At 71.1% G+C, this 55,925-nt stretch carries 53 protein-coding genes and 2 pseudogenes (2 of these 55 only partly in view); 26 read left to right on the forward strand and 29 right to left on the reverse strand.

Annotated elements, in window-relative coordinates; all coding sequences use genetic code 11:
* A protein-coding gene (locus OG385_RS18145) for a Uma2 family endonuclease (RefSeq protein WP_266855688.1) crosses the window boundary here: on the reverse strand, positions 1–227 show its beginning. It extends 355 nt beyond the left edge of the window; 227 of the gene's 582 nt are visible here — the first part of the coding sequence; it begins with the start codon at positions 225–227; its stop codon lies beyond the left edge, outside the window.
* 112 nt (positions 228–339) lie between these two features.
* Positions 340–909, reverse strand: a complete 570-nt coding sequence (locus OG385_RS18150; protein WP_266855689.1) for a Uma2 family endonuclease — start codon at positions 907–909, stop codon at positions 340–342.
* 121 nt (positions 910–1,030) lie between these two features.
* Between OG385_RS18150 and thpR the strand changes: the two genes are divergently transcribed.
* Positions 1,031–1,576: an RNA 2',3'-cyclic phosphodiesterase gene (gene thpR / locus OG385_RS18155; protein ID WP_266855690.1), complete on the forward strand. Its 546-nt coding sequence runs from the start codon at positions 1,031–1,033 to the stop codon at positions 1,574–1,576.
* 148 nt (positions 1,577–1,724) lie between these two features.
* On the opposite strand, the gene OG385_RS18160 is transcribed toward thpR, so the two are convergent.
* The 3 genes and pseudogenes from OG385_RS18160 to OG385_RS18170 form a co-directional block, all read right to left on the reverse strand.
* Positions 1,725–2,720: an aldo/keto reductase gene (locus tag OG385_RS18160; RefSeq protein WP_266855691.1), complete on the reverse strand. Its 996-nt coding sequence runs from the start codon at positions 2,718–2,720 to the stop codon at positions 1,725–1,727.
* A 269-nt stretch (positions 2,721–2,989) separates the two neighbouring features.
* A pseudogene (locus tag OG385_RS18165) lies at positions 2,990–3,472 on the reverse strand (DUF4157 domain-containing protein); the annotation flags it as partial.
* A gap of 293 nt (positions 3,473–3,765) precedes the next feature.
* The gene (locus OG385_RS18170) at positions 3,766–4,047 is read right to left on the reverse strand and encodes a hypothetical protein (protein WP_266855692.1); all 282 of its coding nucleotides are present in this window, start codon (positions 4,045–4,047) and stop codon (positions 3,766–3,768) included.
* A gap of 423 nt (positions 4,048–4,470) precedes the next feature.
* Between OG385_RS18170 and OG385_RS18175 the strand changes: the two genes are divergently transcribed.
* The 4 genes from OG385_RS18175 (at position 4,471) to OG385_RS18190 (ending at position 7,973) form a co-directional block, all read left to right on the forward strand.
* Positions 4,471–5,826 (forward strand): TcdA/TcdB catalytic glycosyltransferase domain-containing protein, encoded by a 1,356-nt coding sequence (locus OG385_RS18175; protein WP_266855693.1) that lies wholly within the window; start codon positions 4,471–4,473, stop codon positions 5,824–5,826.
* A 146-nt stretch (positions 5,827–5,972) separates the two neighbouring features.
* Positions 5,973–6,806 carry an alpha/beta fold hydrolase gene (locus tag OG385_RS18180; protein ID WP_266855694.1) on the forward strand — a complete coding sequence of 278 codons (834 nt, stop codon included), beginning with the start codon at positions 5,973–5,975 and terminating at the stop codon, positions 6,804–6,806.
* Between the two features lie 66 nt (positions 6,807–6,872).
* Positions 6,873–7,349 (forward strand): nuclear transport factor 2 family protein, encoded by a 477-nt coding sequence (locus OG385_RS18185; RefSeq protein ID WP_266855695.1) that lies wholly within the window; start codon positions 6,873–6,875, stop codon positions 7,347–7,349.
* A 123-nt stretch (positions 7,350–7,472) separates the two neighbouring features.
* Positions 7,473–7,973, forward strand: coding sequence for a pyridoxamine 5'-phosphate oxidase family protein (locus OG385_RS18190; protein ID WP_266855696.1), 501 nt, complete (start codon positions 7,473–7,475; stop codon positions 7,971–7,973).
* A gap of 125 nt (positions 7,974–8,098) precedes the next feature.
* On the opposite strand, the gene OG385_RS18195 is transcribed toward OG385_RS18190, so the two are convergent.
* Positions 8,099–8,782, reverse strand: coding sequence for a hypothetical protein (locus OG385_RS18195; RefSeq protein ID WP_266855697.1), 684 nt, complete (start codon positions 8,780–8,782; stop codon positions 8,099–8,101).
* Between the two features lie 317 nt (positions 8,783–9,099).
* Between OG385_RS18195 and OG385_RS18200 the strand changes: the two genes are divergently transcribed.
* From OG385_RS18200 to OG385_RS18210, 3 genes are all read left to right on the forward strand, one after another.
* Positions 9,100–9,720 (forward strand): TlpA disulfide reductase family protein, encoded by a 621-nt coding sequence (locus OG385_RS18200; RefSeq protein WP_266855698.1) that lies wholly within the window; start codon positions 9,100–9,102, stop codon positions 9,718–9,720.
* Between the two features lie 207 nt (positions 9,721–9,927).
* On the forward strand, positions 9,928–10,893 hold the full coding sequence (locus tag OG385_RS18205; RefSeq protein WP_266860959.1) for an aldo/keto reductase: 966 nt from the start codon (positions 9,928–9,930) through the stop codon (positions 10,891–10,893).
* Between the two features lie 104 nt (positions 10,894–10,997).
* The gene (locus tag OG385_RS18210; RefSeq protein WP_266855699.1) at positions 10,998–11,516 is read left to right on the forward strand and encodes a DinB family protein; all 519 of its coding nucleotides are present in this window, start codon (positions 10,998–11,000) and stop codon (positions 11,514–11,516) included.
* A 250-nt stretch (positions 11,517–11,766) separates the two neighbouring features.
* Here the strand turns inward: OG385_RS18210 and OG385_RS18215 are convergent, their stop codons facing one another.
* The 4 genes from OG385_RS18215 to OG385_RS18230 all read right to left on the reverse strand — a co-directional run bounded on the left by OG385_RS18215 (position 11,767) and on the right by OG385_RS18230 (position 15,181).
* Positions 11,767–13,050 carry a hypothetical protein gene (locus OG385_RS18215; protein ID WP_266855700.1) on the reverse strand — a complete coding sequence of 428 codons (1,284 nt, stop codon included), beginning with the start codon at positions 13,048–13,050 and terminating at the stop codon, positions 11,767–11,769.
* Between the two features lie 231 nt (positions 13,051–13,281).
* Entirely contained in the window at positions 13,282–13,917 is a 636-nt protein-coding gene (locus OG385_RS18220) for a Dabb family protein (protein ID WP_266855701.1), read from the reverse strand.
* Complete coding sequence (locus tag OG385_RS18225) at positions 13,914–14,267, reverse strand: NIPSNAP family protein (RefSeq protein ID WP_266855702.1); 354 nt, start codon at positions 14,265–14,267, stop codon at positions 13,914–13,916. Before OG385_RS18225 ends, OG385_RS18220 begins: the two co-directional genes overlap by 4 nt.
* Complete coding sequence (locus tag OG385_RS18230; RefSeq protein WP_266855703.1) at positions 14,264–15,181, reverse strand: LLM class F420-dependent oxidoreductase; 918 nt, start codon at positions 15,179–15,181, stop codon at positions 14,264–14,266. Before OG385_RS18230 ends, OG385_RS18225 begins: the two co-directional genes overlap by 4 nt.
* A 69-nt stretch (positions 15,182–15,250) precedes the next feature.
* Here OG385_RS18230 and OG385_RS18235 point away from each other — a divergent pair, with 69 nt between their 5' ends.
* Positions 15,251–15,937, forward strand: coding sequence for a TetR/AcrR family transcriptional regulator (locus OG385_RS18235; protein WP_266855704.1), 687 nt, complete (start codon positions 15,251–15,253; stop codon positions 15,935–15,937).
* Here the strand turns inward: OG385_RS18235 and OG385_RS18240 are convergent.
* Positions 15,894–16,589 (reverse strand): GDSL-type esterase/lipase family protein, encoded by a 696-nt coding sequence (locus OG385_RS18240; protein WP_266855705.1) that lies wholly within the window; start codon positions 16,587–16,589, stop codon positions 15,894–15,896. The two genes, OG385_RS18235 and OG385_RS18240, sit on opposite strands and share 44 nt — an antisense overlap.
* A 44-nt stretch (positions 16,590–16,633) precedes the next feature.
* On the opposite strand from OG385_RS18240, the gene OG385_RS18245 reads away from it, so the two are divergent.
* Positions 16,634–17,635: a WD40 repeat domain-containing protein gene (locus tag OG385_RS18245; protein ID WP_266855706.1), complete on the forward strand. Its 1,002-nt coding sequence runs from the start codon at positions 16,634–16,636 to the stop codon at positions 17,633–17,635.
* Between the two features lie 42 nt (positions 17,636–17,677).
* On the opposite strand, the gene OG385_RS18250 is transcribed toward OG385_RS18245, so the two are convergent.
* Together OG385_RS18250 and OG385_RS18255 are read right to left on the reverse strand one after the other, a co-directional pair.
* On the reverse strand, positions 17,678–18,298 hold the full coding sequence (locus tag OG385_RS18250; protein ID WP_266855707.1) for a Uma2 family endonuclease: 621 nt from the start codon (positions 18,296–18,298) through the stop codon (positions 17,678–17,680).
* 122 nt (positions 18,299–18,420) lie between these two features.
* Positions 18,421–19,335 carry a pentapeptide repeat-containing protein gene (locus OG385_RS18255; RefSeq protein WP_323183793.1) on the reverse strand — a complete coding sequence of 305 codons (915 nt, stop codon included), beginning with the start codon at positions 19,333–19,335 and terminating at the stop codon, positions 18,421–18,423.
* 181 nt (positions 19,336–19,516) lie between these two features.
* Here OG385_RS18255 and OG385_RS18260 point away from each other — a divergent pair, with 181 nt between their 5' ends.
* From OG385_RS18260 to OG385_RS18280, 5 genes are all read left to right on the forward strand, one after another.
* On the forward strand, positions 19,517–19,783 hold the full coding sequence (locus OG385_RS18260; protein ID WP_266855708.1) for a hypothetical protein: 267 nt from the start codon (positions 19,517–19,519) through the stop codon (positions 19,781–19,783).
* A complete protein-coding gene (locus OG385_RS18265; RefSeq protein WP_266855709.1) occupies positions 19,780–20,190 on the forward strand; it encodes a type II toxin-antitoxin system VapC family toxin in 411 nt (136 codons plus the stop codon). Before OG385_RS18260 ends, OG385_RS18265 begins: the two co-directional genes overlap by 4 nt.
* Positions 20,191–20,225: 35 nt before the next feature.
* The gene (locus OG385_RS18270) at positions 20,226–20,786 is read left to right on the forward strand and encodes a GNAT family N-acetyltransferase (RefSeq protein WP_266860963.1); all 561 of its coding nucleotides are present in this window, start codon (positions 20,226–20,228) and stop codon (positions 20,784–20,786) included.
* Between the two features lie 156 nt (positions 20,787–20,942).
* Positions 20,943–22,433 (forward strand): MFS transporter, encoded by a 1,491-nt coding sequence (locus OG385_RS18275; RefSeq protein ID WP_266855710.1) that lies wholly within the window; start codon positions 20,943–20,945, stop codon positions 22,431–22,433.
* On the forward strand, positions 22,430–23,056 hold the full coding sequence (locus OG385_RS18280; RefSeq protein WP_266855711.1) for a TetR/AcrR family transcriptional regulator: 627 nt from the start codon (positions 22,430–22,432) through the stop codon (positions 23,054–23,056). Before OG385_RS18275 ends, OG385_RS18280 begins: the two co-directional genes overlap by 4 nt.
* Positions 23,057–23,114: 58 nt before the next feature.
* On the opposite strand, the gene OG385_RS18285 is transcribed toward OG385_RS18280, so the two are convergent.
* The 3 genes from OG385_RS18285 to OG385_RS18295 all read right to left on the reverse strand — a co-directional run bounded on the left by OG385_RS18285 (position 23,115) and on the right by OG385_RS18295 (position 25,774).
* Complete coding sequence (locus tag OG385_RS18285) at positions 23,115–24,209, reverse strand: winged helix DNA-binding domain-containing protein (protein WP_266855712.1); 1,095 nt, start codon at positions 24,207–24,209, stop codon at positions 23,115–23,117.
* A 7-nt stretch (positions 24,210–24,216) separates the two neighbouring features.
* Positions 24,217–25,248: an aldo/keto reductase gene (locus tag OG385_RS18290; protein ID WP_266855713.1), complete on the reverse strand. Its 1,032-nt coding sequence runs from the start codon at positions 25,246–25,248 to the stop codon at positions 24,217–24,219.
* A gap of 103 nt (positions 25,249–25,351) precedes the next feature.
* Positions 25,352–25,774, reverse strand: coding sequence for a VOC family protein (locus OG385_RS18295; protein ID WP_266855714.1), 423 nt, complete (start codon positions 25,772–25,774; stop codon positions 25,352–25,354).
* Positions 25,775–25,956: 182 nt separating this feature from the next.
* Here OG385_RS18295 and OG385_RS18300 point away from each other — a divergent pair, with 182 nt between their 5' ends.
* Positions 25,957–26,937 (forward strand): YafY family protein, encoded by a 981-nt coding sequence (locus OG385_RS18300; protein WP_266855715.1) that lies wholly within the window; start codon positions 25,957–25,959, stop codon positions 26,935–26,937.
* A gap of 99 nt (positions 26,938–27,036) precedes the next feature.
* Here the strand turns inward: OG385_RS18300 and serC are convergent, their stop codons facing one another.
* From serC to OG385_RS18335, 7 genes are all read right to left on the reverse strand, one after another.
* Positions 27,037–28,155 (reverse strand): phosphoserine transaminase, encoded by a 1,119-nt coding sequence (serC, locus tag OG385_RS18305; protein WP_266855716.1) that lies wholly within the window; start codon positions 28,153–28,155, stop codon positions 27,037–27,039.
* Between the two features lie 142 nt (positions 28,156–28,297).
* A complete protein-coding gene (locus OG385_RS18310) occupies positions 28,298–29,542 on the reverse strand; it encodes a cytochrome P450 (RefSeq protein ID WP_266855717.1) in 1,245 nt (414 codons plus the stop codon).
* Between the two features lie 46 nt (positions 29,543–29,588).
* Positions 29,589–30,812 carry a cytochrome P450 gene (locus tag OG385_RS18315; RefSeq protein ID WP_266855718.1) on the reverse strand — a complete coding sequence of 408 codons (1,224 nt, stop codon included), beginning with the start codon at positions 30,810–30,812 and terminating at the stop codon, positions 29,589–29,591.
* Positions 30,809–31,456, reverse strand: a complete 648-nt coding sequence (locus OG385_RS18320; protein WP_266855719.1) for an ATP/GTP-binding protein — start codon at positions 31,454–31,456, stop codon at positions 30,809–30,811. The genes OG385_RS18315 and OG385_RS18320 overlap by 4 nt, the downstream gene beginning before the upstream one ends.
* Positions 31,437–31,811, reverse strand: coding sequence for a DUF742 domain-containing protein (locus OG385_RS18325; protein WP_266855720.1), 375 nt, complete (start codon positions 31,809–31,811; stop codon positions 31,437–31,439). The genes OG385_RS18320 and OG385_RS18325 overlap by 20 nt, the downstream gene beginning before the upstream one ends.
* Positions 31,808–32,209: a roadblock/LC7 domain-containing protein gene (locus OG385_RS18330; RefSeq protein ID WP_266855721.1), complete on the reverse strand. Its 402-nt coding sequence runs from the start codon at positions 32,207–32,209 to the stop codon at positions 31,808–31,810. The genes OG385_RS18325 and OG385_RS18330 overlap by 4 nt, the downstream gene beginning before the upstream one ends.
* Positions 32,206–33,804 carry a sensor histidine kinase KdpD gene (locus OG385_RS18335; protein ID WP_266855722.1) on the reverse strand — a complete coding sequence of 533 codons (1,599 nt, stop codon included), beginning with the start codon at positions 33,802–33,804 and terminating at the stop codon, positions 32,206–32,208. Before OG385_RS18335 ends, OG385_RS18330 begins: the two co-directional genes overlap by 4 nt.
* A 432-nt stretch (positions 33,805–34,236) precedes the next feature.
* Here OG385_RS18335 and OG385_RS18340 point away from each other — a divergent pair, with 432 nt between their 5' ends.
* The 9 genes from OG385_RS18340 (at position 34,237) to OG385_RS18380 (ending at position 46,323) form a co-directional block, all read left to right on the forward strand.
* On the forward strand, positions 34,237–36,963 hold the full coding sequence (locus OG385_RS18340; RefSeq protein ID WP_266860965.1) for an FAD-binding and (Fe-S)-binding domain-containing protein: 2,727 nt from the start codon (positions 34,237–34,239) through the stop codon (positions 36,961–36,963).
* Positions 36,964–37,053: 90 nt separating this feature from the next.
* Positions 37,054–38,031, forward strand: a complete 978-nt coding sequence (locus OG385_RS18345) for a DMT family transporter (RefSeq protein ID WP_266855723.1) — start codon at positions 37,054–37,056, stop codon at positions 38,029–38,031.
* Positions 38,032–38,346: 315 nt separating this feature from the next.
* Positions 38,347–38,598, forward strand: a complete 252-nt coding sequence (locus OG385_RS18350) for a DUF6400 family protein (protein WP_266860967.1) — start codon at positions 38,347–38,349, stop codon at positions 38,596–38,598.
* Positions 38,582–38,827, forward strand: a complete 246-nt coding sequence (locus OG385_RS18355; RefSeq protein WP_266855724.1) for a hypothetical protein — start codon at positions 38,582–38,584, stop codon at positions 38,825–38,827. The genes OG385_RS18350 and OG385_RS18355 overlap by 17 nt, the downstream gene beginning before the upstream one ends.
* 253 nt (positions 38,828–39,080) lie before the next feature.
* Positions 39,081–40,238: an acyl-CoA dehydrogenase family protein gene (locus tag OG385_RS18360; protein ID WP_266855725.1), complete on the forward strand. Its 1,158-nt coding sequence runs from the start codon at positions 39,081–39,083 to the stop codon at positions 40,236–40,238.
* A gap of 1 nt (position 40,239) precedes the next feature.
* Positions 40,240–42,090 (forward strand): thiamine pyrophosphate-binding protein, encoded by a 1,851-nt coding sequence (locus tag OG385_RS18365; RefSeq protein ID WP_266855726.1) that lies wholly within the window; start codon positions 40,240–40,242, stop codon positions 42,088–42,090.
* The gene (locus tag OG385_RS18370; RefSeq protein ID WP_266855727.1) at positions 42,087–43,325 is read left to right on the forward strand and encodes a Glu/Leu/Phe/Val dehydrogenase dimerization domain-containing protein; all 1,239 of its coding nucleotides are present in this window, start codon (positions 42,087–42,089) and stop codon (positions 43,323–43,325) included. The genes OG385_RS18365 and OG385_RS18370 overlap by 4 nt, the downstream gene beginning before the upstream one ends.
* On the forward strand, positions 43,322–45,466 hold the full coding sequence (locus OG385_RS18375; RefSeq protein ID WP_266855728.1) for an acetate--CoA ligase family protein: 2,145 nt from the start codon (positions 43,322–43,324) through the stop codon (positions 45,464–45,466). The genes OG385_RS18370 and OG385_RS18375 overlap by 4 nt, the downstream gene beginning before the upstream one ends.
* A complete protein-coding gene (locus OG385_RS18380; protein ID WP_266855729.1) occupies positions 45,463–46,323 on the forward strand; it encodes an SDR family oxidoreductase in 861 nt (286 codons plus the stop codon). The genes OG385_RS18375 and OG385_RS18380 overlap by 4 nt, the downstream gene beginning before the upstream one ends.
* Before the next feature lie 79 nt (positions 46,324–46,402).
* Here the strand turns inward: OG385_RS18380 and OG385_RS18385 are convergent, their stop codons facing one another.
* The 5 genes and pseudogenes from OG385_RS18385 to hutI form a co-directional block, all read right to left on the reverse strand.
* Positions 46,403–47,629, reverse strand: coding sequence for a PP2C family protein-serine/threonine phosphatase (locus OG385_RS18385; protein ID WP_266855730.1), 1,227 nt, complete (start codon positions 47,627–47,629; stop codon positions 46,403–46,405).
* A gap of 198 nt (positions 47,630–47,827) precedes the next feature.
* Positions 47,828–48,598, reverse strand: a pseudogene (locus OG385_RS18390) (MurR/RpiR family transcriptional regulator); the annotation flags it as partial.
* 49 nt (positions 48,599–48,647) lie between these two features.
* Positions 48,648–49,334: a HutD family protein gene (locus tag OG385_RS18395; protein ID WP_266855731.1), complete on the reverse strand. Its 687-nt coding sequence runs from the start codon at positions 49,332–49,334 to the stop codon at positions 48,648–48,650.
* A 14-nt stretch (positions 49,335–49,348) separates the two neighbouring features.
* Entirely contained in the window at positions 49,349–52,366 is a 3,018-nt protein-coding gene (locus OG385_RS18400) for an aminotransferase class I/II-fold pyridoxal phosphate-dependent enzyme (protein ID WP_266855732.1), read from the reverse strand.
* A 50-nt stretch (positions 52,367–52,416) separates the two neighbouring features.
* A complete protein-coding gene (gene hutI, locus OG385_RS18405; RefSeq protein WP_266855733.1) occupies positions 52,417–53,604 on the reverse strand; it encodes an imidazolonepropionase in 1,188 nt (395 codons plus the stop codon).
* 123 nt (positions 53,605–53,727) lie between these two features.
* On the opposite strand from hutI, the gene OG385_RS18410 reads away from it, so the two are divergent.
* On the forward strand, positions 53,728–54,531 hold the full coding sequence (locus OG385_RS18410; protein WP_266855734.1) for an IclR family transcriptional regulator: 804 nt from the start codon (positions 53,728–53,730) through the stop codon (positions 54,529–54,531).
* A 90-nt stretch (positions 54,532–54,621) separates the two neighbouring features.
* On the opposite strand, the gene hutH is transcribed toward OG385_RS18410, so the two are convergent.
* On the reverse strand, positions 54,622–55,925 hold the 3' portion of the coding sequence (gene hutH / locus OG385_RS18415; protein ID WP_266855735.1) for a histidine ammonia-lyase. Its footprint extends 241 nt past the window's final position; only the last 1,304 of its 1,545 coding nucleotides appear in the window; its start codon lies off the right edge, out of view — the gene reads right to left on this strand; the stop codon is at positions 54,622–54,624.

Genomic DNA, 55,925 nt, shown 5'->3' on the forward strand with positions numbered 1-55,925 from the left:
CGCACATCGGACTTCACCCGCTGACGGGGGTACACGGCGCGGAGCTGCTCGACGATGTCCAGGATGATGTCCCAGTGCGTGTCCCGCTGCGGTGACATGAAAATGTTCCCCCCGACGATCTCGACCTTGAATCCCTCGGGGGTCGGCTCAAGCCACTCGAACATCGAGTCCAGAGTGCGCTCGTCGCTGGTGTCGGCCATCTCGATCCTGTCGTCGACGACGGTCATCGTGGCGCTCCTCCCCACTGCCGCAGGGTGCGGGCAGTCGCGCGGTACAACGATACGCACGGTGACCGGGGTACGCCGGGAACGGGCCAGGAGTGCGGCCGGTCTCAGTCGCTCAGTCGCGGGGGAAGTCGCCGGTCTCCAGGGTGAGGCCGACGGCCGTTCCGGTCAGGTCGATGGGGTAGCCGAAGTCGAGTGTCACCGTGCCGTGGTACTCGTCGTCCTTCGGGTACGTGAAGACATGGCAGACGCCGGTGTACGGGTCGGCGATCAGATATACGGGGACTTCGGCGGCGGCGTACGCGGCCTTCTTGGGCCCGTAGTCGTTGGCGGCCGTGCCCTCCGAGATCACCTCGGCGATCAGCTCGACGTCCTGGTACCGCCAGCGGCCCCGGGCGTCCTTCGTCGCGTCGGCCCGCAGTTTGGCCACGTCGGGGGCGAAGCCGTTCAGATGGCCCGGGAAGTCGATCCGGACGTCGGACGTGACCTTGACGTCCATCCCGAACGCGTCCTCCAGCGCCCGCACGATCCTGCGGATGATCTGCCAGTGCGCGTCCCGCTGCGGCGACATGTGAATGGTTCCCCCGACAATCTCGACGTGGTAGCCCTCGGGGACGGACTCCACCTGCTCGAAGAGCAGGTCCAGGCTGTCGGCCATCTCGATCCTGTCGTCGACGACGGTCATCGTGGCGCTCCTCCCCACTGCCGCGGGGTGCGGGCAGTCGCGCGGTACAACGATACGCACGGTGACCGGGGTACGCCGGGAACGGGCCAGGCCGGTTCCGTCACCCGGGACACTGGGCCGCATGAGGCTTTTCGTGGCACTGCTGCCGCCGCAGGAGGCGGCCCTTCAGCTCGGGGCGCGGGTCGACCGGGCGCGGGCGCTGCCCGGCGCCCGGCGGCTGCGCTGGACCGAACGGCCCGGCTGGCACTTCACGCTCGCCTTCCTGGGCGAGGTGGACGACGACCTCGTCCCCGCCCTGGAAACACGGCTCGCGCTGACCGCCCGGGACCACGCGCCCTTCGCGCTGCGCATCGCCGGTGGCGGCCGGTTCGGGGACCGGGCGCTGTGGGCGGGTGCCGCCGGGGGCGTGGACGCGATGGGGCGGCTGGCCGCCGGGGTGGAGGCGGCGGTGCGGGAGGCGGGCGCGCCCATGGAGCGTGAGCACCCGTACGTGCCCCATCTCACCCTGGCCCGCGGCGACGGCCTCACCGGCCTCGGACCGTACGCGGAGACCCTGGCCGGCTTCGAGAGCAGCCCGTGGACCGTGCGGGAGCTGGCCCTCGTACGCAGCGGGCGGCAGCCCCGGTACGAGGTGGTCGCCGCCCGGCCGCTCGGGCCCGGCAAGTAACCTCGGAGCGTGGACCCGAAAACCAGGAACCGGATCATGGCCGGTGCGCTTGTGCTGCTGTTCGTCGTCGTCGCCGTGGCGGCCGCCGTCGGACACTGACGGCGGCCGCCACCGGCTGCTGATGTGCGCCCACCCGAAGGGTGTGCGTTTACCAGGCGAACGCCTCCGGTGACGGGCCAGGCCCCGGGAAGATCTCCTCGACCCCGGACACCACGGCCTCCGGCAGCTCCAGCTCGACCGCGCGCAGCGCCGATTCCAGCTGCTCCGCCGTGCGCGGGCCGACGATCGGGCCCGTCACACCCGGCCGGGTCAGCAGCCAGGCCAGACCCACCTCCCCGGGCTCCAGACCGTGCTTGTCGAGCAGGTCCTCGTACGCCTGGATCTTCGCCCGTACGGCCTGGTCGGCGAGCGCGTCCGCCGAGCGGCCCGATGCGCTGCGCCCGGTGCCGCCGTCCCGCTCCTTGCGGATCACTCCGCCGAGCAGCCCGCCGTGCAGCGGCGACCACGGGATGACACCCAGGCCGTACTCCTGCGCGGCCGGGATGACCTCCATCTCGGCGCGGCGCTCCATCAGGTTGTAGATGCACTGCTCGCTGACGAGGCCGACCGAGCCGCGGCGGGCGGCCAGTTCGTTCGCCTGCGCGATCTTGTAGCCGGGGAAGTTCGACGAGCCCGCGTAGAGGATCTTGCCCTGCTGGATCAGTACGTCGATCGCCTGCCAGATCTCCTCGAACGGGGTGTTCCGGTCGACGTGGTGGAACTGGTACAGGTCGATGTGATCCGTCTGGAGCCGCTTGAGCGAAGCCTCGACGGAACGGCGGATGTTGACCGCGGAGAGCTTGTCGTGGTTGGGCCAAGCCTCACCGTCGGCACCCATGTTCGCGTACATCTTGGTGGCGAGCACGACCTTGTCGCGCCGCTCGCCCCCCTTGGCGAACCAGGTCCCGAGGATCTCCTCGGTGCGGCCCTTGTTCTCACCCCAGCCGTAGACATTGGCGGTGTCGAAGAAGTTGACGCCCGCGGCCAGCGCGGAATCCATGATCGTGTGGCTGTCGGCCTCAGTGGTCTGCGGCCCGAAGTTCATCGTGCCGAGGACCAGTCGGCTGACCTTGAGTCCGGTGCGTCCAAGCTGCGTGTACTTCATGAGCCTCAGCCAACCGCTTGGAGCGCGCTCGAATCAAGGATGTGCGGGCCATTTGAGGGGGGGCAGGAGGAGGGCAGGGGGGGGCAGACCGCCCGGCCCGGGGCCGAAGGCGTACGGGAACGCGGTCAGTTGGCGGCGACTGCACAGCCCACTGGCATCAGCCAGTGGGCACCGGACCCCGCTGAGCCGGCCGGGGGCTTGCGGCGTTACGCCGTGTGCCCGTGCTCCGTCTCGTCGTCCACCGTCTGCTCGGCCGCCGGGGCGTCCATGGACATGACGCGCCGGGCGTTCTCCTCCGCGGCGACCTCGTAACGGTCGGACGGGTCGGAGACCTTCAGCCCGTTCCCGTTGTCCGTACCCGCGACAGGACCCTGCCGCTGCTGGACGACATGCGTGAGTTCATGGGCCAGGGTGTGACTGTCGCTGCCGCCCTCACCGATGACGATGTGGCTGCCGGACGTATAGGCGCGGGCGCCCATCTCCTGCGCCGACTTCTTCGCGACCGCGTTGTCATGAATCCGTACGTCGCTGAAGTCGACGCCGCCGAACCGCGCCTCCATGTCCTGCAGCTGCGCGCCGGGAAGGGGCTGGCCGGGCATGCCCAGCACATCGTGCGCGGCCATCCGGCGCTGCACCGGAGCCTCTTCCTCCGGCAGGGCCTCCTGATGTCCGCAGGACGCCCCGTGAGCGTGCCGCTGGACCTCCAGCATGTGGGCGACCGCGGCATTTCCCACGGAACGCTGCAACGCCATGACGGCCTCCGGCGACTGCCGGCCCGGCAGCTGCCCGGCCAGGGCGGCCGCCGCCGCGTGGTGCTCCGGATGCGGCAACGCAGCGGGCTTGCGCAGCTCGTTCCCCTGCCGCTGCGCAGCGTTCACATCCTGCTTCCGCTCCTGCACCCACCCACTCCTTCGGTACTTCGTGCCGCATGTCGGTTACCTGTCTAGGCGACATCGGTGTCGGGGGGCAAGAGGTGGAAGGGCATACCGCACGTTCTTGCGGGTACGTCAGGTGGCCCCGCCGGGCAATCCGCGCGCCGGCCGCCTCAGCGCTGGGGCTGCAGGGGTGCGTTCCGCAGCACTTCCCGCGCGTGGGTGTTCCACTCGCGGAGGGTGTCGGACATGGGTATGGAGCCGGGCATGAGGAGGGAGTTGCGGCGGTAGAGGACCGTCTTCCCCTCCGGCTCGCGGTACCGGTTCTGCCAGCGCACCAGTTCGTCCTGGTCAAGGGCGGTCTGCGCCGGGTCGGTGTTCAGAAGCCGCTCGATCTGCCCCGCGAGTTGGAGGAACTCGTGGTACAGGGTGCTGCGCTCTGCGGCCTTCCCCATGTTTTCCTCACAGTTAAGTCAGCGAACTCGCATTCTATTCACAGTATCCGCACACGGGTTCGGCGCCTTCGGGCGGCCCGTCCCGGGCCGGCCGGGTGTGGCACCGCAGGGGCGCAGGAGGGAAGGCGACGACACCGTCGTCACCGGCTGTTGGTGTCGCGAACCTGCCGGACACCGGGCGGGGGCTGTCGCTGAACTGGCTTTCACCGAGCAGGTGTTGCCCGGCCGGTCGCGGCTCCGTCGTCATGCTGGGGCCGATATCGGGGCCCGTCGGGGCCCGCCGAAGCCGGGGCATCTCGGGCGGGCAGCGAACTCTGCCCTCACGGTTGTCCTCCCCGGCCTGGAAGTCGCAGCGCCGGAGCGGCCACACTGGGTGTCCCAACACCTCACGCCCGGGGCGTGTCGGACACGAGGAGACCATCGATGCCGGAGCACATCGCAGACCAGGCCAGGGCTGCGAGCGACAAGCGCGGAGCGACGCCGGTACGGCGCCGGCCGGCCTCGCCGTCCGCTGCGTCCACGGCGGAACTCCCGGCCCCCGGGCTCCCGCTCGGCCCGGCCGCCGTCACGGCGCTGCAACGCTCCGCGGGCAACGCGGCGGTCTCCCGGACGGTGGGCAAGCACACCCCCGGCCACGCGCACGGCGACACCCACGCCCACGCCCATGGCGCCGGTCACGCCCCCGGTCGCGCCGCCGGTTCCGGCCGCGCCGCCCCGGCTGTGCAGCGTGCTCCCCTGGGCATCTCCCACGCAGGGCCCTCCGGAGGAGCCCGGCAGCCGCTGGACTCCGAGGACGTGGACAACGTACGGGACTACGTCTTCACCTCGCTCGGCAAGGGCAACCACGAAGCCGTCGACCTGCTCCTCGACCGCCTGAAGGGCCTGAACCCACCGCCGGACTACCTCGACGACCTGCGGAAGCAGGTCGAGGCGCTGCGTCCCGGCGACGGCCCCGAGATTCCGTCCCAGGTCCATTTCATCTGGATCGGCGGAGCCATCCCGCCTGCCGCGCTCAACAACATCCTCGCGTGGGCCGGCCGGGCCACCAACACGGGCTGGACCATCAACCTCTGGACGGACCACAACTCGTCCCTGGGCACCATGAACCAGGCGCGGATCCGGACCACGAAGGGCCTGCAGCGCAAGTTCATCGAGGACGCCATCGACCCCCGCCTCGCCGAGGCCTACACCAAGGCGACCACCGGCAAGCAGAAGGCGTATCCGTTCGCATCCGACATCGCCCGGTACAGCATCCTCAAGAAGCACGGCGGGGTGTACGCCGACGTGGACCTGGGCTCCGGAACGGTCAACCTCAAGGAGAACACCCCCAAGCTCGCGGAGAAGGACGTCCCCGTGCTCGGTCCGCTCATCCGCGACAAGCAGAGCCTGAACGCGACGTTGAGCCAGGCGGGTGCCGAGCGGGCGACCGGAAAGCCGACCGCGGCCCAGATCCGCGCCGCGGTGACTCATCTGCTCGAAACCGGGGGCTACGGAAACCACTTCATCGCCGCACAGAAGGATTCCGCGGTCATGGAGAAGATGATTGTGAAGATCGCCGCGAAGATCAAGGGGATGGACGCCGACGAACTGCACATGGCCGGTCCGGCGGCGTCCGGACCGTTCCCGCTCCTCCAGGTGGTGGAACATCACTTGCAGGAGGAGTTCGGCATCGAGGGCGGTCTCAACAGGGGCGAGTACGGCAGGTTCCAGGGCCAGGGACGCCACTTCCACGACAACATGGAGTGGCTGACCCCGGAGAGCGAGAACCAGAACTACTGACCGGGCGGCTCGTTGGCCGACTGGCTGACGCCGTCGGAATCAGTCCGTCCCGGCCCGGCGGGCGCCGGTCGGGCGGACGGGTGGCCGTACCGCCACCCCCGCACCGCCACCCCTGAGACGCCGGCCCACCCGAGAGGAACGACACCGTGCGCGAATGGCAGCTGACGGAGACATTCCGCAGCACCTCCGGCGACGTCCGCTGGAACCGCCTCGGGTCGCCCGGCCACGATCCGGTCGTCCTCCTCCACGGCACGCCCTTCTCCTCGTACGTCTGGCGCGCCGTCGCCCGCGCGCTCGCCCACAGCCACGAGGTGTTCGTATGGGACATGCCCGGTTACGGTGCATCCGAGATGTCGGACGGTCAGGATGTATCCCTCGCCGCCCAGGGCCGGGTCTTCACCGAACTGCTGGCGCACTGGCGGCTTGACGAACCCCGCGTGGTGGCCCACGACTTCGGCGGTGCGGTCGCCCTGCGGGCACATCTGCTGCACGGCGCCCGCTACCGCGCGCTCGCCCTGGTCGACCCGGTCGCGCTGGCTCCGTGGGGCTCCCCGTTCTTCCGGCTGGTCGGCGAGCACTCCGGGGTCTTCGAGCAGCTGCCGCCCGCGCTCCATCAGGCCTTGGTACGCGAGTACGTGAGCTCCGCGAGCAGCCCCGGGCTGCACCCGGCCGTCCTCGACCGGCTGGTGGAACCCTGGCTCGGCGACCTCGGACAGGCCGCCTTCTACCGGCAGATCGCTCAGGCCGACGAGCGCTACACCGACGAAGTGCAGGACCAGTACGGAGAGATCGGCATCCCGGCACTGGTGTGCTGGGGCCAGGACGACACCTGGATCCCCGCGGCGAAGGGCCGGGAGCTCGCCGCCCGCATCCCGGGCGCACGGCTTGAGCCGATCCCCGGTGCCGGCCACCTCGTACAGGAGGACGCCCCCGCCGAACTCACGGCCGCGCTCCTCGCCTTCCTGCGACAGCCGAGCTGACAGGCGGAGCGCCGCCGTCCGGCACGGCGTTGACCCCAAGCGCGGTTGAGGCGCCAGGATCGGCCCATGACGAGCCGGCCGGACCACTTCGACATCAGCACTCTCATCAGCCTCTACTTCCGCACCTTGGACGAGCGGGAGTTCCCGGAGAACTGGGCCTGCGCCTACTTCACGGACGACGTATGGACGGTGACCCCGATCGGCACCTCCCAGGGCATCGACGCCATGTGGCACACGCGGGAAGCAATCGAGCGCTACGCCCGTACGCAGCACATGTCGTCCGATGTGCTGGTCCACACCGACGCCGCCTCGGGCAGGACCACAGCGTCGTGGAACGCGCTCATGAGGCATGTGCACCACGGATCCACCCTGCAAGCCCTCGGCCCGGACACCCAGCCCGTCTTCACCGTGGGCGGGGTCTACCGGGCCGAACTGCGCCGGACGCCGGACGGCTGGCGCATGGCGCACATGGAGGTCACCGCGATCTGGACCACGGGCACGCCACCTCACCTTCCGTCAGCCCCTCAGCCGCCGACGTCGTAAGGAGACGGATACTGCTGGGGCCAACCAGCCGTCCCGAGTTGGGCTCGTTCGGGCCCGCCGTCCTCTCGACGTAGGCCAAAGGTGGGGGTGTTCGGTCACGGGCCGGGGAACGAGCATGGAGGGATGGCGCCTCCCCCCTTCGACATCGATGCTTTCCTCAGCCGACCGCTCACCGCGCGCGTGGCGACGGACGGGCCGACCGTGCGGCCGGTGTGGTTCCTGTGGGAGGACGGCGCCTTCTGGATACTGACCGGGCCGTGGACCAGGCTCTTTCACCGGGTGAGTGCCGATCCGCGGATCGCTCTTGTGGTGGACGAGTGCGACATCGCCACGGGCCTCGTCCGCCAGGTCGTCGCCCGTGGACGTGGAGAGCTTGTTCCCTTCGATGTGACACGTGGGAGCCGGAAGTTGGCCCGGTACCTGGGCCCGGACGAGTCCCGGTGGGACACACGCTTCGTCCACTACCTGCGCGATGACCCAGAGGCGCGCGGCACGGTGTGGCTACGGCTGACGCCCTCGTCACTGACAGCTCGTGATCTGAGCTATGCGGTCCTGGACGATGAGGAGCCCACATCCACATCCACACCCACATCCGTACCCACATCCACGCGACGCCATGGATGAACTGGTGGGGCGGGTCGACGAACAGGGCCGGGTGCTGGCCGTCGTCGACCGCGCGGAGGCGATTCGGGAGGGGCGCTGCACCGCGCGTACGACCGGTACCGCGCCCTGGGCGCCACCCCGCCTCGTCAGGACGGCGTTTGAGGCCGAAGTGTCTGGCTGCTGTTGCCGCTGCCGCTGCCGCTGCCGCTGCCGCTGCCGAAGTCGCCGACGTACCACTTCTCGTTGATCTTGACGGCTTCCACCTTGGCCTTGAAGGACTTCGGGTCAACCCCGTGCGAGCGGGACAGCATGATCGCCCGCAGGGGCTTTCCATCAATGATGATCTTGGCCGCCGGGACGACCGCCTTGTCGCCCTGAGGGGTGGGGGCGTTGACCTTCACCGTTGGCTTGCCGGAGGCGTTCTGCGGCGTGAACGCCTTGCTCATGGACTTCAGGCCGACGGCCATCTGCTGCGTCGTCGTCGCGTCGCACGTCTGGGGGGTCATGGCCTTCGCCGGAGACGAGCCGCTGCCCGGCTCGGCGGAGACCAGACATGCCCGCTTCGCGTCCTTCGCGATGACCGCGTCGACCCAGGCGCCGACCGCGGAGGACACAGTGGGCTGGCCGCCCGTCTTCGTGCTGGAGCCACCGTCCGACGACGCGCCGGAGTTGCCCGATGCGCTGCTGGAGGGTGAGGGGTCGGTGCTGTGGTGCGAGGCGGAAGAGGAGTGCGAGCTGCCCGAGCAGGCTGCCAGGAGCGGCGTCGCCGCCAGCAGGGTGGCCGCCATGGCCCAGCCTATGATCCTCGTACCGGACTCCGGTCGTGCCATGACGTGCAACTTCCTATTCCTTCCGCATGCGGTGTCCTGGTCGACTCGATGCGGCTTGTTGCCCCTTCGAGTGGCCATCACGAAGCCGGGAGCAGGACAATTGCGCAGAACGCTACAACGCCGACCGGAGTGATCTTCAACGAGTTGGAGGTCATCTCCTGACCTTCCTCGGTATCGTCACCCGTCGGTTACCGAAGTCTCACCAACGGAAACGACACCTTGAGGCGGTGCCCTACCTTTATGGCCGGCGTCGGATATTTCGCCCTGGAAGGGGTGGGTATTATCCACGGAACAACCGACCATGCGAAACTTTTCACATGGCTCTTGCGCTCCCGCTCCGTAACAGCGAAGACTTCCGCCGCCGCGCCCAACTTGGCGCCGTCGTCGCGTCCTGCGTGCTGGTTCTGTCCGCGTGCGGATCCGGGTCCAAGGTGGGCAGTTCCCAGGGCTCGCGGTATGTGACGAGCGGCGATGGGATCGTCATGGCTGCGAAAAGCAGCCGTGAAAGAGCGCCAGACCTCTCCGGTAAAACGCTGGAGGGGGCCGCGTTGGACGTGAGCTCCGCCTACAAGGGGAAGGTCGTCGTCGTTAACGTCTGGGGCTCGTGGTGTTCGCCCTGCCGTGCCGAGGCCAGGAATCTTGAGAAGGCCGCGAAGGAACTCAAGCCGAAGGGAGTGGAGTTCGTCGGAATCAACACCAGTGATCCCTCCACGGGTCCTGCGAAGGCGTTCGAGAAGTCGTACGGCATCACGTATCCAAGCCTGTACGACCCGGCTGGAAAGCTCGTTCTCCGTTTCCCTGCGGGCAGTCTGAGCCCGCAGGCGATTCCCTCCACGCTGGTCATCGACCGGAATGGGAAGATCGCCGCACGTAAGTTGAGCGGGGTCGAAGAGGGCACGCTGCACAAGATGATCGACCCCGTGCTGGCGGAGAAGTGATCCGGCCGGGGACGTCGTCGCCGCGCTGATCGTGCCGGCACGCAGGCAGCGTGCCAGTGGAGCCCTGGCGGTATTGGTGGGCCGGGCATGGCCGTCAAGCGGTTGGACGGCTGACCGTTTCGCTGTGAAAACCAGCTGCGGTCTCCCGCCAAGTCGCCTACCGTCGGGGAGATTTCCGCCGGGACGCTTGAGACGTTGGGGATGATGGTGCGATACCGCACAGTGGGACGTAGTGGGCTGTCCGTGTCCGAGATCGGTTACGGAGCCTGGGGTATCGGTGAGTCCAGCTGGGTGGGGGCCACCGAGGACGAGTCCGTCCGGGCTCTGCACCGGGCCGTCGACCTCGGTGTGAACTTCATCGATACCGCGCGCGGCTACGGCGAGAGCGAGCGGATCGTCGGCCGTGTCGTGCGTGAGCGGGCCGGTGACGAGGTGCGTGTCGCGACCAAGGTGCCGCCCAGGAACGGGGTCTGGCCGCCGCCCTTCGGGCTCGACCCGGCCGACGTGTATCCGGGTGAGCACATCCGTAGGACTCTGGAGACCAGTCTGCGGGCCAGCGGCCTGGACCACTTCGACGTGCTGCAATTCCATGTGTGGAGCGACGACTGGGTCGGCCGGGGCGACTGGCTGGAGACGATCGCCGCGCTGAAACAGGAGGGGAAGATCGGCCTGTTCGGCGTCTCCATCAACGACCACGAGCCGGACAACGCACTCGCGCTCGTACGCAGCGGGGCCGTGGACAGCGTGCAGGTCATCTACAACATCTTCGACCAGTCGCCCGCCGACGCGCTGCTGCCGGCCTGCGAGGAGCACGGCGTCGGGGTCATCGTGCGGGTGGCGCTGGACGAGGGCGGTCTCACCGGCCGTATCACCGCGGACAGCACGTTCCCGGAGGGCGACTGGCGCCACCGGTACTTCCGCGACGACCGCCCGGCGCAGGTCGAACAGCGGGTGGCGGCGATCGTCGCCGACCTCGGCATCGCGCCGGACGAGATCGCGGAGACCGCGCTGCGTTTCGTGCTGAGTTCGCCGGCGGTCTCCACTGTCATCCCCGGGATGCGGACCGTACGCAATGTGGAGCGCAACACTGCTCTGAGCGACGGGCGGGTGCTCACCGCGGACCAGCTCGCCGTGCTGGCGAAGCACCGGTGGGAGCGGAACTTCTATTCCTGATGCCGGATGCCTGATGTCCGACGCCCGGCTCCGGTGTGCGATGGGCGGGCGCCGGCCGTCGGGGCGGCGGGGCGTTGTCAGACCCGGCTGGCAGGCTAGGACTCATGACGAGTACGAGCACTGAACGACCGATGCCGCCCCTGAACGCGGACGAGCGCATGAACCTGGAGAGCTGGCTCGACTTCTACCGGGCCACGCTGGCCATGAAGTGCGAGGGCCTCACGGAGGAACAACTGCGCACGGCCTCCGTGTCGCCTTCGTCCCTGACGCTGCTGGGGCTCGTCCAGCACATGGCCGAGGTCGAGCGGAACTGGTTCCGCCGCGTGCTGACGGGCGAGGACGCACCGGCCATCTACGGCCAACCGGTCGGTACGGAGGGGCACGACGAAGGTTTCGGCCTCGCCGATGACGCCTCGTTCGAAGCGGCGCGGAACACCTGGGAGGACGAGATCACCCGGGCCCGCGCCAACTGCGCGGCGCGGTCGCTGGATGACACCTCGCCGTTCATGGGCAGCGAGGTGAGCCTGCGGTGGATCTACACGCACATGGTCGGCGAGTACGCCCGGCACGACGGGCACGCGGACTTGATCCGCGAGCGGATCGACGGCAGCACGGGGGTCTGAGGCCCGGGGCCCCGGGTCCGGGCCCTGGACCCTGGACCGTGCGTCGACGTAGCTGTACGAGGTGGGCGAGGAGCGCGTCAAGTGCCTTCGCCAGGGTGAGCGTCCCGTCACCCCACGTGCGCCCGCCCCGTCGTTCCAACAGCGGTGGCCCGCGCGTCGTTACGCAGGCCGCCGCTGAGTGTGGGTGCGAGCGCCTACCCGGTCGCAGTGCCGGCGAGTCGTGAGCCGTGAATCGTGAATCGTGAATCGCTCAGGAATCCTGCAAGCCACTGAACGAGTCGAACCAGACGGTGGTCCGCCCGACCTTTCCGTTTTCCTCCTGGACCGTGCGGTTCGCATACGGGGGGTTGAGGATCCACGGCATCTTGTGGGGGCCCCAGCCCGTCTGCATGGATTCGATCTGCACCGCCCCGTAGGTGGCCACCGCGAGCTTCCCGGTCTCCCTGAACATCTGCACCTGCTTGGTCAGATAGTCCTTGTTGGAGGCGAACCACGGACTCATCGTGAGGAAGTCCTCCCACCTCTCCTGAGGGAAGGGCTTCTTGATCGCGTTGCCGATCACCTGCCACACGCGGGTGTTCGGGGACACGTGGTACTTCGCTGCGTAGGCCGCCGGGATCGTGTCGCCCATGTGTTTCTGCCAGAGCAGTACGAGGGAGAACTCCGTCGCGAGGAACCTCTTGCCCTTGTCCAGGCGGGACACGACGTACTGGACGTATTGGCCGGCTGCCTGGAGGGAGTCGACGTGCGGATGGATGTCGAGGCCTTCGATCTCCGGTTTCCTGTTGACGAAGGCGACCCACCGCTCGGTGGCCTGGGTGCGCGCTTCCTTCCTGTCGAGGTGGTTGAGCGCCCCCATGTACAGGCGGGTCCTGCACCCGTGCGGGAATTTCTTCGTGCGGTAGGCGATGACGTGCTCGGCTATGTACTCGTAGAACACATTGAGCCGTGCGTCGCGCTCGTCCTTCATGGTTTCGAGGAAGGGCTCGTTGCCGATGGTGAGGATGTCCGTTTTCCCCATGACGGCGTCCAGCACCCGGTCCACGCGCTTCAGTTGCGTGTCCATCTCCGGGCTGCCGACCTTGGGCAGTGGCTGCCCGGCGGTCATGAAGGGGAACTTCATCGAGAGAATCGTCCTGAAGTCGTTCCCGTTCGCGTCGAGCAGCTTGGCGACGGCCCGCTGCTGGGTCGCGGTGTTCGCGTCGAGATCGTCCGTCATCGGGACGAAGCCGCGCACCCACTTCGCCGAAAGCGTCTTCATCTCGGCGAAGTCCAAGTCGGACGGGTCCTCGTTGAAGTTCACGCCGAGCGCGCCGTCCGGGGCCTCGCCCGTGGGTGCGTCGCTGCCCGTCGGGGTCGGCTGCTTGCTCCCGCTCCCGCTGCTCCCCTTCCCGCTCGGGTGCTTGTCCGTGGCACTGCACGCCGCGGTGAGGAGGGCGGCGCCGGACACCCCCAGCAGCCGGCGGCGCGAGGTCGGCCTCGCGGAGGAGGGCGTACCGGACGTGTCGGTCCGTTCGGACGACTCGTACCGCATTGCTGTTCTCCGATTCTGCTGACGTCGTTGCCGGCCGTCGTCCCCGACCGGCGTCGTCCGTGGAGCGCCGGCCGGGCGGAGGTCGCTGCACCCTCTTTGCTGACAGGAGGCTCATCCTCGGTGGCGACGCCCGGCGTTGGTCCGTGCCTGATCAACGTAGTTGATCGGAATCGGAGCACGGGCCCGGACCCCTCCTGACCGACCGCGCCGGTCGAGCGTCGGGTCAGTGGGTCAGTGGGTGAGGACCGGGGCGTGCGCCCACCGGAAGACGTGGGCGAGGGCTGGGGCGACGATCGAGGTCGGCAGCTCGGAGTCGAACCAGCGGTCGACGTACGTCCAGTGGTAGGGGTGCAGCAGGTACGCGCCTGTCAGACCGTCGACGTCGGCGAACTCCTGCTCCCAGACATGGGTCCAGCGTGAGGACTCCACGGTGGCGTCGACACGGCTCAGTGCCCACGAGTGGATGGTCGCGATGTGATCGGGCATCGCCATCAGATCGGCCTCGAAGCGGGCCACGGTCTCCGGCGGAGTGCCAGGTCGCACCGCGAGCGCCAGGGTGCGCTTCACGCGTGGCCCGGACAGCTCCACCTGTCGCGAGGCCACCGGCGCGAGCGGTACGGCGTCGACCTGCGCATCGGCCTTCGCGTCGCCTTTCGTGTCGATCGTCGCGTCGCGCAGGAGCGACCGCACCGCGGACGCGGACAGCTCCCCGTCGGTGGTGAGGTCCCCGCTCAGGCCCAGGCCGCCGAAGCTGCCCGGCAGATCGGTCCCCGCTGAGCAGGCCCGGACGCCGGGCAGCAGGGCGGCCGCCCGGTCGAGGCCGGTGACCGCTTCGGGCGTCGACGTGAAGATCACCCAGCGGGTCATGCGATCCCCTCCAGAGGCCGGCTCGCCCGGCGGTCCCGCTCGACGGCGAGGGCGTCGGTATACGCCCAGAAGGCCGCGACCTCGGGATCGGCGGCCGCGGCCGCGCGCATCTCGTAGAAGGCGTACGGGCTGGGGAGCGTCCACGCCACGGACAGGGCGACGGTCCCGGTGCCGGTGTGTGCGCGGTACACCCCCCGCAACGTCATCCCCCGCGTCCGGGCGCGGGGGAGATAGTCCTCGCGCCAGCGTTCGAGCCAGGGCCCGGCGTCATCCACCTCCAGCACTACGCGGTCGTGTACCTGGACCTGCACCTGTACCTGGGCCCGTGCCTGCACCTGTACGTCGGTCACAGTTTCTCCAGGATCTCGTCGCGGTACCGGTCGATCTGTTCGCGCAGCCCCTCCAGGCCGCGCGGCCCGAGCAGCCCGTCCGCGCCGCCGATGCGCGGCGACATCACCAGCCGGTTCGCCCCGGCCCGCACGTACTCCCGCACCCAGGCGGGGTCGTTCCTCGCCCGCTCCGCGTCGCAGGACCCGGGCCAGGCCGTGAGGTCGACGGCGTCCTCCGCCCGTCCTGCCGCGCGGGCACACCGGCGCAGCAGGTCCGCCTGCCGGGCGAAGTCCTCGGCGGTGATGGTGTAGGGGAACCAGCCATCGCCGCAGCGGGCCGCCCGCCGCACGGCGGGGTCGCTGTTGCCGCCCAGCACGATCGGCACCGCGCCCGACTCCGGCCGGGGCAGGCAGTGCACCCGGTCGAAGGACACATGCTGTCCCTGGAAGCTCGCGGGGGCCTGGGACCACAGCGCGCGCATCGCCTCGATGCACTCGTCCAACCGTGCTCCTCGGTGCCGGTACTCCACGCCGACGGCCGCGTACTCCTCCTTCTGCCAGCCGATGCCCAGGCCCAGCATCAGCCGCCCGCCCGAGTGGCGGTCGATCGTCGCCGCCCGCTTGGCGAGCACTACCGGGCTGTGCAGCGGTGCCACCACCATCGCCGTGCCGAACCGCAGGGTGCTCGATGCCCCGGCGAGGAAGGCGATCGTCTCCAGCGGGTCCGGCATCGGTATCGCGTCGGGGGCGCTGGGCATCTGCCCCGAGCGCGCATAGGGGTACAGCGGCTCGTAGGCCTCGGCCATGACCACGTGCTCGACCGTCCAGAGCGACTCGACGCCGCACTCCTCCAGCGTCCCCGCGAGATCGCGCAGGAAGCCGCCCGAGGTGATCAGCCCGTCCGCGAACGGCGCCATCATGCCCAGCCGCACCATCGTCACCCCTCCCTCACCGCCCCTTTCTAATGGGAGCGATTAAGTAATTGGAGCGATTAATATCGGCTCGTGGCAGAGAAGACAAGACCTGGAACGACGGCGACACGGCAGCGCCTGCTGCGCGCGGCCGAGGAACTCTTCGCCGAACGCGGGGTGGCCGCCACTCTCACCAGGGAGATCACCGAACGCGCGGGGCAGGGCAACTCCTCAGCGCTGCACTACCACTTCGGCTCCCGCGAGGGGCTGCTGAACTCGATCCTGTCGGAGCATCAGCAACGGGTGGAGGCGGCACTGGGCCCCGCGCTGGCGGAACTCGACCGCGATGCCCCGCTGACGGCGCTGACCCGGGCGTATGTCGCGGCTGAGGACGCCGAGTTGGCACACGACAGCGGCCGCTACTGCCTGCGGATCGTCGCGCAGCTCGCCCACGAGACCGGCTTCCGCGACGGCGCACCACATCAGGCCCTGCGCGACAGCCTGCTCTGGCAGCTGTTCGAACGCGTCGACGCACGCTTGGTCCAGGACCTCGGCGTGCCACCCGACCTCGCCAAGGAGCGCGTCGAGTCGATGGTGATGCTCGTCGGTGCGGCGTTCGCGGACCGCGCACGCCAGGTGCAGTCCGGGCGTCGGCAAGCGGTGGGCGGGGCGAGGTACTGCGCGGACCTGACCTCGATGCTCACCGCCATGCTGGGCGCCGCGGGCGACGGCTGCTTCATTGACGAGGACGGGGCGGCGGGCCCGGACGCCGAAGCGTAGCGCCGGCTGCGGGGCCGATCCCCCAGCCCTGGTGCAGTGCGTCCGCGAAGGCGCCCGCCAGTTTCCGTTCGCCGCTGTCGTTCGGGTGGGTGCCGTCGTACGTGTCGGTGTGGATGTCGTACGTCTCGGGCCGCGAGGCCAGCAGGAGCGGTGAGCGTGGTTCGTCCAGGTCCGCGAGGGTCTTCGCCAGCAGTACGTTGAAGTGGGCGACTTCCGCCGCGAACGGCGCGTCCGTCTCGGCGCGGATGTTCGGGATCACCGGGAGGAGCACCGCGCGGATGTGCGGGTTCGCCTCGCGTGCCTCGGTCAGGAAGCGGCGGGCGTGCAGCGCGGTCTGTTCGGCGTCCGTGTAGAAGCCGAGGTCTATCAGGCCGAGGGAGACGAGCAGCAGGTCCGCCCGGTGTGCGGCCGCCGTCTCGCGGATCACCGGGGCCATGTGCTGCCAGCCCTTGCCCCAGCCCGACAGATGGCGGCGGGCTCCGGCGGGGAAGGCGGGGTCCGCGTACGCCGTGCTCGACTCGTACAGCTCGGTGCGCGGCCCGACGATGTCGCAGCTGTCGCCCAGGTGCTGCCACATGCGGTAGCGCCAGGTGTAGTCGCCGGCGCGGCCTATGGTCATCGAGTCGCCGACGAACATCATCCTCAGACGCATCCCGTCATCATCGCCGATGGTGCGGGGGTGGCAGTCTTGGGGGCATGCGTTCGCTTCAGTACGTCGCCGGGGCCGCGGCCACCGTCCTGTTCGCCCTTGTTCCGGCCGGCCCGGCGGCCGCGGACGACGGGGGCTTCACGATCAAGGATCCCCGGATCACGGAGTCCAGCGGCCTGGCCGCGAGCCGTCTCCACCCCGGTATCTACTGGACCCACAACGACAGCAGCGACGGCCCGTACGTCTACGCGGTGGACTCGAAGACCGGGCAGACCGTGGCCCGGGTCACGATGCGCGGGGTCGGGGCGCCGCGCGACGTCGAGGCGATCTCGATCGGGCCCGACGGTGACATCTATGTCGGGGACATCGGCGACAATCTGGACGGGAGTTGGGACCACGTCTGGATCTACCGCTTTCCCGAGCCGAAGCAGCTGAAGAAGGAAGAGACGGTCCACGCCACGCAGTTCACCGTCAAGTACGCCGACGGGCCGCGCAACGCGGAGGCGCTGATGGTCCACCCGAAGACGGGCCGCGTCTACATCGCGTCGAAGAACCAGACCAAGGGCGGGCTCTACGTGGGTCCCACGAAGCTGTCGGCGTCGAAGACCAACGTCTTCCGGCGGATCGACGACGTGCCGTGGGTGACCGACGGCGCGTTCTCCCCGGACGGGAAGCAGCTGACACTGCGGGGCTACCTGGGGGCGGAGTCGTACGACTGGAAGCCCGGCGGCGGGCTCGGCACCGAACACGAGCTGGGCGTGCCGTTCCAGGGCCAGGCCGAGTCGGTGACGTACACACCGGACGGATCGGCGCTGATGATGGGCTCCGAGGGGGCGCAGAGCCGGGTGCTGCGCTTCCCGGTGGAGAAACCGAAGGGCTCGGACGGCGGCAGCAAGTCGTCGTCCGGCAGCGGGAGTTCATCAGGCGCGGGGGATGACGGGGCCGGTGGCTCCGGGGGGTCTCCGACGGCGTGGGGCGTGGGTGTCTTCGCCGTGCTGTTCCTGCTGTTCATGGGGGTGAAGCGGCTGTTCGGGAGGGGGCGGAGGTGAGAATGGGGCCCACCCTCTGCGCGCCCGGTGGTCCGGGCGGGCTCAGTCCTTGGCGCGGACGGTCGCCCCGGCCTGAAGGACCGCGGCGACATCGAGGGTGACGTCACCGCCGATCGAGGCGGGGAGCGGGGCTTGCTGGCCCGCGGCGAAGATCTGGTGACTGGCGTAGTCACTTCCGACCGGCTCGGTGAGGACGTGGACGCGGTTGTGCTTGCGGTTCACGATCACGTAGACGGGGATGTCGGCCTCGGCATACACGGACACCTTGGCGCGCAGATCCTGGTTGTAGTTGCTCGACGTGACTTCCAGGACGAGGCGGAAGGCAACGGGGTCGTAGCAGTTGTGCGCGATGAGATGTGCGGCGTAGTCGCCATCGACGATCGCGAGATCGGGGATGGCGTAGTCCTCCGCTCCGCGCGGAAGCCACAGGCCGATGCTCTGAAGGACTTTCGTTTCCTCGTTGTGCAGCCCTGCTGAGAGGAAGGGGACCATGAGCGTGGTCAGTACTTCCGCGTGAGGGCCGTCCGGGGGCGGGGTCACGGTGAGGATGCCTCCGATGATCTCAACGCGGTAGCCGGGCAGCTGCTCCATGAGGAGGTCGGCCTCTTCGAGCAGGGTCGGCGGCTCGCCGTCACAGGGGTGCTCGACTGCTGCGGCAGACATGAGGGCCTCCTGGTGGCTGGTGTCGAGAACATCATGGTAGGCCGGGCGCGGCTGCTGGGCGGGCTTGCGAAACGGTTGCCCGGACGAGTGAGGCAGGGTGCCCGGGTTGCCGGGGGCCGGCTCTACGGGCCCCAGTGGGCCGGTCTGGTCAGTGACGGGGGGAGCCTGGTCGTCGTGTCGCCCTTGGCCGCGTTCAGCTGGGGCTGGGTGAGGAAGAAGCAGCCGGTGAGGTCCGCGCCGGTGAGGTCGGCGTCGCGCAGGTCGGCGCCTATGAGGTCGGCCAGGCGGAGGTCGGCGCCGGTGAGGTCGGCGGCTATCAGATAGGCCCCGCGCAGCGTGGCGCCGTGCAGGTCCGCGCCCCGGAGCCGGGCGCCCATGAGATCGGCGCCGCGGTGGTCCTTCTGCGCGTGGTTCTTCGTCGCCTGGTCCTTCTTCGGCCGGTCCTTCTTCGGCCGGTCCCTCTTCGGCCGGTTCCTCTTCGGGCCATCCGCCTGGTGCGCCTGGTGCGCCGTCGCGCGGACCAGGTCGCTGGTGCGGAGCAGCAGCTCGTTGACCTTCCGGCGGTGGGCCCCGACGTCCAGGGCGGCCAGTTCGTCCGGGCCGAGCAGTGTGAGTGCCTCGGTGGCTTCGAGGAGGTCGCGGAGGCCGGAGTGGACCGGGGCGGCCGGGGCGAGGGTGAGCGCCTCGGTCAGGTACCAGAGCAGTTCGTGGAGCTGGCGTATGACGGGGAACGTGGCGAACATCCGCTGCGCGGTGTCAGGCGCCTGCCGCCAGTCCCGGCCGCCGAAGGTGACCTGCGAGACCTGCTGGCCCGCGCCGAAGCAGTCGTACACGGTGCAGCCCTGGAACCCCTTGTCGCGCAGCCGGGTGTGAATGCCGCACCGGAAGTCCGACTGGAGGTTGGTGCAGGGCTGACCCGCGCTTTTGCTGACCGCGAAGTCGGCGGACGCGGTGAAGGGGAGTGCGACGCAGCACAGCCCGAAACAGTTGGCGCAGTCGCCTTGCAGGCGCGGACGCAGCCGTATGTCGTCGGGCACGGGGAAGGAGCCTCCGGGGTGGGGCGGGCGGTGCTGCGTGGATGGGTGATTCATTTTATGCGGCGCGGGCGGGGGCCCCGATGTCGAGTTCGGTCGCGGGCCAGGCGTTCCGTGGAGGGCGGGCCCGTACGGATCGGGCCGACCTGTGACGGTATGCCGTGCGTCGTCCTACACTGCTCGCGTGACTGCTGCGTACGACTACGAGGACATGCACCACTTGGTGGACCGGCTCACGCCGCCCCAGGTGCGTCGCCTGCGGCTGCTCGTCACCCAGGATGCCGAGCTGGCTCACGTTGCGGAGTCGCTGCCCACTGCGCACTCGGCCGATGCTGCACCCGAGGGGCTGGCTGCCCTGATCGGCAGCGTCGACGGGCCCGCAGACATGGCGGAACGGCATGACGACCACATCCGCGAACGGATGCGCGAGCGCTTCGGCGACCAGGCGTGAGGGCCACGGTCCTGGACACGGGACCTCTGGCAGCAGCGCTGAACGCGAACGACCGTCGACACGCTGAGTGCGCATCGCTCCTTCTTTCGCTGAGCGGCCGTCGACTGCTGCCCAGCCCCGTCCTTACCGAGGTGTGCTGGCTGCTGGAGCGCTGGCCCAAAGTTGAGGCGGCCTTCCTCGCCGAGGTTGCCCGGGGGACGTTCGAACTGGTCCATCTCACTCCGGCCGACCTGAACCGCATGGGCGAGCTCGTCCTTCAGTACGCCGATTTCCCGCTTGGCGGGGTCGATGCCTCGGTGGTCGCGGTGGCCGAGCGTTTCGGCGTCGGTCATGTGGCCACGCTCGACCGCCGGCACTTCAGCGTCATCCAGCCGGCGCACGTCTCCGCGCTCACCCTGCTCCCGTAGGTGGCCCTGCGTACTCTCGCCGGATGCGCACCCCGATGAACGACCCGAGCGCCGTCCCTGCCCCTGGCTCCGCCGCCGCTCCGGCGGCCATGCGCACCGCGCGGCTCGATCTGCTGCCGCTCCGTGTGTCGGATGCCGAGGAGATGGCCGTAGCGCTGTCCGATCCGGGCCTTCACGCGTTCATCGGCGGCAGCCCCATGGACGTCGACGAGCTGCGGGCCCGGTACGGGCGTCAGGTCGCCGGGTCGCCCGATCCTGCGGTGGTCTGGTGGAACTGGGTGATCCGGTTGCGTACGGAGGAGTGCCTGGCCGGGACCGTGCAGGCCACCGTCGCAGGGCCCGTCGCCGAAGTCGCGTGGGTGGTGGGGGCGCCGTGGCAGGGGCGGGGGATCGCCAAGGAGGCGGTGGCCGCGCTGGTGGCGTGGTTCGGGGAGGTGGGCGGCGTACGGGAGGTGGTCGCGCACATCCATCCGGATCATGCGGTATCCGCTGCTGTGGCCAGGGCAGTCGGGCTTGCTCCCACCGAGGAGTGGCAGGACGGCGAGGTGCGGTGGCGGCTGGTGCTGCCGCCCGCTCCCGGCCACCCTCGTGCCTGAGCCTGTCCGCTCCGCCTTCCACTTGAGGCCGTCCCCCTCTTCCTTCCGTCCGGGCCTTGGGGGGGGTGCACAGGCGTTTACCCTAGGGGTGAACGCCTGTGCACCCCTGGCATCACGCACGGGCCCCACGCCACACCGCGAGCCCGACGGAGAGCCATGTCCCCAGCCATACCCAGACCCGAAGCACCCGCAGGCGCACCCGCCGAAGCGGACCAGGCACCCCACCCCCGCATGTTCGTCGGTGTGCTCGCCTTCTGCGGTGTCGTCGTCGCCGTCATGCAGACGCTCGTCGTGCCGCTGCTGCCGCACGTACCGGCGCTCACCGGCTCCACCCCGGCCGCCGCCAGCTGGCTCGTCACCGTCACGCTGCTGACCGGGGCCGTCTGTACGCCCGTGCTGGGGCGGGTCGGAGACATGTACGGGAAGCGGCGGGTGCTCGTCGCCGCGCTCGGGGTGCTGGTCGTCGGATCCGTGCTCTGTGCGGTCAGCTCCGACATCGGGGTGCTGATCACCGGGCGCGCGCTCCAGGGGGCCGCGCTCGCCGTCGTACCGCTGGGGATCAGCATCATGCGGGACGAACTGCCGCCCGTCAGGGTGCTGTCGTCCGTCGCCCTGATGAGTTCGACGCTGGGGATCGGCGCGGCCGTCGGGCTGCCCATCGCCGCGTTCGTCATCGAGCACTCCGACTGGCACACCATGTTCTGGGCCTCGGGCGCGCTCGGGGTGCTGGACATCGTGCTGGTGCTGACATTCGTCCCGGAGTCCTCGCTGCGTACGCGCGGCCGGTTCGACGCGCTGGGCGCGCTCGGGCTGAGCGCGGCGCTGGTCTGTCTGCTGCTCGCCACCACCCAGGGCGGCGAGTGGGGCTGGGGGTCCGCCCGGGTCGTCGGGCTGTTCGTCGCCGCCGTCGTGATCGGGCTCGTCTGGGGCCGTTACGAGCTGGGCGTCTCATCGCCCATGGTCGACCTGCGGGTCTCGGCCAGGCCCTCGGTGCTGTTCGCCAACCTGGCCGCGCTGCTCATCGGCTTCGCCTTCTACGCCAACTCCCTCTCCACCGCCCAGATGGTGCAGGAACCGAAGAGCACCGGATACGGTCTCGGCGCCTCGATCGTGGTGGGCGGGCTCTGTCTGCTGCCGGGTGGGCTCTCCATGGTGGCGCTCTCGCCGGTCTCCGCACGGATCTCCGCCCGGTACGGGCCCAAGGTCACGCTCGCGCTCGCCTCGGGTGTCCTGGCCGTCGGGTATCTGGTGCGCTTCTTCACCAGTCACAGCCTGTGGCTGATCATCGTGGGCGCCACCGTGGTGGCCTCCGGCACCGCCCTCGCGTACTCCGCGCTGCCCTCGCTCGTGATGCGCGCGGTCCCGGTGAGCGAGACCGGGGCGGCCAACGGGCTCAACACTCTGATGCGCTCGGTCGGACAGGCTTTCTGCTCCGCCGTGGTCGCCGCCGTACTCGCCAACGTCACCTTCCGGGTCGGCGGCCGCACCGCGCCGACCCTGCACGCGTATCTGCTGGTCTTCCTGATCGCGGCGGGTGCCGCGCTCGCCGCGCTGGCCGTCACGCTGTGCATCCCGGGCAGCTCGGCGGTCCCGGCCGGTAGCGTCGGGGAGCGAGGTTCGAAGGTGCCTGTCCGGGAGGATGCATGACCGTTGGCGGTACGGATGCGGGTACGGGGACGGGTGTGGGTACGAGTTCGGGCACGGGCACGGGTACGGGTACGGGTGCCGACGTGGGGACCAGTGGGCGGGATGCCATCCTGCTCGCCGCCCGGCGCGCGTTCACCCGGCGCCCGTACGCCGAGGTGACCATGCGCGGGATCGCCGCCGACGCGGGTGTGAGCGCCTCGCTGATCGTGAAGCGGTTCCGGACGAAGGAGGAGCTGTTCAACACGGTCACCGACTTCGGGCCGGCCGCCGACGAGCTGTTCGACGCACCCCTCGGCTCGCTCGGCCGGCACATGGTGCTCTCGCTGGTACGGAGCCGACGTGCCCAGCAGGCCGACCCGCTGCTGCGCGTCGTGTTCTCCCTCGGCAACCGTGACGAGCGCTCCCTGATCAATGAGCGCTTCCGCGACCAGGTCACGTCCCGGCTGGCCGCCCGCCTCACCGGCGACGAGCGCGAACTGCGCGCGGAGCTGATCGCCGGGCAGCTGCTCGGCATCGGCGCGGCCCTCAGCCTGCACCGGCCCGGCGCCGGTGAACTGGCCACGCCCGAACGGCTGGCCGAGCTGTGCGGGCCTGCGCTCCAGCGGCTGATCGACGGTGCCTGAGCCGAAGTTCTAGCCGAAGTTCTGACGAACGCCGGGCCCCACCTGGTGTGGGCGACCGTCAGCTTTCGGTGTCGAGGTGGATGTGTTCGATGCCGTTGTCCAGGAAGGCGGCCAGGTCCTGGGCTTCGGTGTGAACGGCCTCCTGTTCCAGGGCGGTGAGGGGCCGTAGGGGGCTGATGCGGAGTTGGTGGTCGCGCACGGTCCAGGTGGCGGTGACGCGTCCGTCAACGAGGACGGTGCGGTGGCCCGCGACGGACAGACCGAGGTGGGGGGCGTCGATGATGCGGCTGCGGTCGTGGTAGCCGAGGATGGCGTTGTCGAAGGCCGGAAGGAACCGGACGGGGGCCGGGGTGTCGGGGTGGGGGCGGGGCGCGTCGGGCAGGTCGAGCAGTTCGCGGCCGCGTTCGTCACGGAAGACGACGAGCTCCTCCCGGGCCGCTCTGACGGCGGCGGGAAGGCCGGTGAGGCCGCACCAGGCACGCAGATCCGCGCCGGCCGCGGGCCCGTACGCGGCGAGGTAGCGGTGCAGCAGTTGCCGTCCGACGGGATCGCTGCCATCGGCGGGAAGGGGATCGATGTCCTGTTCCAGCCAGGTACTCAACGGCAGGTTGCGTACGCCGGCGGTCTGGTGCCACAGGCCGCGGGGCGGGAGTTGGGCCATGGGGATGAGGGCCGCGACGAGCAGCTCGCCCAGGGCGCGGCGTGGTGGGCCGGGCCAGCGGTCTTCAAGAGTCTGTACGAGCTCGGTCATGGTGCGGGGCCGCTGGTCGGCCATGACCGCGCGGCCGGCGGCGGCGACCTCGTCCACGTCGATGCCGGCCAGTTCGCGCCGGTAGGTTCCCAGCACTCGCCCGCGCAGCATGGTGTCGTGGCGGGCTCGCCAGGTGAGCGCGTCGCCGGCGGTGACGAGGTGGACGGTGCGCCGCATCAGGTGGGTGCGGACCACCACGCGACCGGTCAGCGCAGCGTCGAGTTGCCCGGGTTCGAAATCGGACAGGCGGGACCACAGCCCGGTGAAGGGTTCCTGAGGATCCTGCGCCTGCAAGCCGCACAGATGGGCCACTGCCTCCGGCACGGAGCTGTCGCTGCGCGTGAGCAGGTGCTGGCGGGCGAGGGTGGCGCGGTTGAGGGCACGGGCATCGAGGACAGTCATGGCATTCTCACGCGGCGGCTCGCTCGTGGGACGGGCGTCGGCGCAGTTCCGTGTGGGTGAGGGAGGGAGGCGTGTAGGACACGTCCAGCGGGCCGATGTCGGTGCCGGGCGGGACGATCGCGTCGATCTTGTCGAGGATGCCGTCGCCGAGGGTGAGGGTGGCGCCGGCGAGCACGTCGTCCAGCTGGTCCATGGTGCGCGGGCCGATGATGGCGGAGGTGACGTCGGGATGGCCGGTGGCGAAGGCCATGGCCAGGTGTGTGAGGGAGTGGCCGGTTTCTTCGGCGAGGGTGAGCAGTTGCTCGACCGCGTCGAGCTTGCGCTCGTCGGTGAGGTGCCGGGAGACCCAGTGCATGCGGGCGTTGTCCGGCCGCGGCGCGTTCTTGCGGTAGCGGCCGGTGAGCAGGCCCATGGCCAGCGGGCTCCACACCAGAACGCCCAGGCCGTAGCGGTGGCAGGCGGGCAGGATCTCCCGCTCGATGCCGCGGTTGAGGAGGGAGTAGGTGGGCTGCTCGGTGCGCAGGCGGTGCAGTCCGCGCCGCTCGGACACCCACTGGGCTTCCACGATGTCCGAGGCCGGCAGGTTGGAGGAGCCGATCGCCCGGACCTTCCCGGCCCGCACGAGGTCGGTGAGCGCGGAGAGGGTCTCCTCGATGTCCGTGTACGGGTCCGGGTGGTGGATCTGGTAGAGGTCGATGTAGTCGGTCCGCAGCCGCTTCAGCGAGCCCTCGACTGCCTGGACGACCCAGCGCCGGGAGCTGCCGCCGCGGTTGGGGCCCTCGCCCATCGGTCCGTTGAACTTGGTCGCCAGTACGACCTCGTCGCGGCGTCCCCTGAGGGCCTTTCCGACGATCTCCTCGGTCTCGCTGTAGCCGTAGACGTCGGCGGTGTCGACGAAGTTGATGCCCTCGTCCAGCGCCCGGTGGATCATGCGCGCGCAGTCGTCGTGATCCGGATTGCCCATCTTGCCGAACACCATGGTGCCCAGGCAGTAGGCGCTGACTTCGATACCGGTCCGTCCCAGTTTCCGCATTCTCACGGTGGCCCGTCCCCTTCCGCTGCTGTACGTGGTCGGCGCCTGCGCCGTCCGGGCCGCCCGGGTGGCTGCGGCGGCCCGGACGGCGCAGGCGAGTCGGGTCGGCTCAGCCGTTGTACGGAGCGGTGACGTCCAGGACCCAGGTGATGCCGAAGCGGTCGGTGAGCATGCCGTACAGCGGCGCCCACTGCGCGGGCTCCAGTGGGCTGACGATGGCCGAGCCCTCGGCGAGCTTGCCCCACAGGGCGCTGATCTCCTCGGTGTCGTCGCCGCGCACGGAGACGAAGAACGGGTTCTCGCCCTGGTTCCAGGGCAGATGCGAGGGCACGTCGTAGGCCATGACGTGGAAGCCGTTGTCGCCGGCCACCTCGCCCCACATCACCCAGTCCGCCTCGCTCTCGTTCCGTACGGCGCCCGCGTCCTTGTAGGTGACGGCGACCGTACGTCCGCCGAAGACGGACCGGTAGAAGTCCAGCGCCTCACGTGCGGTACCCCGGAAGTTCAGGTGAGTGGTGGTCGTGACGGACATGACCTGCTCCTTGCCTCGATGTGACACCTGTGCGCCGTCGGCCGTCGGCCGTCGATGCCGAGCGGCGGCAGCCGTGACCAGGGGGCCATGCCTCCCGAACGGCTCGTATGCCACGATGGCAGGGGTAGAGGACAGGGTGTGTCCGGTACTATCTGGCCGGTACTCCAGGGGGTGTGGGTGTCATGCATAAAACGTCCGCCCGGCTGCTCGCGCTGCTCTCGCTGCTTCAAACGCCCCGTGACTGGTCAGGCGACGATCTCGCCGAGCGGCTCGGCATCACCTCGCGCACCGTGCGCCGTGACATCGACCGCCTGCGCGAACTCGACTACCCGATCACGACCGTCAAAGGACCGGCCGGCGGCTACCGCCTGGAGGCCGGCACCCACCTGCCGCCCATGCTGTTCGACGACGAGCAGGCCGTCGCCCTGGCCGTCGCACTCCAGACCGCGGCCGCCGGCACCACCGTCCCCGAAGACGCTTCCCGCGCGCTGGCCACCCTCCGCCAGGTCATGCCGCCCCGCCTGCGCCACCGCATCGACCTGTTGCACATCACCGCCGTCCAGCCGCCCGCAGCGGCCGGCGACACCCCCCGGGCCGACGCCCAGGTCCTGGTGGACCTGAGCCGCGCCATCCACGCCCGCGAGGAACTGCGCTTCGACTACACCCCGGGCCCCGGCACCCCGGCCGATGACGCCCGCCGCGTACAACCCCACCACCTGGTCACCTGGCGGCACCGCTGGTACCTGGTGGCCTGGGACCTCCACCGCGAGGACTGGCGCATCTTCCGCGTCGACCGCATCCGGCCCCGCACACCCACCGGCCCCCGCTTCGCCCCGCGTGAACTCCCCGGCCGTGACGTCTCGACCTTCGTCACCAGCCGGTTCCGCGGCAACGACGGCACCACCACCGACTGGCCCTGCCGGGGCGAAGTCGTCCTCGGCCTCCCGGCCGCCGATGTCGCGCCCTTCGCCCAGGACGGAGTCGTCGTGGAGCTCGGCCCCCACCGCTGCCGGCTCACCCTCGGCTCCTGGTCATGGACCGGCCTGGCCGTCGCCATCGGCCGCTTCGACACCGATATCGAGGTCATCGGCCCGCCCCAACTGGCCACCGCGTTCGGGGACCTCGCCGCCCGCTACGCCCACGCCGCGAGAACCCACGACTGAGCAAGCACCTGTGACGCGGTACGGCGAAGGGCCCCTGCCGCCGGGCTTCGGCGGGAGGGGCCCTTCGTCATGCGGGCCGTGGCCCTGACAGCCGTTCGGTTACAGCTGCTCGATCACGTAGTCGATGCAGGCCGTCAGCGCCTCGACGTCCTTCGGGTCGATCGCCGGGAACATCGCCACCCGCAGCTGGTTGCGGCCCAGCTTGCGGTACGGCTCGGTGTCCACGATGCCGTTGGCGCGCAGCGCCTTCGCGATCGCGGTCGCGTCGATCTCGTCCGCGAAGTCGATCGTGCCGATGACCTGCGAGCGCTTCGCGGGGTCGGTGACGAACGGGGTCGCGTACTTGGACTGCTCGGCCCAGCCGTACAGGGCGCGCGCGGACGCCGCCGTGCGGCTGACCGTCCAGTCCAGGCCGCCCTGGGTGTTCATCCAGGTCAGCTGCTCGTTCAGGAGGAAGAGCGTGGCGAGGGCCGGGGTGTTGTACGTCTGGTTCTTGAGCGAGTTGTCGATCGCCGTCGGCAGGCTGAAGAACTCCGGGATGTGCCGGCCCGACGCGTGGACGCGCGCCGCGCGCTCCAGCGCCGCCGGGGAGAACACACCGATCCACAGGCCGCCGTCGGAGGCGAAGGACTTCTGCGGGGCGAAGTAGTAGACGTCGGTCTCGGTGATGTCGACCGGCAGGCCGCCCGCGCCCGATGTGGCGTCCACCAGGACGAGGGAGCCCTCGTCGGCGCCGGTGACGCGCTTGATCGGGGCCGCGACGCCCGTCGACGTCTCGTTGTGCGTCAGCGCGTACACGTCGACGCCCGCTTCGGCCTTCGGGTCCGGGTGGGTGCCCGGGTCGGAGGCGATCACGGTCGGCTCGGCCAGCCACGGGGCCAGCTTGGAGGCCTTGGCGAACTTGGACGAGAACTCACCGAAGTTGAGGTGCTGCGACTTGGACTCGATGAGTCCGTGGGTCGCGACGTCCCAGAAGGCGGTGGACCCGCCGTTGCCCAGGATCACCTCGTAGCCCTCGGGGAGCTGGAAGAGGTCGCGTACGCCTGAGCGCACCGCGCCGACCAGGTTCTTCACCGGGGCTTGGCGATGGGAGGTGCCCATCAGGGAAGTGCCCGTCGAGGCGAGGGCGTCCAGCGCCTCCGTACGCACCTTGGAGGGGCCCGCGCCGAAACGGCCGTCGGCGGGCTTGATGTCAGCGGGAATCCGGATCTCAGCCACGAGACCGGAGCGTAGCCGGTTCCGGGCGTTTGCGGACAGAGGGTCCGGCCGGTGAGACAGGGGCCACGGCGCGTGACGGCAAGGGGGCACGGCCGCCCGGGACAGCACGTCCCGGGCGGTGCCGTCCCGCACCCGGTGCCGTTCAGCCGCCGAGTTTCACCGGCAGGCTGAAGAGGTCGTTCTGAGTGACCACCGGCTTGTTGCGCAACTCCGTCGGGGGGACCGCCAGATGCAGTTCGGGGAAGCGGGCGAACAGCGCGGGCAGTGCGACGCCCGCCTCCAGCCGGGAGAGCGCGGCACCCGGGCAGACATGCGGGCCGTGGCCGAAGGAGATGTGGCGGTTCGGGGTGGTGCGGGTGATGTCGAAGTCACCCGCCGTCGGGCCGTGCGCCTCCTCGTCGCGGCCGATCGCGCCGAACGAGATGATCAGGCCCTCGCCCTTCGGCAGGACCGTGCCGCCCACCTCGATGTCCTCGGACGCGAAGCGGATCAGGACGTGCGAGGTCGGGGTCGACCAGCGCAGCGTCTCCTCGATGACGTTCTCCCACGGCACCTCGCCGGCGAGCACCATCCTGCGCTGCTCGGGGTGGGCCTGGAGGGCGACGACCGCGTTCACGATCAGGCTGATCGTCGTCTCGTGGCCTGCGGCGATCATCAGCTGGAGGGTGTTGGTGATCTCCTCGGTGGTGAGGTGATCGCCGTTCTCGGACGCCGCGAGCAGCGCGCTCGTCAGGTCGTCGCCCGGGTTGGCCCGCTTCGACTCGACGATCTTCGAGAAGAGGGTGCCGAGGTCCGCCATCATCTGCGGGACCTCGTCCGGCGGCGTCTGCGTCGAGAAGAACTTCTCGAAAAGGGTCTTCAGCCGGGGGTGGTCGACGGAGTCGACCCCCATCAGCTCGCTGACCACGTTCATCGGCAGCGGGTACGCGAACTCCGCCTTCAGGTCGATCGTCTCCCCGGCCGGCACCTCCGCCAGCCGGTCCAGCATCCCGGTGGTGAGCTTCTCGATACCGGCGCGCAGCCGCTCCACCCGGCGCACAGTCAGCGCCTGCGCGACGAGCGTACGGAGCCTGCGGTGCTCCGGGCCGTCGACCGTCAGCATCGAGCGGCCCGGATTGGCCAGCCCGATCAGCGGCCAGTCCAGCGGGATCTCACCGCGCTGCCAGGCGCCCCAGATGGTGATGTCCTTCACCAGACGGGAGTCGGTGAGCAGCTGCCTGGCCTCGGCGTGCCGCGTCACCGCGTAGCAGGCGACCCCGCCCGGCAGGACGACACGGGCCAGCGGGCCCGCCGCGCGCAGGGCGGCGCTCTCACCGTTCAGATCCTGGACGAACGGGTCCAGGGCGATGCTCTCGGCGTGGCTTCCGTGGTCGACCGGGCAACTCATCTGTGCCTCCTGGGGCGGGAACGGCCGCGCTGCGAGGGTCTTCGAATCACAGCGCGGAAACCGGAGTGAAGGTGACGGGCAGGGTGGACAGGCCGCGCAGCCAGGGAGAAGGGCGCCGGGTGAGGCTCTCCCCGGGGGTCGCGAGGTCGACGTCGGGGAGGCGGTCGAGGATGACCTCGATCCCCGTACGCGCGATGACCTCCGCGATCTCCTGGGCCGGGAACGGGCAGCGGTGCTCGCCGTGGCCGAAGGAGAAGAAGGCGTTGTTGCCGCCGGTCAGCGCCGAACCGTCGGTGCGGACCTGCGGGTCGGAGTTGGCTGCCGCGATACCGAGCAGCAGCATGTCGCCGCTCTGGATGTGCCGGCCGCCGAGGTGGGTGTCGCGCGAGGCCCAGCGGCCCGCGACGTTCTGGGTGGGGGTGTCCTCCCAGAGGACCTCGTTCATCGCCTCGGCGACACTGTGCCGGCCGCCCGAGAGCGAGGCGGCGAACCGGTCGTCGGTCAGCATCAGCCGCAGCGAGTTGCCGATCCAGTCGGCGGTGGGCTGGTGGCCGGCGGCCATCATGACCATCAGGTCCTGGGCGATCTCCTCGACGGTGAAGCCCGCCTCGTTGCCCAGCATGTGCGAGGCCACGTCCTCGGCGGGCGACGCCTGCCGGGCGGCGAGCAGGCTCATCATCGACTGCCCGAGGTACTGCTGTCCCGCCAGGGCGAGTTCACGGCCGTCGATCATGTCGTTCATCGCCTTGACCAGGGCCGGGCCCTCGTCGTCCGGGAAGCCGTACAGCCGGGCGAGCACCCGGACCGGCAGCAGCATCGCGTACTGGCCGATGATCTCCGTATCGCCCTTGCCGCAGAACGAGTTGATCAGCTCGTCGGCGAACTGCTCGGCGATACGCCGCAGTTCGAACGGGTCGACCGACTCCAGGGCGTCGCCGATCATCGCGGCGCGCTCGCGGTGCCGCTGGCCCACGGTGTAGAGGATCGACGGCTGCTTACGGCCGATCATCGGCAGCATCGGCCAGTCGTCGGGGATGCGGTCCCACTGGTTCCACAGGTCGGAGTCCCGGCTGAACAGCACCGGATCGGCGGTGACCTGGTGCAGCTCGCGGTAGTCGAGGACCAGCCAGGCCGGTACGTCGCCGTCGAGCAGCACCGGCGCCACCGCGCCGTGTTCGCGCCGCATCTCCCGGTAGAGCTGGGTGGGGTCCGTCTGGAATCGCGGGCCGCTCAGCGGAGTGGGCGCGGTGGACGGGGTGTCGGTGGTCATGTGGTGCTTGGCTCCCGTGCGGACGTCGCGGCAGTCGTGGAGGACGCTGAGGTGGCTGAGGACGCTGTGGACAGGGCGTGCAGGTGCTGGAGGAGCGTGATCAGTACGTACTTGCTCGACGTGCGGTCCCGGGCGTCGCAGTCGATCAGCGGGATCTCGGGGGAGAGGTCCAGCGCCTCACGGAGCTGCTCCAGGGAGTGGACCGGGCCGCCGAAGTCGTTGCAGGCGACGATGAACGGCGTGCCGTGGTGCTCCAGGCGGTCGATGGCGTACCAGGAGTCGGCGAGTCTGCGGGTGTCGACCAGGACGACGGCGCCGAGCGTGCCGGAGAACAGCCGGTCCCAGAGGAACCAGAAGCGCTCCTGGCCCGGCGCGCCGAAGAGGTAGAGGATCGTCCGCTCGTCGATGGTGATGCGGCCGAAGTCGAAGGCGACGGTGGTGGCGGTCTTGGCCTGCACGCCGTCGAGGTTGTCGACGGCCGCTCCCGCCTGGGTCATCGTCTCCTCGGTGTTCAGCGGGCGTATCTCGCTGACCGACCGGACCATGGTGGTCTTCCCTGCGCCGAACCCGCCGACGATGACGATCTTGAGACCGTTGTCGGCGGTGCGGGCCAGGGCGTTCTGGTTAGAGGTTGCGGAGTCCAACGAGCACCTGCTCCAGGATGTGAGGGTCGGGAAGGCTGTCGGCGCCGCGTGCGGTGCGCGGGTGGCGGGCGCTGATCCGGCCCGTGTCGAGCAGGTCGCAGAGCAGGATCCGGGTGATGGACACGGGCAGCTTCAGCCCGGCCGCGATCTCGACGACGGCCGTGGGGCGGCCGCACATCCGCAGGATCGTGGCGTGCTCGGACTGCATTCCGGGCGTCGGGTCGCACTCGCCGACGACCAGGGTCACCAGGTCGAACGCCGTGGCGTCGGATCTGCTGCGCCCACCGGTGACGGTGTAGAGGCGGTCCGGGTCGTCGTCCCGGCCAGGCCGGGGCCTGGGCACGGGGGCGGTCACGCGCGTGGCTCCGCACTGAGGTGTTCGCCCAGCTGCTCGACCAGTTCGCTCATGTTGTGCCCGATGAGGCCGACGTCGGCGGACTCGTCGGCGACGACGGAGAGGTGGGCGCCGTCACCCGCCTCGACGATGAACAGCACGCCGCCGTAGAACTCGGCCATCGCGGTCCGCACGCCGCCGGTGCCGTCGCCGAACTCGATGGACGCGCCGTGCGACAGCGACTGGATACCGGCCGAGATGGCGGCCAGCTGGTCGGCCTGGTCGACGGAGAGCGCCGACGTACGGCAGAGCTTGAGGCCGTCACGGGAGAGAACCAGGGCGTGCCGGGCGCCCGGGGTGCGCTCAAGGAGGCTCTCCAGGAGCCAGTTGAGCTTCTCGTCGGTGGTGGTCGTGCTCATGAGCTGCTGCCTTCCGGGTTCGGGGAATCGCCACGTACGGCCTGGCGGAACGTGCTGAACCTGGCGGCGGATGTCGTGGAGGAGGTCGAGTCGACGGGCTTGGCCGATCCGGGGATCCCGGTGCCTTCCGGATGCGCCGCCGCCATGGTCTGGCCGCGCCGCCGCTTGGGCAGGCCGCTCTCGCCCAACTCGGGTGAGGCGTGGTGGGGTTCGGGTTCGGGCTCGGGGGTGGGCTGCCCTGTGGTGCTGGGCTCCGCGCCTGCTTCCGTGGGTGGGGACGCGGGCGCGGATGTGGCTGCGGGGGTACGCATGGGCAGCGGGGCCTCGGTGGCCTGCGCCGCCTCGGCGGTCTGCGAGGTGAGCAGGGCCTGGGTGGCGGACGGGGACAGCGGGGACGGCGCGGCAGCCGGCCGGGTGTGCTGTGCCGGGGTGGCCAGAGGGGCCGGTGTGGCCAGGGGTGCCGGTGTGGTCGGCCGGGGTGTGCGGGTGATCAGCTCGTGCGGGAGCAGCACCAGGACACCGGTGCCGCCGCGCGCCGACGGGCGGAAGGACACGGTCAGTCCGTGCTTGCGGGCCAGCCGCCCGACCACCGCGAGGCCGAGCCTGGTCCCGGAGAGGCCGGCGAGGTCGGTCTGCTGGGTGGTCTCCGATGTGACGGCCCGCTCGGCGCGGCGCAGCTGGACGTCGCTCATGACCAGGCCGCTGTCCTCGATGGTGACGATGACGCCGGCCGGGACCTCCTCGACGTACACATGCACTTCGGCGGTGGGCGGCGAGAAGTTCGCCGCGTTGTCCAGGAGTTCGGCGAGCGCGTGCATGATGCCCTCGGCCGCGTGGCCCGCGATGGCGATCTCGCTGGTCGAGTGGAGGCGTACCCGCTGGTAGCCGGCGATCCGGCCCATCGCCCCGCGCAGGATCGACTCCATGACGATCGGCTTCGCCCAGCGGCGTCCGGAGCGCGCACCGGCCAGGACGGCGATGGAGTCGGCCAGCCGGCCCGCCTGGGCCGTGCGGTGGTCGAGGTGCAGCAGATCGCCGAGTACGTCCTCGTCGGTGTGCCGGTGCTCCATCTCGCGGAGGTCGGCGAGCATCCCGGTGGCCAGGGCCTGCATCCGGCCGGCGGCGTTGGCGGCCGCCGACAGGGCGGCGGAGCGCACGGACTCGGCGCGGCTGATCCGGGCGTTCAGCTGGGCGGTCCTCGCGTTGTACTCGCCGGTGAGCCCGGCGGCGGTGGCTTCACGCTGCCCGATCAGCTCGGCTTCTCTCGCCTCGTGGGCGGCGGTGAGCTGGGTGATCCGGGCCTCGTACTCGGCGGTGAGGCGGGCGGTCCGCGCGCCGAACTGCGAGTTCTCCCCCGTGAGTTGATCGATCCGGGCGCGGAGGTCCCGCGATGTTCTGGTGGCGTACGACACCGCGTGGACGGCGATGGCGACAGCGGCGCTGAACAGCAGGGCTGCCCCGGCCGAGCACCAGGCGAGTGGGGTGCGTATGTGGTCGGGGGCTGCGGCCACCGCCCATACGCACAGCAGGCCCGAAGCGATCACGGAGATCAGCAGAGCCAGCGCGGTCGGGCGGAGCGGGGGGCGCTCTGTCATCTGGCGGAGTCCTCATGGACGGATAGGTCAGAAGGGGTAAGGGTGGAGTAAAGCGGTCATGAATGGGTTAAAGGGACACGAGTATTCCTGCGTAACGCCTGTCAACTATAGGAGGGTTGGTGATCGGTTTGGGAAGTTGCACGTGCGGAAATTGTTGACTCAGGTACACACTGTGCACAGGGACATGCTGGAGCCATGGGCGAGCACCGGGACGGGCAGCAGGACGGCCAACGGGACGGCCGGAACAGCGGTCTGAGCAGCAGTCGGAGCGACGGTCAGGGCGGCAGCCCGAGCAGCGGTCCGGCCGGCATTCGGACCGGCGGCCCGATCAGCAGTCAGAGTGGCGGTCCGAGCAGCAGCGAGCTGGAGCACGCGCTGAGCCGCCGGGGTGTGCGGGGAGACATCGAATTCGGGGCCACCGCCCGCTCCCTGATGACCATGGACGCTTCCAACTACCGCCGGGTGCCCCTCGGAGTCGTCGCCCCGCGCGATGCCGACGACGTGTCAGCCGTACTCGATGTGTGCCGCGCCCACGGGGTCCCCGTGGTGCCGCGCGGCGGAGGTACGTCCATCGCGGGACAGGCCACCGGCACCGGCGTCGTCCTCGACTTCACCCGGCACATGCGCGCGATCGTCTCGCTGGACGCCGAGGCCAGGACCGCCGTGGTCCAGCCCGGCGTGATCCTCGACGACCTGCGGGCGGCGGCGGGCGCGTACGGACTGACCTTCGGCCCCGACCCGTCCACGCACAGCCGCTGCACGCTCGGCGGGATGATCGGCAACAACTCCTGCGGCTCGCACTCGGTCGCCTGGGGCACGACGGCCGACAACGTCACCGCCCTGACCACCGCCGCCTACCAGGGCGGCACCCACCGGCTCGGCCAGGGCTGGGACGGCGCACCGCCCGGCCTGCGCGACCTCGTCGGATCGCACCTGGCGCTGTTGCGCACCGGCTACCCGGCCGGTCTGCCGCGCCGCATCTCCGGGTACGCGATCGACGCCCTGCTGCCCGAGAACGGCATCGATCTGGCCCGCGCCTACTGCGGCAGCGAGGGCACGCTCGGTGTGCTGACCGAGGCGACCGTACGGCTGGTCGAGGCGCCCCGCGCGCGGGCGCTCGCGATCCTCGGCTACGCCCATGAGGGCGACGCGGCCGACGCGGCGGCCGGACTGCTCCCGCACCGTCCGCTGACCGTCGAGGGCATGGCCGCCGACCTGGTGCGCGAGCCCGCAGGCCTGCCGCGCGGCGGCGCCTGGCTCTTCGTCGAGACGGGCGGCGCCGACCGGGCCGAGGCTCGCGCGCGGGCCGACGGGATCGCGCGGGCGGCCGACGCGCTGGACGCCCTGGTCATCGACGACCCGGCGGCCCAGCGCGCCCTGTGGCGCATCCGCGAGGACGCGAGCGGCACCGCGACCCGCACGATGGACGGCTCGGAGGCGTGGCCCGGCTGGGAGGACTGCGCGGTGCCGCCGGCCCGGCTCGGCGCGTATCTGCGGGAGTTCCGCGGGCTGCTCGCGGCGCACGGGCTGCGGGGCACGCCGTACGGACACTTCGGGGACGGCTGCATCCATGTACGGATCGACTTCGACCTGCTCACCCCGGGCGGCGTCGCACGCTTCCGTACCTTCTCCGCGGAACTGGCCGCGCTGGTCGTCGCGCACGGCGGCTCGCTCTCCGGCGAACACGGCGACGGACAGGCCCGCGCGGAACTGCTCCCCACGATGTACGGGGACGAACTGGTCGGCCTCTTCGGCCGGTTCAAGGACGTCTGGGACCCGGCGGGCGGGATGAACCCCGGGATGCTCGCCAGGCCGCACCGGCTGGACGAGAACCTCCGCTTCGCGGTACTGCCGTCGAAGCCGGTGGACGTGGAGTTCGGCTACCCGCACGACAAGGGTGACTTCTCCGCCGCCGTACGCCGCTGTGTGGGCGTCGCCAAGTGCCGTACGGAGACGGCATCCGGGGCCGACGTCATGTGCCCGTCGTTCCGCGCCACCGGCGACGAGCAGCACTCCACGCGCGGACGCGCCCGGCTGCTGCACGAGATGCTGGCGGGCGAGGTCGTCACGGACGGCTGGCGCTCGGAAGAGGTGCGCGACGCCCTCGACCTCTGCCTCTCCTGCAAGGGCTGCCGCAGCGACTGCCCGGTCGGCGTCGACATGGCCACGTACAAGGCGGAGTTCCTGCACCACCACTACGCGGGCCGCCGCAGGCCCGCCGCGCACTACGCGATGGGCCGGCTGCCCCGCTGGCTGCGCGCGGCCGCACCGTATGCCCGCGCGGTGAACGCGCTGGCCGGGGTGGGGCCGCTGGCCTCCCTCGCCAAACGCGTCGGCGGGATCGCCCCCGAGCGGACCATCCCGGCGCTCGCACCGCAGACGTTCCGGCGGTGGTTCGGCACCCGGGTACAGCCACCCGCACGGGTCGTCCTGTGGCCCGACACCTTCACCGACCATCTGTCCCCGCAGGTGGGGCGGGCGGCGGTACGGGTCCTGGAGTCGGCGGGGCTCGGCATCGCACTGCCGCCGGACGGGGTGTGCTGCGGGCTGACCTACGTCACGACCGGGCAGCTGGACCAGGCCCGTGCGGTGATGCGCCGCACACTCGACCGGGTGGAGCCGCTGCTCGACGCGGACCTGCCCGTCGTCGTACTGGAACCGAGCTGCGCGGCCGCGCTCAGGACCGACCTGCCGGAGCTGCTCGGCGACGACCCGCGCGCGCACCGGCTGGCGAAGGCGGTACGGACCTTCGCGCAGGCCCTGGAGGAGGAGGCACCGCAGTGGCGGCCCCCGGTGCTGGACCGCGAGGTGGCGGGCCAGACCCACTGCCACCAGCACGCGGTCCTGGGCGACGCGGCCGAACGCCGGCTGCGCGACAAGGCCGGCCTGACGGGCGAACTGAGCGGCGGCTGCTGCGGCCTGGCCGGCAACTTCGGCTTCGAACGCGGCCACTATGAGGTGTCGGTCGCCTGCGCCGATGAGCAACTGCTGCCTTCGGTACGGGCGGCGGGACCCGGCGCGGTGATCCTGGCGGACGGCTTCTCCTGCCGCACGCAGCTGGAACAGCTGACCGGACAGGGCGGCCGGCCGGGACGGCACCTGGCGGAGGTACTGGCGGAGGGGCTGGGGGAGGGCGGGACGCCCCGGCCGGGGCCGTGAGCACCTGGGAGCCATGGGCGGCGCCCGTGATCCGTGCGAGGCGGATCCCGTAAGAGGGGAATACCGCTCCGGGCCCTTACTGTGGACGGCATGGATCCGATCGCCCCCGCCGACGCCAAGGCCCTCGACAGCGCACTGACCGCCCCCTCCACCACGACGAACGCAGCCCCGGTCACCGCCGGCGCCCCGGACACCGGCGAGACCGGTGCCTCCGGGGTCAACGGGCTGCGTGGTCGGCTGGGGCCGCTCGGTCTGGTGCTGGCCGGGGGGATCTCGGTGCAGTTCGGGGCGGCCGTGGCCGTCTGGCTGATGCCCAGGGCCGGGGCGCTCGGCGTCGTCTCGCTGCGGCTCGGCGTCGCCGCGATCGTGCTGCTCATCGTGTGCCGGCCCCGGGTGCGCGGGCTGTCGCGGACGGACTGGGGCACGGTCCTGGTCTTCGGGATCGCGATGGCCGGAATGAACGGCCTCTTCTACCAGGCGGCCGACCGCATCCCGCTGGGCGCGGCCGTGACCATGGAGGTCCTCGGCCCGCTCGCCCTCTCGGTGATCGCCTCGCGGAGGCTGGTGAACCTGCTGTGGGCCGGGCTCGCCCTCTGCGGAGTGGTGCTGCTGAGCGGCGGTGGCTTGGGTGGCCTGAACCTGGCCGGTGTGGCGTTCGCGCTCGGGGCCGGCGCGATGTGGGCCGCGTACATCATCTACAGCGCCCGCACCGGCGCCCGCTTCCCGCGTGCGGACGGACTGGCGCTGGCGATGGCGGTGGGCGCCCTGCTGATGCTGCCGCTGGGCATCGCGGACGCGGGCTCGAAACTGCTCGTGCCGAGCACGCTGGGCCTGGGCGCGGCGGTGGCGCTGCTGTCGTCCGTACTCCCGTACACGCTTGAACTGCTCGCCCTGCGCCGGCTCCCCGCATCGACCTTCGCGGTCCTGATGAGCCTGGAGCCGGCCATCGCGGCACTGGCCGGCTTCCTCGTCCTGCACCAGGCGCTGTCCGCGTTGGACGCGCTGGCGATCGCGCTGGTGATCGTGGCGAGCATGGGGGCGGTACGGACGCAGATCACGGGGAAGTGACGCGGGGGTGGCTCAGGGGGTGGCTCAGGCGGTGGCGGGGGTCATCCGGTGAGGGGGCAGCCGGTGGCTGCCCCGTGCCGGTCCTGTGGGTCGCCGGTGAAGTGCGTCACAGAGCCGTGAGAGGACGCGTCCGTACTCTCACGGCTCGGTGCCGGTAACAGCCCGCCCCTGTCGGCGGATCCGGGTGCGTCCCGTCAGTGGGCCGGGCGGTGCGTCGTGCCAGGCTGTCGTGGGGCGGCTTAGGTCACCCTTCCCTGGTGCGGTGGGCGACTGGTACAGATGGTGAGGATCTGCCCGTACATCGGAAGTCTCGCCATGAACCCGGACAACACCACCGACCTCACCCCCTTCACGATGGACCTGACCTTCGACGAATCCCGGCGACGGGCCGAGGTCGTGGCTGCGCTCGGGCCCGAGTGGGACCCGGTGGAGGCCCTCCGGGGTGAGGACGAGGCGTACGCCCTTCTCTACTCGGGCCTGGATGCGGAGCAGCAGCGCGCCTACGACATGCTGGTCGCGGCCGGTGTCCTGCCGGGGGAGGAGCCGGGCCGTGCGGCTGCCCATTGATCCGCAGGCGGATTCCAGCCGTCGCGCCTGGGTGGCCTGCCCCGTCTGTGATGACGCCCGCCACTGCGCGACCTGCGCGAGCCGCCGCAACTGCTTCGAGCACTGGCGCTATCTGATCTCCAACAAGGGGCCGGTCGCCCACCTCCAGTGCCCGCGGTGCACACACATGTGGTCACTGAACTCCCGGCCCGGCGTCACCGGCCGCGGCAACGGTGCTGCTCGCTCCTGACGCGGCCGGTTCGATCCGCTTCATCTGCCGCTGACCGCTGGCCGCCGGCCGCTGGTGACTGGTGGTGGGTGGCGGGTCACTGGCCACCCGCCTCACCCGCCGTCCTCTTCGGTGGCGGGCGGCCTCGTGCGCCCTCCCGTAGTAACTGATCGATGATTCAGTAGCGCACTCGTTGACAGGGTCGCTCGTGCCTCCAGATACTGACTGACGGTTCAGTAAATCCCTTCTGCTGCCGTCTCTGTCTGGAGGCACCATGTCCGAGCTGCCGGCCGAACTGGTCCCGCTCACCGTCGATCAGCGCGACATCGTCGAACTCACCCGGACCTTCGCGCGCGAGGAGATCCGCCCGAGGGCGCGCGCCGTGGACGAAGCCGATGTCGAGACGCCCTGGGATCTGTGGCGCAAGGCCGCCAAGGTCGGGATCACCGGCTTCATGCTTCCCGAGGAGTACGGGGGCGGCGGATTCACCGACGTCTTCACCCAGTGTCTGGTCCAGGAAGAGCTGTGTGTCGGTGATCTGGGCATCGGCAACCTGCTCTGCTCCAACGGCTTCTTCGCCGACCCCCTCCTCGCACTCGGCACCGAACAGCAGCAGTGCGACTGGCTCACCCCGCTGGCCGGTCCTGACACCCCGATGACCTCGCTGGCCGTCACCGAGCCGGGCTCGGGGTCCGACGCGGCGTCCATCGCGACGACGGCGACGCGCACGGACGCCGGGTATCTGCTGAACGGTCAGAAGGCGTGGATCTCCAACGCCGGAGAGGCCGAGCAGTACGTGGTGTTCGCCAAGACCGACCCGGCTCAGCGCTCCCGGGGCGTCACCGCCTTCCTGCTCCGCAAGGACACCGCGGGGGTCAGCTTCGGTGAACCGATGCGGAAGATGGGCCAGCGCGCCATCGTCTGCCGGGAGATCTTCTTCAGCGACGCGTTCGTGCCCGAGTCGGACCGGCTCGGCGCGGAGGGGCAGGGCTTCCACGGCCTCATGCGCACCTTCGACATCTCCCGCACCGTGCTGGGCGCCGCCGCGACCGGTGTGGCCAGGGCCGCATACGAGTACGCCCGCGACTACGCGAAGACCCGCCAGCAGTTCGGCAGGCCGGTCATCGAACACCAGGCGGTGGCCTTCCGCCTCGCGGACATGCGTACGCGTGTCGAGCAGGCGCGGCTCATGACCTGGCGGGCCGCGAAGCGGCTGGACGCCGGCCTGGACGCCACTGCGGAGGCGGCCATGGCCAAGCTGACCGCATCGGAGACCGCCGCGTACTGCACCTGGGCGGCGGTCCAGACGCTCGGTGGCTGGGGCTACTCCCGCGAGTACCCGGTGGAGCAGTGGATGCGCGACGCCAAGCTGGAGGAGATCGAGGAAGGCACATCGGACATCATGCGCCTCGTGATCTCGCGGGGGATGTGAGATGGGCGAGCACAGCGCACCCCGCGTCCCCGGCGACGCGGACCGCCCCGGCGCTCCTGAGCGTTTCGGCCCCGAGCCGGCGATGTCCGGAGGCGAGGCGATCGTCAGATCCCTTGTGGCGCACGGCGTACGGGAGGTCTTCGGCATCCCAGGCACCCACAATCTGGAGATCTACCGGCATCTGCGGCGGTACGACATCGGGAACGTGACACCCCGTCACGAACAGGGAGCGGGTTACGCGGCGGACGCGTACGCCCGGGTGAGCGGCCGGCCCGGGGTCGCGATCACCACCACCGGGCCCGCGTTGCTGAACATCGCGGCCGCAGTCGGGCAGGCGTACTCGGACAGCGTGCCGCTGCTCGTCGTCTCGCCCGGGATGCCGCTGCGGCATCCCCGGCTGTCCAACGGGCTGCTGCACGAAATGCGCAGCCAGACGGACGCGATGCGCGGTGTCGCCGCCTTCAGCCACCGGGTGTCGTCGGTCGACGAGATCGGTGCGGCCGTGGCGCGGGCATTCGCGCTGTTCACCTCGGGCCGGCCGCGGCCCGCGCACATCGAGATACCGCTCGACCTGCTGGAGGCCGCCGAACCGGTGAGCGGGATCCGGCTTGCCCCGCCCGCCGCGCCGGCGGTTCCACCGTGCGCCGAGGTGGACCGGGCGGCGGACGCCTTGCGCACGGCGCGGCACCCGGCGATCGTGCTCGGCGGCGGTGCGCGCGGCGCCGGCGAGGAGTGTCTGGCGCTCGCCGAGGAACTGGGCGCCCCGGTGCTAACCACCGCGAACGGCAAGGGAATCGTCGCCGAGACGCATCCCCTGTCGGTGGGGGTGTCACTGCACAGCCCGGCCGTCCAGAAGTGGCTGGCGGACCGCGACGCCGTCGTCGCCGTCGGCACGGAGCTGGCCGAGTCGGACCTGTGGTCGGCTCCCCTGAAACTGAACGGCACCCTGATCCGGATCGACGTCGACCCGGCCCAGATGTACGCGGAGCCGGCCGCCGGCCATCCCCTGGTGGGCGACGCCCGCGCGACGGTGGGCGCCGTGATCGACGCGCTACGGGCGAGTGGTGGAGCCGCCGCGACCGGTACGGACAGGGGTGGAGCCGCCGGCGCGACCGCTGCCGCCGCGACCGCTGCCGCCGCGACCGGCGCTGCCGCGACTGCTGCCGCCGCGACCGCTGCCGAGCGGTTGCCGTCCGTGTCGCCGTCCGTGTCGCCGTCCGTGTCGCCGTCCGTGTCGCCGTCCGTGTTGCCGGAGGGGGACGCCGCCCGCACCGTCGCCGCCCTGCGCGTCGCCCGCGATGACGAGACCCGTGTCCGGGATGCCCGCTGGGTTCCCTATCTGCGGGCCGTCCGCCGGGTGCTCGCCCCCGACGCCGTCATCACCTCCGACAGCGCCCAATGCTGCTACTACGGTGCGCTGCCGCATCTGCCGGTCGGTCCCGAGGGCCGCTATCTGCATCCCACCGGGTTCGGCACGCTCGGCTACGCCCTGCCGGCCGCGATCGGCGCGAAGACCGCCTGCCCGGGCCGGCAGGTCGTCGCTCTCAGCGGCGACGGCGGCCTGCAGTTCTCCGTCCAGGAGCTGGCCATCGCCGCACAACTGAGGCTTCCGCTGCCCGTCGTGGTGTTCGACAACGGCGGTTACGGCGAGATCCGCGACGAGATGACCGCCCGTGGCGACACCCCCACCGCCGTCGACCTTCCGTCTGTCGACCTGCCCGCCCTCGCCCGCGCCTACGGCGGTTACGGCGAGCGCGCCCACTCGCCCGAGGAGCTGGCCGACGCGCTGACCCGGGCGCTGACCGCGCCGGGCCCGACCCTGATCACCGTTCCGGAGGAGACCCCCCGATGACCACCCAGCCGAGCCGTACCACCACCTCCCTCACCTCTTCCACCCCCGCTGCCCCGCTGATCTCGCTGACCTGGACCGACCATGTCACCGGCCGCACAGGCCACTTGGTGGTCGACCGGCTGGTGCGCGGTGTGTCCAGCGGTGGCCTGCGGATGCGCAAGGGCTGCACCCTCGACGAGGTCGCGGGGCTGGCCCGGGGCATGACCATGAAGGAGGCCCTGCACTTCAACAGCGATGACCCGACAGCCCGTTACATCCCGCTGGGCGGGGCCAAGGGCGGCATCGACTGCGATCCCCGGAGCCCCGAGGCGTACGGCATCCTGGTGCGGTACCTGCGGGCCGTGCGGCCGTACATCGAGAGGTTCTGGACCACCGGCGAGGATCTGGGGCTGAGCCAGGACATCGTGGACAAGGCCGCCACCGAGGCCGGCCTCGTCTCCTCCATCCAGGCCGTCTATCCGCTGCTCGACGACGAGTCGACGGCCCGGCAGCGGCTGGCGGACGCCTTCGCGGTCGAGGTGGAGGGCATCGGCCTGGACGAACTGGCGGGCGGCTGCGGCGTGGCCGAGTCGGTGCTCGCGGTTCTGGACCGCGCGGGCGTCCCGTACGAGGGGACGCGGGTTTCCGTACAGGGGCTCGGCACGATGGGCGGGGCCACCGCGCGTTTCCTCGCCGCTGCCGGTCTGCGGATCGTGGCCGTGGCCGACATCAAGGGCACCATCGCCAACCCCGACGGGCTCGACGTGGAGGCGCTGCTGCTCGCGCGGGACTCGTACGGGGCAGTCGACCGGACCGCTCTCGGACCCGGTGATGCGGAGCTGCCGGGAAGCGACGCCTGGCTCTCAGTGGACGCCGAGGTGCTCGTTCCGGCTGCCGTCTCCTATGCCATCGACACCGCCAACCAGGCGCAGATCACGGCGCGTTGGATCGTCGAAGCCGCCAATATGCCGGTGCTGCCCGGTGCGGAGCTCCTGCTCGCGGAGCGCGGCATCGCCGTACTGCCCGACGTGGTCGTCAACTCCGCCACGAACGCGTGGTGGTGGTGGACGCTGTTCGGTGACATCGGCGCCGACGCGGACGAGGCGTTCGCCCACATCCGCCGGTCGATGCGGTCCCTCATCGACCAGATGCTGGCCCGGTCGGAGGCCGACGGTACGACGCCGCGCGCGGCCGCCCACGCGATCGTCGCGGACCGGCTGCCGGTGATCGCCGAGCGCTTCGGGTGGTACGGATGACCACAGAACGCATGGTGACGACCGACGCTCTCCGTGTGCTGTTCGACCCGGAGTCCGTCGCCGTCGTCGGGGCCTCGGGCAACCCGGAGAAGTGGGGCTACTGGCTCGCGTCCGGCGCACTCGCCGGGCGCCACCGCCGCACCGTTCAGCTGGTGAACCGGCGCGGCGGCGTCCTCGACGGGGTGCCGTTCCTGCCCGGCCTCGCGTCGCTGCCCGTGGCCCCTGAGCACATCGTGGTGGCGGTGCCGCCCCCGCAGGTGCGGGGGGTGGTGGCCGAGGGGCTGTCCATCGGAGCCCGCTGCTTCACCGTGATCACCTCCGGAGGAGCGGGATTCGGTACGGGTGGCGGTGCAGCGGATGCGGTAGATCCGGCCGACTCGGCGGCCGATGCCGAGCGCGGACTCGCCTCGCTCGTCACCGCCCACGGGGCCCGGCTCCTCGGTCCCAACTGCATGGGTGTGGTCGACACGACGAGCGAACTCCGGCTGAGCTGGGGCGACTTCCCGTCCGGCCAGGTCGGTCTGGTGTCGCAGAGCGGCAATCTCGCCCTGGAGATCGGCCGGCTGCTGGCCCGCGCGGGACAGGGCTTCTCCCGCTTCGTGTCGCTCGGAAACCAGCGGGACATCGATGCGGCGGACGCGCTCGACTCCCTGATCGCGCACGACGCGACCCGTGTGATCGCCGCGTACGTGGAGGACTTCCGGGACGGGCGCCGGCTCGCCCGTACCCTCGCCGTAGCCCACGCGGCGGGCAAACCGGTGCTGTTGCTGACCGTCGGCCGCAGTGAGGCGTCCGGCCGTGCCGCAGCCTCGCACACCGGTGCCCTGGTCAGCGCCCGCGCGGTGGTGGCGGCGGTGTGCCGGGACTCGGGTGCGCTCCTGCTCGACACGGCAGGGGAACTGGTCGACGTCGCACTGTGCCTGCTGGCGGCGGGGGCCCGGCCGGGCTCCGGGGGGCCGGTCCCCGGAGGAGGGGCGGCCCGGATAGCCGTTGTCGGGGACAGCGGGGGACAAGGGGCCCTGGCTGCCGATGCGTTGAGCGCGAGCGGTCTTGAGGTGCCCGCGCTCTCCGCCGCGACACAGGCGGCCGTCGGCGCGTATCTGCCCCCGGGCGGCGGCTGCGGAAATCCCGTCGACCTCGCGGGCGCCGGTGAGTCGGACATCGGCAACTACGCCCGTATCGCCCGGTCTCTGCTCCTCGCGGGCGAAGCCGACGCCACCGTCCTCACCGGCTACTTCGGCGACTACGCCACCGCCAACCCCGCCCAGGCGGCCCGCGAGTGCGATGTCGCCCGCGAACTGGCCGCTGCGGTACGGGAGTCCGGACGTACGCTCGTCGTGCACACCATGGCCCGCGACACCCCGGCCCTCGCCGTCCTGCGGCAGCACGGCGTCCCGGTGTACGAGCGAATCGAGCAGGCGGCGACCGCGCTCGCGGCCACGGACCGGCTGCGACGGACCGGACTGCCGCAGCCCCCGTCGCCCCTGCCGATCGGCACCGCTCCGCACCGGGTTCCCGACGGGGGTTATCAGACCGTCCGTGGGCTGCTCTGCTCCTACGGGATGGTCTTCCCGGCGGCGGAGTTCGTCAGCATGGTGGACGAGGCGGCCGACGCGGCGCACCGCACCGGATATCCGCTCGTGCTCAAGGCGATGGGCCTGGCGCACAAGACCGAGGCGGGCGGGGTGGCCCTCGGTATCGACGACGAAGCGGCGCTGCGGAGGGCGTTCGCCCGGATGCGGGAGGCGACCGGCGCCGACCGCTATGCCGTGGAGGCGATGGCCCGTCCTCCGTACGCGGTCGAGCTCATCGCGGGCGTACGCCGCGATCCGGCCTTCGGACCCGTTGCCATGGTCGGCATCGGCGGGGTCACCGCCGAACTGCTCGCCGACACCGTTCTCGCCATGGCGCCCCTCACCCCCGGGAGGGCCCGCGAACTGCTGCTCGCGCTGCGCCACGCACCACTGCTCACCGGCTGGCGGGGCGCCCCCGCCGCCCACCTCGACGCGGCCGCCGGCGCGCTCTGCGCGCTCGCGCGTGCCGCGGTCGAACACCCCGAGCTCGCCGAGCTCGAAGTCAATCCGCTGCTCGTCCACCCGGGCGGCGCGATCGCCCTCGACGCACATGGAGTCCTGGCATGAATTCCGGTACGAGCCCCGAGCGCCGTGAACAGCCCGCGCGGCGCGAACAGTCCCTAGAAGCGGGCGAGTTCTCCGGTCGTACGTACATCGTGACCGGTGGCGGCAGCGGCATCGGCCGGGCCGTCGCGCTGGCCCTGAGCGACCGGGGCGCGCAGGTCGTCGTCGCGGGCCGCACGCCCGAACGGCTGGCCGAGACCGTCGCACTCGCCGAGGCGAAGGGCGGCCGGGCCCTCGCCGTACCGACGGACGTCCGCGACCCGGAAGCCGTCGACGCCCTCGTGGCCGCCGCCGTCGACCACTTCGGCCCGGTGGACGGCCTGGTCAACAACGCGGCCGGCAACTTCGTGGTGCCCGGCATCGATATGAGCCCGAACGGCTGGCGAGCGGTGGTCGACATCGTCCTCAACGGCTCGTACTACTGCACACGCGCCGTCGCCCGCCGACTCCGCGAGCAGGGCACCGGCGGCTCGGTGCTTTCGGTGATCGCCAGTTACGCCTGGCACGGGCACCCGGGGACCGTCCACTCGGCAGCGGCGAAGGCGGGCGTGCTGGCCATGACGCGCACCCTGGCGGTCGAGCTCGCACCGCTGGGTATCCGCCTCAACTGTGTCGCCCCCGGGCCGACCGAGACGGAGGGGGCGGGCGCGGCGTTGTGGGCGACGGACGAGGCGCGCGCCGGGGTGCTGGAGACGGTCCCGGCGGGCCGGTTCGCCGACCCGGCGGAGATCGCGGACGCGGCGCTGTTCCTGCTGGGCGACAGGGCCGCGTACGTGACCGGCGAGTGTCTGACGCTGGACGGCGGTCAGTGGCTCGGCAAGCAGGTGTACGGGCGCACGTCGGTCCAGGTGGAGGTGTAGGTCTGCCCGTACTGAACCCATGAGGATCGCTGAACCCATGAGGATCGCCGTGTTGGGCCTGCTCGGTGCCGGGGCGGGCTCAGAGCCGGACGATGACGAGGGCTGTGTCGTCGATGGCGCCGTCGGGTGGGAGGAGGTCGAGGAGGATCGCGTCGGCGAGGGCTTCGGGGTCGGCGCCCCGGTGGCGGGTGAGGGCATGGGCGAGGCGGGCGATGCCCGTATCGATGTCTTCGTGGCGACGTTCGATGAGTCCGTCGGTGTAGAGGACGAGGGTGTCGCCTTCCGTGAAGCCGGTGCTGGCCTCGGGCCGGGGGGTGTGGTCGGGGCGCGCGCCCAACGGGGGGTCGGTGGCCTGGTCGAGGAACTCGACGCCGCCGTGGGCGCGCAGCAGGGCGGGCGGCGGGTGGCCGGCGCTGCTGTAGGTGAGGGTGTGGGTATCCCAGTCGATGCAGGTCTCGACGGCGGTGGTGGACTCGGCGCCTTCGACGGAGCGGGCGTACAGCCCGAGGACTTCCAGGGCCTGAGCGGGCCCGCCGGCGACCCGGGACGCCGCGCTCAGCGCGCTTCGCAGCAGGCCCATGACGCCGGCGGCGCGCAGACCGTGGCCCACGACGTCGCCGACGGAGACACCGATCCGGTCGCCGGGCAGATCGACCAGGTCGTACCAGTCGCCGCACACGTTCAAGGAGCCGACGGCCGGCTGGTAGCGCACGGCGGCCCGGTGGTGGCCCACATCGGCAGGGGCGGGCAGCATGGCCTTCTGCAGGGCGAGGGCGACCTCACGCTCGTGGGCGTGGGCCCGGCGCAGACGTTCGTTGACCTCCTGCAGTTCCCGGGCCCGGGTGTAGAGCTCGGCCTCCAGGGCCCGGGTCCGGCTGCCGTCGGCGCCGCCGCGGGCCTTGATGAGCTGGGTGACCTCCTCCACCCGGTGCACCAGCAGGACGACCTGGCCGTCGGGGCCGAGGATCGGGGCGTTGACCGGGCTCCAGTAGCGTTCCTCCCACTCGCTGGGCCGCTCCGTGGACTGGACGTCGTAGCGTTGCAGGGCCATGGTGTCGCGCTCACCCGTGCTCAGGACCCGCTGGAGCGAGGCATACAGGTTCCGTGCACCGCTGGCGCCGGGGTCGTGGGGGTTGTCGGGGAACACGTCGAACAGGTACCGGCCGATCAGCTGCTCGCGGCTGCGTCCGGAGCCGCGGAGGTACTCCTCGTTCGCGTCCACGTACACCAGCTCGGGGGTCAGCAGTGCCACCATGCTGGGCAGTGCCTGGAGCACCGCCGCGTAGTCGATCGCCGCATCCGTCATGCCCAGCCTGCCTCAGCGCCTGACACCGCCCGTGACCTCCACCATAGTGCCGGGCGGGTGCCCTCGCCGGGCAGCCGCCCGGTGCCGGTCAAGGCACCAGGTCCAGTTCTGTCCTGTTTCCGGGGTGATCGACACGGTCACTCCGGAGAACGTCTACGGCGGCTCGGTTCCCGCAGCGCCAGTACCTCCGTGGCGGGCGGCCCGCACGAGGAGGCGGCCGAGCAGCACCGGGGCGCAGACGGTGTCGAAGCGGCGTGCCGTTCCGACGGGCAGGAGGATGTCGGTGTGGGCGGCGACCGGCGCGAAGGAGCTGTCGGTGACGGTGACGATGGTCAGGCCCGCCCCCCGCGCGTAGGCGAGGGCCTCGACGACCTCGTGCGGGTGCCGGGGCATGGCGAAGCACAGCAGGGCCGATGCGCCGACCCGTACGGCGTCGTCGACACGGTTGGTCAGCGTGGTGCCGCCCTCGTCGAGCAGCCGGATGTCGGGGTGCACCGTACGGGCGGCATGGGCGAAGTCGCCGGCCTGGGCGGCGGCGGCCCGCAGACCCAGAACCAGCAGCGGGTGCGAGGCGGCGAGCAGGTGGGCCGCGCGGACGACGGACGCCGGGTCGGTGAGCGCCGTGGACAGGTCGCGGAGGTTGTCGATCTCGGCCTGGACCAGCTTCTGGTAGGCGTTCGCCGGGGCGGCGGCCGGCCCCGGCCCGGCGGTGGCGATCTCCCGCAGGTGGCGGCGCAGGGCCGGGTAGCCGTCGAAGCCCAGAGCTACGGCGAACCGGGTGACGGACGGCTGACTGACGCCCGCCAGCTCGGCCAGCGCGATGCTGGAGAGGAACGGTACGTCGTCCGGGCGGCGCAGCATACTGTGCGCGATGCGACGCCGGGCGGGAGTCAGCCGGCAGCCTTCCAGTAACTGCCGTAGCCGGGTGGCTACGGGGCTCGGGGCGTCAGCCCGCTGGAGTGCCGGCACGGCCGTTCCGTCCCCCGTCGGATGGGCTCGTGCCCCTGTGTTCCACCGGTCACAGGCCGGGTGAGCGGGGGACCGGGGTCAGGGTGATGACCGCCGCCGTCCCTTCGACACGCACCGTCCCTTGGGCAGGCACCTCCCTTTCGACACGCACCGGCTCTTCAACAGGCACCGCGCCGACGTCCTGGCCGGAGAGCACGGCCGCGTCCAGCCGGTCGAGGACCACACCCGGCTCCTCGAAGGCCACCGTGCCCAGCAGGGCGATCACCAGGACCAGCTCTCCACTGCGGGGCGCGGGGGAGAAGTCCTCGTGGGCCATGCGGACATGAGCCGTCGCCCTGGTGCGCCGCGTCATCACGTTGAGGTCGCCGATGGGACCGCCGAGCAGCCGGCAGGTGGTCATCGCGTCGCCCGGAAAGGCGAAGGGCTGGTGCGGTGCGGCGATCGTGTGCGGGGCCCCGTCGACCGTGAGCTCCATCCCCGGCCCCTCAACGAGGGTGATGACCCGGTCGACACCGCTGAAGGAGGAGAACGGTCCGCCCTGCCCGACCTCGGCCAGACTCACCCGCCAGGAGAAGTCGTCCAGTCCGGCCCCGGCAGGGCCGGCGGCCACCTCGCGGGTGATGCCACCGCCGTTCTTCCAGGGCGCCGCGGACCGGTCGTGCGCCCGGAGCACGCTCCACCCTCCGGGCACGGTGGACGCTCCGGAGACTCCGGGCTCCGCGGACTCCCTGGTCATGCTCGCTTCTGCGGTCACGCTCGTTCACTTCCTCGTGTGCCGGTACCCGTTCCGGTACCTGTGCCGGTGCCGGTGCTCGGACCTGTGCCGGTGTCTGCTGCCGCTGCTCCGGCCGTCCCGCGCGCTGTCAACCGGCCCCTGTTCTCCCTCAATTGACCGGAGAGTGCGGTCTGCTCCTTCAGCGCGGCTTCGGTGAAGACCCGGTAACCGGTGTCAGGCCGGTATCCGTGGATCTCGCGGGTGTCGAGGGCTTCCATGTACCGCAGCACCTCCTTGTTGATCACCTGTCCGGGTACCAGCACGGGGAAGCCCGGCGGGTACGGGGTGACGAAGGTGGCCGAGACGACCTCGCGGCCCCCGGCGACGGCCTCGCCGACCTCGTGCGACGGCAGGTACTCGCACTGGGTGTCGTCGTAGGCGAGGAAGAACGCGGTCCGCAGGTCGCCCTCCGGGGTGTGCACACCCGGACGGAAAGCGGCGTGGAACTCGCTGAAGTCCGGCAGCGCGGCCGAAGGGTCGTTGAGAGCCGCCCTCCGCCTGCGGTGCACGGCCCGCTCGCGCGGGTTCATCTCCTCGATGTTCTCCCGGAGTTCCTCGACGATCTTCACGAGGACCTCGATGAGATAGGCGACCGCGCTGCGCGTGGTGCCGATGGTGGTCATGAACAGCAGCGTGTTCCGGGTGGTCTTGTTGACCTGGACGCCGTACCGGTCCATGAGGTGCTCGTGCTTGAAGGTGTCGCCGTCGATCCCGGTGCGGCCGATGTGCAGCGTCGCCCGGGTGGGGTCGAGGACGAACTCGTCGTCCTGCCAGGCGGCGGACATCCGGGCGAGCCCGGTCCGCAGGGGCTGCTCCACGCCGGAGGAACGGAACCGGGCGGGGACCAGCTCGGGTGTGGTGAGGAAGTGCAGGTAGCGACTCAGCAGCGGATGCTGGTCGATCGCGTCCCGCAGCACCCCCGCCTGCTCCAGCTGCTTCTGTACGAGTTCGAAACCCTCCAGCTCGGCCTGCCGGCGGCCGAGGTCGAGGGAGGCGAGGATCTGGTAGTTGGGCGAGGTCGAGGTGTGCGTCATGTACGCCTCGCGGAAGGTCTCCGCGACCTTGTGCCGGAACTCCTGGTCGAAGACGTGGATCATCGACCCCTGGCGCAGTGAGGTGAGCGTCTTGTGCGTGGACTGGGTGGCGTACACCCGGACCCGCACGGTGTCCGGGTCAGGCATCAGCCGGCTGCTGAGCAGGGTCTCCTCGTCCGGTTCAGCGCCCAGCTCCCGGCGGTGCGCGGCGTACCGCTGGGCGTAGTCCGCGCTCCGGTAGCGGTCGGTCAGCTCGCGGGCCGCGGCCATCGCGGTGCGGCGCCGGTAGACGGGGTGGAAGCGGGCGAAGGCGAACCACGCCTCGTCCCAGAGGAACGCCAGGTCCGGCTTGAGCGCCAGGCATTCCTCCATCACCCGGGAGGGGTTGTAGACGATTCCGTCGAAGGTGCAGTTGGTGAGGAGGAGCAGCTTGACGCGGTCCAGCAGGCCCTCGCGCCGCAGCATCAGCAGCTTCCGCTTGATCTCCTCGATCGGCACGGCGCCGTACATTCCGTACTGGTCGAGCGGGTACGCGTCGAGGTAGACGACATGGGCGCCGGCCAGCATCAGCCCGTAGTGGTGGGACTTGTGGCAGTTGCGGTCCACGAGCACGACGTCGCCGGGCCGCACCAGGGCCTGGACGACGACCTTGTTGGCGGTGGAGGTGCCGTTGGTGACGAAGTACGTCTGCCGTGCGCCGAACGCACGGGCCGCCAGGTCCTGGGCCTCACGCAGCGGTCCGGTCGGCTCAAGGAGCGAGTCCAGGCCGCCGGAGGTGGCGGAGGTCTCGGCGAGGAAGATGTTGAGGCCGTAGAAGCGGGCCATCTCCGGGATCCAGTGCGAGGTGACCACGGAGGTGCCGCGCGAGATGGGCAGGGCGTGGAAGACACCGGAGGGCCGTCGGCTGTGGGCCCGCAGCGCGGTGAAGAAGGGCGCGCGGTACCGCTCGCCGATGCCGTGCAGGATGGACAGGTGCAGTTCGAGCAGGCCCTCGCGGGCGTGGAAGACCCGGGCGAAGCGGCGGCTGAGCGAACCCGCTGTCCGCTCGACCGAGGCCTCCGTCATCAGATAGAGGTCCAGTTCAGGCCGGAGCGCGAGCAACCGGTCGCCGAGCAACTGCGCCCGCTGCTCGGGCTGTCGGCCGCACGGGATGTGCTGCCCGGCGTCGCCCTCGAAGAAGCGCCGCAGTACGTGCAGGTCGTGCGCGGACCGGTCGGCGAAGCGGTGGCGGATGACGACGGCCTGCACGCTGGAGTTGACCAGCGCGGTGACGACCGCGTCCTCGAAGCTGGGGGAGATGACGAGGCTGTAGACGAACTCGTCCTCGTCACGGCGCTGCCGGCGCAGTTCGTCGCGCAGCGCCTGTTCCTCCTGGTCGTCGAGTTCGCCGACGACCAGGACCTCGAAGTACGGCTTCGATGCCGCCGCGCCCGGGTCGTACCCCGCTGTGCCGTCGGCCTCCGCCGGTCCGTCGTGCGGGGCCAGGGGGGAGGGGGTGTGGTGGTAGGAGCCGGTGCTCAGCGCCCGGTTCAGTTCCTCCGCGCGCTGTGACAGCCTCCGGTGGTCGCCCGTCTCGTGCAGCCGGCGCAGTTCGGCGAGGCCGGCCTTGCCGGGGAAGGCCCAGCAGTTCTCGATCGGGGTGAGCAGCTGGAACAGCTCCTCCAGGCGCCCGGCGTCCTGTTCGCCGGGCGGCCGGTGCGTGAGTTCGCCCAGTGAGCTCCAGGCGTCGGCACGCAACTGGCGGACGCTGTTGTGGACGGTGGCCGTCAGCGGACCCGTGCCGGTGCCGGTGCCGGTGCCGGTGTCCGGCTGGTCGGCGGCCGTCGGCGGATCGGTGTCCGGTTGGTCGGCTGCCGGTGAATCCCCTGAGCGCGTAATGGCGTTCACGGCCGGCGCCGGTGAATTCCCCGCGTGCGTACCGGCGTTCGCGGCTGCCGGGCCGGCGGCCTGGTCGCCCATCTGAGTGGTTCCCTTCGGGTGAGGTCGTGCGGCTCGCCGCGGTCTGCCGCTCACGAGGCGTCCGGGTGGCGCCGGCCCGCCTGCCACACGGCGGAGACCAGGGGTACCCCGGGCCGGTAGGCGAGGTGGACATGGGAGGGGGCGTCGAGGAGGGCGAGGTCGGCGCGGGCGCCGGGTGCGAGGCGGCCGATTTCGTCGCGGCGCAGGGCCCGGGCGCCGCCGGCGGTGGCGGCCCAGAGGGCCTCGTCGGGGGTCATGCCCATCTCCCGTACGGCGATGGCGATACAGAAGGGCATCGAGCTGGTGAAGGAGGAGCCGGGGTTGCAGTCGGTGGACAGGGCGACGGTGGCGCCCGCGTCGAGGAGCCGTCGGGCGTCGGGGTAGGTGGCGCGGGTGGAGAACTCGCAGCCGGGCAGCAGTGTGGCGACGGTGGTGCCGTGGGCGAGGGCGTCGACGTCGGCGTCGGTGAGATGCGTGCAGTGGTCGGCCGAGGCCGCTCCGAGTTCGACGGCGAGCTGGACACCGGGCCCGTAGGAGAGCTGGTTGGCATGGACCCGGGGGAGGAGGCCCTTGGCCAGGCCGGCGGTGAGGATCGCGCGGGCCTGGTCGCCGTCGAAGGCGCCCTTCTCGCAGAACACGTCGATCCAGCGGGCGTACGGGGCGCACGCGTCCAGCATCGGTCCGGTGACCAGATCGACGTACCCGGCGGGGTCGTCGGCGTACTCGGGCGCGACGATGTGCGCACCCAGGAACGTCACCTCGTCCGTGTGCTCCCTCGCCACCCGCAGCGCGCGGGCCTCCTGCTCGGGGGTGAGGCCGTAACCGGACTTCGTCTCCAGCGTGGTCGTTCCCTGCCGGAGCGCCTCGGTGAGGTAGCGGGCGAGGTTGGCGCTCAGCGCGTCGTCGCTCGCCTCGCGGGTGGCGGCGACGGTGGTGCGGATGCCACCGGCGGTGTAGGAGCGGCCCGACATACGGGCGTTGAACTCCTCGGTGCGGTCGCCCGCGAAGATCAGGTGGTTGTGCGAGTCGACGAAGCCGGGGATGACGGCGCGCCCCTCTGCGTCGACGCGGTGGTCCGCCGCCGGCGCCGTGCCGGCGGGCCCGACCCAGGCGATGTCCGTGCCCTCGATCAGGACGGCGGCGTCGCGGAGCAGCCCCAGGGGTCCTGCACCGAGCGAGGGATCGTTGGTGACGAGGCTGCCGATGTTCGTGACGAGGGTGGTGGTCGCATGTGCCATGTCTCCATGTAGCCCCAGGCGGAGGCCGTACCGCCACGGCGGCCGAGTACCTACCGTCTGGCATCCGAGACACGTTGCGGTTGTGGTCACGGCGGCTGCACTCGGCGCGCGTACGCTCGCGATATGTCCACTGTGCCCGCCGCCGCCCAGGTGTTGGCGATCCTGCGCTATCTCGCACGTCAGGCGGGCCCGGTGCCCGCCGCCGCCATCAGCCGCGATGTCGGGCTGCCCCGGTCGACGACGTACCACCTGCTCGACACCCTCGCCCGCGAGGACTTCGTCGCCCACCTGCCGGAGGAGCGCCGTTACGGGCTGGGTGTCAGCGCCTTCGAGCTCGCGTCGGGTTACAGCAGGCAGGCCCCCTTCGAGCGGCTGGCCCGGCTGCCGCTCGCGCAGCTCGTCGACCGCACCGGGCACAACGCGCACCTCGCGCTGCTGCACGGGCGCGAGGTCCTGTATGTGATCGAGGAGCGCGCGCCGGGCCGGGCGCCGCTGGTCAGCGATGTGGGGGTGCGCCTGCCGGCCCACCTCACCGCCAGCGGCCGTGCCGTGCTCGCGCGGCTGTCCCGGGCGCAGGTGCGGGCGCTCTTCCCCGACGCGTCGGCGTTCGTCTCCCGTAACGAGACCGGGCCGAACTCGCTGTCGGCGCTCCACAACCTGCTGGTCGGGGTGCGGCGTCGTGGTTACGCGACGGAGGAGGGGGAGGTCACCCGCGGCTTCTCCTCCGTCGCCGCCGCCGTGCTCGACCACAGTGCTCACCCCATCGCGGGCGTCGCGGTCACCTTCCCCGGCGCCGCGGTGGGCCCGGAGGAGCGGGAGCGGATCGCGGGCCACGTCTCCCGTACCGCCCGGGAGCTGACCCGCCGGGTGGGCGGCGTGCTGGAGGCGCCACCGGGCGTGGAAGAAGGGCCGGCGCGCGGCGTTTGAGCACCACCGGGCGCGCCGGCCCTTCGTATGGGGGCCGGCCGGTCCGGACCGTACGGGTGCTGCCGTACGGAACGGACCGGCCGGACGCGGTCAGCTGAGCCGGCCGACAGCCGACTCCGCGGCGGCCACAGCGGCGCCGTCGGCGACATAGCGCACGGACGCCTCGATCTCGGGGGCGAGCCAGCGGTCGGGGCCGGGGCCCTCGACGGTCTGGCGCAGTGCGCCGAGCACCGCGGCCGTCCCGGGCGCCGGGGTCAGCGGGGCCCGCAGGTCGAGCGCGCGCGCAGCGGTGTAGATCTCGACGGCGAGGACGCGGGTGAGCCCGTCGATGGCGCGGCGCAGCTTGCGGGCGGCGGACCAGCCCATCGAGACGTGGTCCTCCTGCATGGCGCTGGAGGGGATGGAGTCGACCGAGGCGGGCGCGGCCAGCCGCTTGAGCTCGGAGACGATCGCCGCCTGCGTGTACTGCGCGATCATGTGGCCGGAGTCGACGCCCGGGTCGTCGGCGAGGAACGGGTTCAGACCGTGGTTGCGGGCCACGTCGAGGAAGCGGTCGGTGCGCCGCTCGGAGATCGACGCCAGGTCGGCGACGGAGATGGCGAGGAAGTCCAGGACAGCGGCGACCGGTGCGCCGTGGAAGTTGCCGTTGGACTCCACGCGTCCGTCGTGGGTCACCACCGGGTTGTCGACGGCGCTGGCGAGCTCGCGGGAGGCGACGGTCTCGGCGTGGGCGAGGGTGTCGCGGGCCGCGCCGTGCACCTGCGGGGAGCAGCGCAGGGAGTACGCGTCCTGCACGCGGGTGCACTCCGGGCCGCGGTGGCTGGCGACGATGCCGGAACCGGCCATCAGCGCGCGCAGGTTCGCCGCGCTGTCGGCCTGGCCCGGGTGCGGGCGCAGCGCCTGGAGGTCGGCGGCGAAAACGGCGTCGGTGCCGAGCTGGCCCTCGACGCTCATCGCGGCGGCGATGTCGGCGGTGCGCAGCAGCTTCCGCAGGTCGTGTGCGGCCAGCACGAGCATGCCGAGCATGCCGTCGGTGCCGTTGATGAGGGCGAGGCCCTCCTTCTCGTGCAGGGTGACCGGGGTGAGGCCCGCCTCGGCCAGCGCCTCGCCGGCCGGCTTGCGCACGCCCTGCGCGTCCCGCACCTCGCCCTCGCCCATGACGGCGAGCGCGCAGTGTGCCAGCGGCGCGAGGTCGCCGGAGCAGCCGAGGGAGCCGTACTCGTGCACGATCGGGGTCAGGCCGGCGTTGAGCAGCGCCGCGTAGGCCTCGGCGGTCTCCGTGCGCACTCCCGTACGGCCGGTGGCCAGCGTCGACAGCCGCAGCAGGACGAGGGCGCGCACCACCTCGCGCTCCACCTCGGGGCCGGAACCGGCGGCGTGCGAACGCACCAGGC

The sequence above is a fragment of the Streptomyces sp. NBC_01306 genome, assembly GCF_026340465.1.
Taxonomy (GTDB): Bacteria; Actinomycetota; Actinomycetes; order Streptomycetales; family Streptomycetaceae; genus Streptomyces.

Coding starts and splice junctions, on each gene's coding strand:
- OG385_RS18150 (WP_266855689.1), bottom strand. CDS start 909: ATGACCGTCGTCGACGACAGGATCGAGATGGCCGACAGCCTGGACCTG.
- thpR (WP_266855690.1), top strand. CDS start 1,031: ATGAGGCTTTTCGTGGCACTGCTGCCGCCGCAGGAGGCGGCCCTTCAG.
- OG385_RS18160 (WP_266855691.1), bottom strand. CDS start 2,720: ATGAAGTACACGCAGCTTGGACGCACCGGACTCAAGGTCAGCCGACTG.
- OG385_RS18170 (WP_266855692.1), bottom strand. CDS start 4,047: ATGGGGAAGGCCGCAGAGCGCAGCACCCTGTACCACGAGTTCCTCCAA.
- OG385_RS18175 (WP_266855693.1), top strand. CDS start 4,471: ATGCCGGAGCACATCGCAGACCAGGCCAGGGCTGCGAGCGACAAGCGC.
- OG385_RS18185 (WP_266855695.1), top strand. CDS start 6,873: ATGACGAGCCGGCCGGACCACTTCGACATCAGCACTCTCATCAGCCTC.
- OG385_RS18190 (WP_266855696.1), top strand. CDS start 7,473: ATGGCGCCTCCCCCCTTCGACATCGATGCTTTCCTCAGCCGACCGCTC.
- OG385_RS18195 (WP_266855697.1), bottom strand. CDS start 8,782: ATGGCACGACCGGAGTCCGGTACGAGGATCATAGGCTGGGCCATGGCG.
- OG385_RS18200 (WP_266855698.1), top strand. CDS start 9,100: ATGGCTCTTGCGCTCCCGCTCCGTAACAGCGAAGACTTCCGCCGCCGC.
- OG385_RS18210 (WP_266855699.1), top strand. CDS start 10,998: ATGACGAGTACGAGCACTGAACGACCGATGCCGCCCCTGAACGCGGAC.
- OG385_RS18215 (WP_266855700.1), bottom strand. CDS start 13,050: ATGCGGTACGAGTCGTCCGAACGGACCGACACGTCCGGTACGCCCTCC.
- OG385_RS18220 (WP_266855701.1), bottom strand. CDS start 13,917: ATGACCCGCTGGGTGATCTTCACGTCGACGCCCGAAGCGGTCACCGGC.
- OG385_RS18230 (WP_266855703.1), bottom strand. CDS start 15,181: ATGGTGCGGCTGGGCATGATGGCGCCGTTCGCGGACGGGCTGATCACC.
- OG385_RS18240 (WP_266855705.1), bottom strand. CDS start 16,589: ATGCGTCTGAGGATGATGTTCGTCGGCGACTCGATGACCATAGGCCGC.
- OG385_RS18245 (WP_266855706.1), top strand. CDS start 16,634: ATGCGTTCGCTTCAGTACGTCGCCGGGGCCGCGGCCACCGTCCTGTTC.
- OG385_RS18250 (WP_266855707.1), bottom strand. CDS start 18,298: ATGTCTGCCGCAGCAGTCGAGCACCCCTGTGACGGCGAGCCGCCGACC.
- OG385_RS18270 (WP_266860963.1), top strand. CDS start 20,226: ATGAACGACCCGAGCGCCGTCCCTGCCCCTGGCTCCGCCGCCGCTCCG.
- OG385_RS18275 (WP_266855710.1), top strand. CDS start 20,943: ATGTCCCCAGCCATACCCAGACCCGAAGCACCCGCAGGCGCACCCGCC.
- OG385_RS18280 (WP_266855711.1), top strand. CDS start 22,430: ATGACCGTTGGCGGTACGGATGCGGGTACGGGGACGGGTGTGGGTACG.
- OG385_RS18285 (WP_266855712.1), bottom strand. CDS start 24,209: ATGACTGTCCTCGATGCCCGTGCCCTCAACCGCGCCACCCTCGCCCGC.
- OG385_RS18295 (WP_266855714.1), bottom strand. CDS start 25,774: ATGTCCGTCACGACCACCACTCACCTGAACTTCCGGGGTACCGCACGT.
- OG385_RS18300 (WP_266855715.1), top strand. CDS start 25,957: ATGCATAAAACGTCCGCCCGGCTGCTCGCGCTGCTCTCGCTGCTTCAA.
- OG385_RS18310 (WP_266855717.1), bottom strand. CDS start 29,542: ATGAGTTGCCCGGTCGACCACGGAAGCCACGCCGAGAGCATCGCCCTG.
- OG385_RS18315 (WP_266855718.1), bottom strand. CDS start 30,812: ATGACCACCGACACCCCGTCCACCGCGCCCACTCCGCTGAGCGGCCCG.
- OG385_RS18330 (WP_266855721.1), bottom strand. CDS start 32,209: ATGAGCACGACCACCACCGACGAGAAGCTCAACTGGCTCCTGGAGAGC.
- OG385_RS18335 (WP_266855722.1), bottom strand. CDS start 33,804: ATGACAGAGCGCCCCCCGCTCCGCCCGACCGCGCTGGCTCTGCTGATC.
- OG385_RS18340 (WP_266860965.1), top strand. CDS start 34,237: ATGACCATGGACGCTTCCAACTACCGCCGGGTGCCCCTCGGAGTCGTC.
- OG385_RS18345 (WP_266855723.1), top strand. CDS start 37,054: ATGGATCCGATCGCCCCCGCCGACGCCAAGGCCCTCGACAGCGCACTG.
- OG385_RS18350 (WP_266860967.1), top strand. CDS start 38,347: ATGAACCCGGACAACACCACCGACCTCACCCCCTTCACGATGGACCTG.
- OG385_RS18360 (WP_266855725.1), top strand. CDS start 39,081: ATGTCCGAGCTGCCGGCCGAACTGGTCCCGCTCACCGTCGATCAGCGC.
- OG385_RS18365 (WP_266855726.1), top strand. CDS start 40,240: ATGGGCGAGCACAGCGCACCCCGCGTCCCCGGCGACGCGGACCGCCCC.
- OG385_RS18370 (WP_266855727.1), top strand. CDS start 42,087: ATGACCACCCAGCCGAGCCGTACCACCACCTCCCTCACCTCTTCCACC.
- OG385_RS18375 (WP_266855728.1), top strand. CDS start 43,322: ATGACCACAGAACGCATGGTGACGACCGACGCTCTCCGTGTGCTGTTC.
- OG385_RS18380 (WP_266855729.1), top strand. CDS start 45,463: ATGAATTCCGGTACGAGCCCCGAGCGCCGTGAACAGCCCGCGCGGCGC.
- OG385_RS18385 (WP_266855730.1), bottom strand. CDS start 47,629: ATGACGGATGCGGCGATCGACTACGCGGCGGTGCTCCAGGCACTGCCC.
- OG385_RS18395 (WP_266855731.1), bottom strand. CDS start 49,334: ATGACCAGGGAGTCCGCGGAGCCCGGAGTCTCCGGAGCGTCCACCGTG.
- OG385_RS18400 (WP_266855732.1), bottom strand. CDS start 52,366: ATGGGCGACCAGGCCGCCGGCCCGGCAGCCGCGAACGCCGGTACGCAC.
- hutI (WP_266855733.1), bottom strand. CDS start 53,604: ATGGCACATGCGACCACCACCCTCGTCACGAACATCGGCAGCCTCGTC.
- OG385_RS18410 (WP_266855734.1), top strand. CDS start 53,728: ATGTCCACTGTGCCCGCCGCCGCCCAGGTGTTGGCGATCCTGCGCTAT.